This window comes from Curtobacterium sp. SL109, from assembly GCF_026672405.1.
In the GTDB taxonomy this organism is placed as follows: domain Bacteria; phylum Actinomycetota; class Actinomycetes; order Actinomycetales; family Microbacteriaceae; genus Curtobacterium.
The window spans coordinates 169,201-225,276 of the sequence record NZ_JAPPRB010000001.1; the positions used below are offsets into that span (position 1 = coordinate 169,201).

Sequence of the window (56,076 nt, forward strand, 5' to 3'; positions counted from 1 at the left end):
AGAGCTCCCGACCCACCTCGCTCCGGCACTCACCCTGCTCCTGCAGGGCGCGCAGGTCGAAGCTGCGGTCCACAGGGCTGTCCAACCAGCTCGAACTGCCCGCAGAGCAGCGGCGATGCTGATCGCCGTGTACGACCAGACGTACTCCGCCAAGGTGGCGTAAAGGGGACAGCCGGCAAACTGAGATAGGTCAGAATGTGACACTGTTTTCGGTGTTCCGTGACTGACTCGCAGCCGCCCCAGATCCGCGTCGACGAACGGGGCACCGACCTCGTGCAGGCGCGCGACGTCCTCGCAGCTGCGTATGACGGCCTCTCCTGGGCAGCCGACACCACGGACGCCGAGTTCGCGTACCGGTACGCATCCGCCGGTGACGCGTCGATGACGCTGCGAGCCGTCCAGTTCGACGGCCGCCTCGTCGGTGAGATGCCAGCCGGGGACGACTTCGTGGTGCAGTGGATCAGCCGCGGCACCGGAGTCCTGGACCTCGGACGGCACGAGATCCACTTGCAGCCGGGCCGCCTGCAGATGTGGCCCAACGAAGCCTTCGAGTTCGCGTTCGAGAACTACGACCAGCGCCTCGTCCAAGTCAACCGGCACGCCGTCGACGAGATCGCCGCTGAACGCAGCACCACCATCACCCCTGCCCGGTTCGATCACACAGCGCAACCCAACGACGCAGCCATGCGTCGCTGGCGGCACACCGTGAAGCTGATCTCCGCCACCACACTGGACAGGAACGCGTCACCGCTGCTTCAGGCGGAGATGAGCCGCCTCGCGGCCGTGTCGTTCCTCGAGCTGTACCCACAGGCCACCATCGACCTGCCCCCGCAGCTGCTGCTCCCCCGCAACGCCCAGCTGCGTCACGAGTACGTCAACGAACACGCGCACCTCCCAATGACGAGCACCGACCTTGCCACCCTCGCGAATCTGAGCCTCCGCACCCTGCAGGCAGCCTTCGTCCGCGTCCTCGGAATTTCCCCGAACTCCTACATCCGCCAGGTCCGCCTTGAGCGCGTCCACACCGAGCTGCTGAACGCAGACCCGACAACGACCAACGTCGCCGACGTCGCCCGCCGGTGGGGATTCGCCCACGCAGGACGGTTCTCCTCGACCTACGCCACCCACTACGGCGAATACCCAAGCGTCACCCTCCGCCGGCCCTAACCGGCGTACTGCCCGGAGGAGCGGGCGGGAAGCGGTGACGCGGCTACTCGACGCGAGGGGGCGTGAGCCCGCACTCAGCCGCAGCGCCGTCTGACTCCGACGATTTTGCGGGGCTCGGTCTGCGGCCCGAGGGCCGGTGCGTCGCACCGGCCCTCGTCTCCCACGACGTCGACGGAGGCATCTGCGTGGCGGTACACCCTCCGAGGTTTTCATCGACGTACCGCCCTGTGGTCATTCAGTCAGAGGCCGTGTCTCACATCACGGTGAGTCGCGTGAACTGTGCTGTCGAGAGCTGCTGCGCGGCGCCGCCGCCGGCAGGGATCCGCCACAGCCCGGTTGTCGCTCCGTCGGCGATGTTGACGTACACGTCCCCGTCCTCGGCTGCAGCACCCGGGAACGGGAACCGTGTTGTCAGTTGGACGCCGGACACTGGGACGGCTCGGGTCGTCTCGTCGGCATCACGGACGAGCATGTCGTGCGCTGCCCGGTCGATGTTGCATCCGGTCGGGGATCCCTCGGAGATCGCTGCGCACCACTGAGCAGAACGCAGCAGGAAAAAGGACGTGGAGTTCGCTGCGACCAGCTCGAACGCGAAACGGTCATCCACTGGCGTGGTCGTTGTCGCACCAGCGGGGAGTTCGTTCCAGGCTTGGTAGCCAGCCCCACCGCCGGAGGTGTCGGTGAAGTACAGGTCGCCCTGGGGTCCGACAATCAGCTGAGTGATTCGGTTGAACGGGGTCCCGTCCGCTGCCGGCGTGAGCGACCGAGTCGTGACGGACCCGCTCGGGGAGATCCTCGTGGCGGTGCGTGCGGTCGTCGTGCCCTCAAGTGTTGCCACGGTGCCGTCCCGCCCGAATGCGATGGCTCCTCGTGCCGGTGTCCCGGTCCCAGCGGCTGCTGGGCGGGCTGGCCCGCCCGTGACCGGGAGCTTCATCGGGATCGATGTCGTCGAGTCGATCCAGTACAGGTTCCCCGCGACGTCCGCGGAGAGCCCGCCACGGATGTGCAGCCCCGTAGCGATAGTCGTCACTGCCCCACCACCGACGGGGTACATCGTGATCGAGGTCAAGTCCGGCGTCGGGACAAACACGTCGCCGCGGTCATCGACCGCGTACCCGGCCCCATTCTGCGCGACCGTGGCCGCCAAGCCGGTTCCGCTCGACGGGAAGCGCACCACCGCTCCGGACGCGTCGAGCGCGTACAACGACTGCGTCGTCGGGTCGCTCGTAGCACCGGTTGCCGTGTACCGGACGGTCACCGCGGGTCCGGTGCCTCGGGAGCCGGTTGCCTGGACGGTGAAGGAGTAGGTGGTGCGTGCGGTCAAGGCGCCGAAGTGATCGGAAAGGGCGGAGGCCCGGAGCCGATCGACCCCTTGGTCCGGTTGCTGTTTAGCGGGAGTGATCCGCACCCTCCATCCCGTCACCTTCGCACCGGACGCCGGTGCCCGCCACGTGACGTCGGCGTCACCGCCGGTCCCGGTGACACGGACGGCAGTCGGCGCACCCGGCGTCGAAGAACGGTCAAGGGCCTGCGCGGGCAGGGCCCCTCCGACGGTGATCAGCACGGCAGCCACGGCTGCGGTGAGTACGGCTTTGTACACGGTGTCCCCTGCCCTCTCCGTGGCTCCTGCGCCTCGGCTGAGCACATGCTGACACTTCAGAACCGGGCACAGATCGCTCAAGACGCTGGATGCGGGATCGCGCAACCGCACATCTGGTTGAGCGTGACGGTGACGCCGTGCCGCTCACGCCACCCGAATCCACACCGACAATCGACTCCCTGTCCTCAAGCTCGACCCGAGTTCATGGTCCGACGACGGCCGGTGCGACTGGTGGCTCTTCCCGCAGCTGCGCCGGGTTCCTCAGGCGTCCGTTGCTGTGGTGCCTGTCAGGTCGAAGCGTGTGTCGGCGTGGATGGGTTTGCTGTGGCCGAAGCTTGCTGCGGCTGCGTGGAGGCGGGCGACGAATTCGTCGTTCTCCATCTCCAAAGCGCGGTGCTGAGGTGACCGACCTTGCACCGTTTCACGGACCCGCAACCCGTCATCTCGGCGGACGATGGCGGAGCGGTCAGGCGGCGCCGCGAAGGACGTGTTCTGCGTGGTCGGCGATCCGATCGCTGACCTCTGACGCGGCGTCGCTGTTCGACGCAACGAGGCGCTGCTGCATTGCGCGCATCAACCAGAGGACCGTGGCGTCGGCGTTCAGTGCTGCGTGCGCCTGGTCAGTGCAGTGCCTTGCATTCGCCCGCTCAGCGATTGCCTCGGAGCGGTGCCGATGAGCGTCAGCACGTCCGACGTCGAGAACTTCCTGCCAGTCCACCAGTGGTCTCCGATCGGCCTGCATCGCCGAGAGGGCGCGCACCAAGGATGCGCGTCTCACCGGACGTCCTCCACTACAACTGCGATCTCGCTCTTCAGCGACGGGCACCGCGGCGGCAGAGAAGGAGCGCGTGGAGCGCTGCGCTGGTTAGGTGTGCGGGAGGCGGAGTGTCTCGTGTGGGTACTCGCCGTACCGCGCCCGGTACGTCGAAGCGAACCTGCCGAAATGCGAGAACCCCCACCGGCGCGCGATCGTTGCGACGACTTCGTCGCGGGGCGCTGCTGCCTGGAGCTCGCTTCGCACCATCTCAAGGCGTACCTCGCGTACGTATGCCAGCGGAGTCGTTTGCACTTCGCGTCGAAACGCCTCCTGAAGACCACGCACGCTCAGGCCCGCCACGCGAGCGAGGTCGACGACAGTCAGCGGTTCCTTCGCATGGGCGTGCACGTAGCGGACAGCTGCAGCCACACGCCCATCTGCGCTGCTCCCTACCGGTGCCGGGGTCGCTTCACGCAGCGGGTAGAGCTGCAGCAGGGCACGAGCAACGTCCCGGCGAGCCGCAAGCCAGCTGACGGATTGCGGACCGTCGCTTCGGAACGCTTCGACCGCGCGGCGGAGCGACTGGTGCCACCTCCCAACATCGTGGGAGCTTGGCGCGACGCTGGTGTCGAAGATGAGCGCCCCGTCGACGGCGACGTCGTCTTCCGCTGCGACATCCAGAAGAAAGTCATGTCGCACGTGGATCAGACGCTGATCCCAGTCCTCGTACTCGATCCGGAACTGCCGACCAACCGGCAACACCGTCGGCGTCGCTGCCGACTGCGAAGGAATCCGATCTCCGCCGACGGTGACGCGGCCTCGTCCGTGTTCCAGCCAGTGCACGACGATGTCCTCGCCTGTTGACGCGGTACCACTGAGGAAGCCGTGCATCTGGAGCCGACGCAGACTTACCAGGTCATCACCGACGGCGACGTACTTGAACCAGAACTGCTCATCCACCGGCCGGCAGTACCAACCCACACCCGAATACAACGGCGCCAACTCGCGGACCGCCCCCTGAGGGTCGCGTCCCGACAGGGCGATCATCGGTTCAACGGGGCGCTGGCCCAGCAAGTCGTACACGCGTTCAGCATGCCGACCGATGGCGCAGTATGCGACTTCGCGGCGGTCTCGCGACGTATCCCGTATAGACCGTTCCCTGATCGTGAGAGCGGACACATTATGCCCAGTCCGTTCTCATCGCCCAAGCGCCCACACCACGAAGTCCGGCGGGTGCAGCAAGCGCTCGAGTATCGGGAGCAGCGCGCCGGTCAGCGTGTTTGCTGCTGCAGTGGGGTGATGTTGAGGTAGAAGTCCTCGTAGAGCCGCGGCTCGTCACCGAGGACCTCCCCGTGCTTGTGACGCTTGCGCATCTGCCGGAACGTGTCGATCCGGACTGGCTGGACGTTCGGCGCCGTCTCATACGCACTCATCGCGACTCCCACCTCTGCTGCACGTAGCTGCCGCTCGATTCGGAACGAACAGGGGTGACGCTACCCCCGAACGGGGCGCCGAGATGGGCCAGCTCCGCCAGAGGCCGCACCAGGTTGCGGGTTCTGGCTGTGCAGACGGGCGCCCGGACGCATCAGGCTATATCCGCATCGAGCATCGGCGCGTCACTGCGGTGCAGAAGAGGATGGTCGGTCCGTATTCGGGTCACGGACCGGCCCTCGCTCGGCGTGGACGAGGTGGCGCGGCTGAATCAGGGAACCGCGCGACATCACCGCCGTAAACAACACCTGTTATTCGGTGCGCATTCCCTCGACCCCGAGCAGGCGCTCGTAGGCTCCCGCACATGATCGGCGCACCACTACGGGGCTAGTGCCGGGTTCCGGTGCGCACGGCCTGGGCGCGAGCGGTGAGGTCATCGACGAAGTCCTGGTCCGATGGCTCAAGGACATCATCGGCGGCTTCCTCAGCCAAAACCGGGATCCCGGGACCGAGGATCAGCTCGACGCTCGTCTGCGTCCCGGCCAGGCTGACGGCGGGCACGGTGACGACGTCGGTGCGTGCACTCTGACCGAGCGCGGCCGCGTAGTGCAGGACAGCCGTTGCTGCCGCGCTGCTGGCGAGGATGGAAGTAAGTCCGTACACGAGGTGCTTCATGATCAATCCACTTCGGACCTGCGTCCTCAGCTGCGATGCGGCCGACGACTGGTCGCACCTGGTGAGGGTGCTGCTGGTCGTCAAGGTCGGAGCACCCGCGACCAGGTCAAGAGGGAAGCGATCGTGTGCAGAAAGGAGCACGTGATCAGGAAGACCCGTACAAGCCAAACGGTACGTCCCACTCGAGTCGACCTGTCCCGCGCCTGCGTATTCTGTACCGAATGAGCTCAGATACCGCGACTGCGGAGACTTCGCGTCGAGGTGTCGGATACGTCCGGACCAGTGCAGGTCTGGCAGTCGACGTGGCGCGAAGCGAAACCGCGGCGGGGCTCACCTGAGTCAGAGGGTGCAAGCAGGGTCGGTGCTCGTTCGGGTCGGGTACCGGCCCTGCCATTCAGACTTTCGTGCGCACCGGAGCGGGCCAAACGACAGATTGAAAGCTGTCACGGTCAGTGCCAAGCGGGGAACCTATGGTCCCTGGTGCGCAACCTACCAGGGGGACTCGAATGGACGGAAGCTCTGGTTCCCGGCGCACTGCCCTCATCCGCTTCACTTCCACCTGCCCCGATCCTTCGAGCACAGAGGAGCTGGCGCTCGATGCGAATTCGACCACACAGCAGTACCGGCACCCATCCCTGAGCGGATGAAACTGCCCGCCAGGCCGAGCTGCACCTGATCTAGCCGCCACAACGGCCGTACTAGCTGTCGAGGTCTCGTTTGATGCGCTGAACGGTGACGGCGTCGTTCTGTCGGGCGAGCGCCCGGTAGATGGTGGTTCTGCTGACGCCGAGAACGTCGCCGATCTGCGCCACGGTCATGTCCTGCTGCTCATACAGCCGACGCGCTGTCCGCACCTGGTCAACCGACAACCGCGGCGGTCGGCCCCCGGTTCGCCCACGCGCCCGAGCCGCAGCGAGCCCAGCGTTGGTCCGCTCCTTGATCAGGTCGCGTTCGAACTCCGCGAGGGCGGCGAACACGTGGAACACGAGTCGGCCTCCGGGTGAGGTGGTGTCGATCGTCTCCTGCAATGAGCGGAACCCGACACCCCGCTCCCCGAAAGCCTGCAGCTGGTCAATGAGGTGCCGAATCGACCGGCCAAGCCGATCAAGTCGCCACACCACAAGGGTGTCCCCCGGCCTGAGCTGATCAAGAAGCTTCGTGAGCTCCGGCCGGTGCTCGAGCGACCCGGACATCGTGTCGACCCACACGCGATAGCAGCCGGCGGCGCTCAAGGCGTCGAGCTGCAACGACGCATCCTGATCAGTCGTTGACACCCGCGCGTACCCAAGGAGATGACCCACGCTCGGACTGTATCGGAACTCGATCTCTGGTACTGGTATCGGCGCATAGTTTTCGACACTGAGTTCCGGCACAGGACGCGCCGCGTCGTTGTCAGCTCGATGCAGTGCTCAAACCCGTGTCCCAAAATCGGTCGTTTCCGAACAGGGAGAAGTCGATGAAGCGGTCGAGAGTGTCATCGCTGCCAGCTCGGCTGAACCGGCCTCCAAGGGGGACCTCCTCGCTGCGGTCAATCGGGGGTACTACTGCAACCTCGAGGATGCAACCGGACCCGATTCGGTCTCTGCGTCGCAGCACGAACTCGCGGTAGTTCAGCGTCTGCCGATGAGCGTCGTGAAGCGAGAACACGAAGTCTCTGCTGAACAGCCCTGTCAGAGCCAGTGCGCTTCGTTCGGCCGCGGCGGCTGCCGAGATCAGCTCGAATGCCGGGAACAGCTCGTGGATTCGCTCCACTTGCTCCCGGTCCCCCTCCAGCACGGCGTCTACGAGTGCGATGCCGATGCCAGTTCCGATTGCGGTGTCCGTCGTGATGATCCCCCGTTGCGCGGCCTCACTGATCTGGACCGGCACGTGGCACTATGCGGCGGAGGGACACATCGGTGGCCGTCTCAGGCGTTCTGGTAATCCTGGCGCCGCTGGCAGTCATGGCGTGCCTGGCAGTCCTGGCGAGTATGGCTTACGTTGCCCCAAACGTGTTCCAGTGAGGAAGGCCTTCCCAGAGGCGCTGTGCGCCCCCCTGCGGCACGACACCCCTGTTTGCTGGTTCGTACCCACGGAAGCCCTCGTTCGCCCGGTAGCGAGCGAAACGTGCTACCTGGCAGAGATGGCGGTCCTGGCTTACGCGCGACGCCCGGAAACTCGGCTAGCTCGGACCCTGGGAGACGGATGCCGGCCGTCTAGCTCTATGCCAGGTCCGCCAGTCGAACCGGCGGTGCCATATTTCCTGGCCTACGCCTAGCCATCTCATCTGGCGAAACCAGCAGTACTGGCTCGGCCAGCGGTTCTGGCTTACGCGTATGCCAGTCGACCTGGCGTCGCCAGATTACCTGGCCGCGGCATCTAAGCTAGTGTGAGCAGGACGTTGTTCGAAAGGCTCCCGCACGCATGTGGGGGAGCGTCATCCCCGTAAGCCATGTCCGCCAGGTTCGCCAGGCGCGCCAGGTCCGGGGGGAGGAGTCCTCGTGGCAGTGACCGTTGACCGCTCGTACTTGCAGCGAGTCGTCGCAGTGATCAACAACAAGGGCGGCGTGGGGAAGACGACGCTCGTGTCGAACATCGGCGGTCTCCTTGCCCGCAGCGGATGGCGTGTACTCATCGTCGACCTGGACCCGCAGGGGAACGTCGGCGACGACCTCGGCTACGTCGACACCGAGGGCGATGACAGCGGCGCCGGCCTGTCAAAGGCACTGTTGTTCGGCGACGACCCGCACCCGCTGATTGCCGTCCGCGAGAACCTCGACGTGATTCCGGGCGGTCAGCGCATCAACGACATCAGCGATGCGCTCGGGCAGAAGATGGGCAGGGGAGGGGACGAAACCCTCTACGCACGGCTCAGCCTCGCCCTGATGCTGGCGAAGGTGTCGGCGAACTACGACCTCATTCTGCTCGACTGCCCCCCAAACAACGACACCATTCAGTCCATCGCCGCCGCCGCGTCGCGGTACATGCTGATCCCGGGTCGCCCCGAGAAGGCGAGCAAGAAGGGTCTGAAGTTCACCGCCGAGCGACAAGACCGAGTGCTGGACCTCAACCCGGACCTCGACCTTCTCGGAGTCGTCATCTTCGACTCCAGCAAGAGCGCGTCCCGAGTACGAAGCGACTGGACCGAAGCCGTCGTCGCAGACCTCGGGGGAGAGGGCGCGGAAGGCATCGTCTTCGACAACTACATCCGCCACGCGGAGGGTGTCGCCAAGGCAGCACGGGACAAGGGGATGCTCGTCCACGAGCTCGACGAGTTCGTCCAGTCCGCGCCGAAGTGGTACGAGCGGCTCAAGAAGGGTGAGGCACCGGAAGTCGCCGGCCCGAAGTCTTCCGGGTCAGTGGCGGACAGTCTCGTCGCTGTGACGGAGGAGTTCATCAACCGTCTCATCGACAAGGAACAGTCCGAGGCGGCCGCTGCAGGGGAGGCAGAACGTGTCTGACAGCAAGCGCGTGCTCGCGGGGCCACCGCCGACACCTCGTCCAGTCGGCGCACAGGCGCAGCGGGAGACCCCGGCGCCGGCCAGCTCTCTGATCAGGAAGAATCGCGTCTCCGGCCCGCCACCCGCTCCGATTGGCGCTCCGACATCACCCGAGGTCGCTGCGGCGGCACAAGCGGTTACAGACGACGAGCAGCAGCAGCCGTCTGGGGGAGCTGCAAGGGCCACGGACGCCGAAGCGTCAGCGGTGGCGGCCAGCGACAGTGCACCGATCCAGCCTGAACGCGCTGTCGTCCCATCCGTCATTGACGCCTCGCCGCCGGACGTTCAAACTCCCGCAGCAGCGGCGCACGTGGACTCCAACCCCGTGCGTCCGCTGCCGGAACACGACACACTCGAGGCGCAGGGTTTCGCACCTTCCAGCGGGCCCGCCCCGAGCGTCCGATTCGAGGAGACGCGCACTGCTGCAGCGGCGCCGTCCTTCCGAAGCTCACCTGATGCGGCTCCGGCGGCCGAGATGGGGGATGGGACGGCTGCGCCGGCGCAGAAGCCTCGTCGCAACGCGGATCCGAAGGGGCAGAACCCTGACGACCTTTTGAAGGTGACCTTCGACGTTCGCCGGGAGGATCGTGACGCGTTCAACGCAGCGGTGAAGGCCGCGGTGCTCTTCGAGGGGCACAAGAACGCAGGCTCGTTCCTCGCGTACATCTACAACCGTGAGCGTGAACGTCTCGAGCAGGACTACAACCAGGGGCGACCGTTCGAACGACGGGACAAGCCGCTGCCGCGGGGCGGGTCCTTCCAGAAGCAGTCGTAGGCGCGAGTAGCCCCCCGGTCCCGCGCGAGTTGACCATCGAAACTGTCGGCGGATGCCTGTAGAACCGGGGACTGGGGCGCGAGTTGGTCACGGACGTGCGCGACAAGAGTCCCAACACGCCGGTGAGTCTCCCTGACGAGGGCCCTTCGCCACGGGATAGTGACGGCACGCCATTTCTGTCGAGGACCTGGGAGGTTCCGGATGACGAGCGACGCAGCGGCCGCCGGGGCCAGCGGTGATGACTGGTACGTCGAAGGCGACGAACCGAACACGGGGAGCTCGCTTGGCGACCTCGAGCCACGGGTTGAGGCGGCGATCCCGGCGAACTTCCCGAACATCTCGCACCCGTTGGACCTCCCCAAGGACCGCGTCCGACTGCTGAACTACCGGGACGCCCTCGACCGGAACAATGGCCAGCCGGAGGAGATCGCGTTCTCCGCTCGTGTGTGGGCACAGGTGTCGCTTCCATACAAGGACCCGGGGGAGGTGCCGTTCTGGGTCCGCCGGAACGGCGACATCACTCTGCGGGTGCAGCCAGCGGCGATCACTGTCGACGGCGTCGACCAGGTTGCGTACCCGTTCGGCATCCTCCCGCGGCATATCATGACGTGGATGGCGACCGAGGCAGTTAAGACGGGGAACCAGGAACTCATCCTCGGCGACACGATGCAGGAGTTCATGGAGAAGCTCCAGGTCGAAGTCGGCGGGAACAGCCGCAAGCGGCTCGCGAACCAGATGGACCGTGTGTTCGGCTCCCGTCTCAGCGTGGAAGGACTGGTCATCGGCGCTGACGGATCTGGCTACGGGCAGGCGAAGGAGTACTTCCCCATCGCCGAGAGCACGCAGCTGTGGTTCAACGCACGTGGCGAGATCAGCTCCCGGTCTCAGGAGCAACCGGGACTGTGGGACTCGAAGATCGTGCTGTCGAAGCGGTTCTTCGACTCCATCATCGAACGTCCCGTTCCGGTGGATCCCGGAGCCCTGCAGGTACTCGGTTCGAAGCCCTTAACGTTCGACATATACGTGTGGGTGTCGTACCGCCTCTACGACGTCCACTACCCGACACGGATCGGCTGGTCGGACTTGCACCGTCAGTTCGGTTCGCAGACGAAGCGACTCCGCGACTTCCGCAAAGCATTCGAGACGGCGATGCGCGACATCGCCATCATCATGCCCCCGCAGTTCCGGTACGAGCTCGAGCCGGACTATTTCGTGCTGTACCCGGGGCCGACACCTATCGAGCAGACCTCGAAGCGACGTACCGTCCGCACTCCGAGGTCACAGCGAAAGCTGCGCGCTGTCGAGCCGACCGACGAACATGACGCCGGCGCGGGGGAGTAGCCCCCGCCCCGACACAGCAACAGAACGAAGCCCAGCCGCGAACAGAATCCCGCGGCTGGGTTTCGTGATGTCAGGCGCGACCAGAGTCCCGTACTTTCGGCGCGGAGCAAGAGCTGCCCGAGTGCCACAGTCCAGGCAGCGACGAACGCCGGGAGCGGGGGACTCTTGTCGCGCATTGTGGAGCAGCACGTGGTTCCCCCTGGGATTCTTGTCGCGCATCAGGCAGGGACTCTTGTAGCGCCGAACCAGCTGAGACAGTTACTCTCCGCCGCGGTCGCGGCTACACGCCTATCTGGACCTTTCAGCGCGGACTCTTGTCGCGCACGCCCATGCGGGACTCTTGTCGCGCACGCCCATGCGGGACTCTTGTCGCGCATCCGTGCCAGCTGTCGGTGGAGACGGCTGCTGCTAGCCCTGGGCCGCGACAAGAATCCCTTGGGCAACATGCGGTCCTGTGCCGAGGATCTAAACCTGGGGACTCTTGTCGCGCAATCACGCCTGGCCAGCAACCTTCGGGAGTCGCGCTCAGCTGGCGCGACAAGAATCCCTCGTGAAACCTGCCATCCCAAGCGGGGGACTCTTGTCGCGGCCAGTCGCTCGGTTGTCAGCGGTCGGGTATCGAGCCCGCATAGCGCGACAAGAGTCCCTCAACGCGAACAGAAGCCCTCAAGATGACCGCGCGAATAGAGTCCCTCGAAGCTCTCGCTGCTGTGCGCCTGCCTGCGACGTCCAGCGTGCTCGACTCGTTCAGCGATACCCGGTGAGGGGTCATCGTCAGCGAGAACAGCCGCGTAGCGGCTCCCACAACCACCTGGCGGTCGCTCCCACCCTCGTTAGTGCGGGCCCTGCTCATCATCCCTGCTGCTCTGAACTCAGCCGTCTTGCGAGACGGTCCCGTCTCTGTACTTACGTTGATACGGACCGGTTCTACAGGTGATGTCTACAGGTGGGAACTACATGCAGGGTTATCCACAGGCCGGTGGATCGCTGACTGGGGGCGGATGGGAGGTGCTTTTCGACGGGTCCGGGCGCGACAAGAGTCCCCTCGATGCGCGAGCAGAGTCCCGTGAAGCCGCGAACAGAGTCCCGCGCGAGGGGCCTTGCACCCCCAAAAACCGTAGGGACTCTTGTCGCGCCCGAGAAACGGGCCCAGAACCTGTGGATAACTCGGTCAGCTGGCTGTTGCGGGGGACTCTTGTCGCGCCCCCGATCCGGGCTTGGTTGGCTTTACCTGGGACGGGGGCGGAGGGACTCTACTCGCGGATGCGCGGATGCGCGGATGCGCGGATGCGCGGATGCGCGGATCCGCGCATCCGCGGGTTGAAGGGGTGTCTGGGCGACAGACCATTAGCGGGCGTGCGTCGCTTGTGCTTCGTCTTCACTTTCGGGGGTACCGTCTGCGCCTTCGATGCGTGGTGCGGCACCGAGGTCAGGGAGGGGACACGTCGCCTCACGGCGAAGGTCTTATCCGTGTTCCCGAAGCCGGTTTCGACGACGTCGACGGTGGAGTGCTTCCGGGCGTCGCGGAGGAACGCACGGCGCTCATCGCCGTCGGGGCCTCGAAGGTCGGCCTCTGTGAAGACCACGGGGTCCGTGCCGACGACGCCGGCGAGACGCAGGTGGGGTTGCACGTCCGGGTCGATGATGAGTCGCGGGGAGTGGTTGTCGTGTGCATGTCGCCCCTCTATGCGCGGGAAGCGTCGAGCCGATGCTCGAACTCCCACGCGGCGACGTCGTCCCGCCACTGCTCAAGAGCGTCGCGGCAGTAAGCGAGGTCACGCAGCCACTCGAAGGCGCCCCACGCAATCAGGCCCAGCGGCCCTACCGACATCGTGAGAAAGCCGCCGACGCCGTAGCCGACGAAGACGAACAGGGCGGCGTTGAGCGCGAGCCAGACGAGACCGACCGGCGTCACGATGCCGTCGAGTAGACGCAGGCGCCGCGGTCGCCGTTCGCCGCCGCGACCGGGGGAGTGGTTGGCTCACACTGCGGCTTCGAGAGATCAACAGGTGCGTCAGAGTTCAAATCGCTCACGACTACGCCTATGCGATCGGAACGGGGTCGGGGGTAGCCAGGCCGGCAGAAACGCCCTGTGTTGGGCCGGGGAGGGCCGGCACAGGGCGTTTGGGCGAGAGGTGGGGGAGAGCTGAGAAACGTGCTCCCTACGCTCCTACCTTGGGTGGACTCCCACCAGTCGACCTCCTCGAGGACGCTCTCCGACGTCATCGGGAACGTACAGCTGCTGACGGGATACCGCGAGCAGCAGTGGATACCGTCGGAGCCGAAACCGACCCGGTTCGACGAAATGCTCAAAGACGAGTTCGACGACGCCATGGAGGACTTCGACCGGCGCATGGCCGAAGCGCTTGCCCGGTCCGCAGAGGTCCTCGCTGACGCGCAACGCACCTCGGACGAAATGTACGGGCTGATGCACCCGACGGCGGGCTAGGCCTGGTCGAGCCCGTCTGCTGCGACGACCTTCGGCGACCGCTCACCGTCGAAGAGGACGTACCGAAGTCCCGACGGCAGAGTCTGGCGGTTTTCGTCTGGCACGACGACGCCGTAGTGCCCGATGAGATGCTTGGACCTTGCCGCGGTTGTACTGCACGCGGTCGTGGGCATTGGGTGTGAAGTTCGTCTGGGTCATCGGTTCTCCTGAGGTGGGCTCGAGGAGGGAATGAGCGGACAAGCTGTCAATGCTGCCGCTCACACGTCAGTCCTCGACGGTCCCTTGCTCAAGCTCGGCACGCACCGCTGCACGGACATCCCTGTCAGCCTTCCACAGAGCAGCCACGACGGGTGGGCCGACAGTGAGCGCCACTTCGCAGCCCATCGCGAAGCCCCAACCAGCAAGGGCCAGCCTCGCCGCGGACCATTCAGCCTTCCGAAGCACGGCGTCCGCGCCGGCTTCACCGGGGCCGCCGTTCGCCTTCGTGCCACCGGCGATAGACGCCCGCATGGCCTTCATCTTCGGCTCCCCGTAGATCTCAGGAATGGGGCGGCCGGTACCGGCTGTTGCTCGGCTGGCCGCAGCCCACTCCGCGTCCTGTGCACCCCGATAGGCACCCACCGGACTGGTCCGGTGGGCTCTCGGCCTGATACCAGCCAGAAAGCGCGAGAGTGGTCCCCGTGCCGACCGATCGTTCCACGCTGACCGCGGATCCAACCCAACCCAGCGCTGCCGAGCAACCCGTGAGAGCACGAGGCGGACGAGCGTGGGTCTGGGTGATCTTCGCCGGGGCGGTGGCGGTTGGAGTCATCAACGTGGTTGCCATCGCTCTGGCAAGGTAGGCGGTGGAGCAATGGGCACGGTTGCAAATTAGCAACCCTGCTGTACCTTTGCAAGAAGCGTACTGAACCGTCGCCTGCTAGCGTTTTTGAGTGGACCCAATGAGCGAATCCTCCGCACAAGCTCTGCACGGAGCGCTTGCAGCTGAGCTGCGCGCTGCGCAGGGCGTCGCGCACGTGAACGTGCGTGCGTGGGCCGAGCGGTCGGAGATCACGCACGACACCATCTACCGCGTCCTCAACGGCAAACGACCGGTCACCGTAGTGGAATTGGTCAATCTCTGCCGGGCGATCGGGGATGACCCGCTCGAACTGGTGGCCCGTGCAGCAAAGCGCGCTGGGCTTGATCTGGGCGACGGCGCCGACGAGATTGTCCGTTCTGACCGCGCCCGGCTCGCGCTCGAAGCGTCCGGGCTCTGGGACAACCAGGACGCGGCGTACACGAAGGCGCGGTCGGCGCTGAGCAAGACCGGCCACCTGCTGTCACTTCGAGAGTGGCGTGCGTTCGTCGACGGTGCTGGATCGCACTCGTTGGTGATCGCTCTGGCTGACTTCCTCGAGGTGCCGGCGGACTACCTCCTGGGAAAGACGCCGGAAGACGAAGCGCAGCGGATCGACGCACAGCTTGGCCTCGCCCGATCGATGCGATCGCTTGGGGTGACGAAGATCGCCGCGCGCTCGCTCGACGAACTAGAACCCGAGGAGATGGCCACGGTGGAGTCCGCCATCCGTGCGCTGATCGACAAAGAAGAGGGTCCCCGATCCTAGGGAAGTGAGTGCTCACCGAAGGGGGAGCACTGGACGGGAGACATCATGCGAGGACGTCGCCAGGGGCAGGCCGCTCACGAACCTGTCGCGGCGATCGCCGCTGCGCTCGTCTGGAGGACGCCGCTGCCCGACATGGCGGAGTTCGAGGACCTGTGCAGCGCAGTGTCGGCGCTCTACGGGCGCCGGCTGGTCTTCGACGAGATCAAGGACGCCTCGCTCCGCGCAACCACTGGGATCCTGTTCGAGGCGGAGACATTCACCGGGATTCTCGTGCCGGCGGACGACAGCAACTACTACAGCTTCTTGAGTCGGACGCATGAGCTCTGCCATCTGATCGTGCGGAGTGCGCCCGATGACTGGTTCCCGCCGGGTACCGCGCGGCCGCATCAGCCGGCGCCCGACTCGCGTCTGTTCCTTCGCCTCTGTCCCCGGAACAGCTCCGAGTCGAACGACGCTGAGTCAGTGCGAGAAGAGCTGATCGTCGAGGAGATGGCGCGCATGTTCACCCGCAGGCTCTCGGCCTACGCCGACACGACGGAAGAGGAGCACTTCGGGTGATCCAGAGCGCATGTCTTCTGATCCTCATTGTCGCCGTCGCGTTCCGTGCTCGGAGGTCGTACCGGAAGCCCGCATGGTGGGCGACCGTGTTCGGCATGGTGTCGCTGGCGACCTACGGCGTGATCGCGGCCCCTCCCGCAGTCCTCGACGGGCTGCTGGGCGACCGGAACCTCCTCACGCTCGTACGCGATGCTTCCGCCGTTGCGGCGATGTGGTCGTTCCACAACGCCGTTGCGGCCGAGCGAGGTTTCGAACGTCGGCGGCTGCCGTGGGGGTCGGTCGTCGCCGCCATCATCGCCTTCACGATTCCGTTCCTGCTCATCGCTGACCCAGGGCATACCTCCCCGCGGTTCGTGCTCGATCGCCTCGATCAGCCAGCCGTGTGGCTGTTCGCGACCCTCTACACAGCGGTCATGGGGATCATCACCGCGCTCACCATCCGAATGCTGGCGGAGCGCCGCACAATGCCGACAATGTTCTGGGTGACGGGGCTATCCCTGATGCTCGTCAGCGACGTCGTCGAAGTGCTCTACCTCCTCCTCGCACACTTCGGACCAGTCTCAGCGGCGTTCCGAGAGCACTACTACTACGTCGCCGAGGTGCCCTTCTTCTCGGGCATCTTCATCGCCGTCGCCGGGTTCATCTGGATCCTCGGCGCACGCACGTTCTGGTGGGCCGCCGCCCGCTGGACCGTCAGCGTCGACGCCCGCGGCCACGGCCCCGACTACCGAGCGAACCGCGTTGCCCTGGCGACAGCGCGCCGCTGGTCCAACCGGCAGCTCGCGTTCGACTCCGCCGCCAACATCCGCGACCGCGTCAAGGTCGGCCTGCAAGAGCTCTCCACCGCCGAACGAATCACGTTCGCGGTCGTTGAACACACGCTGTCCAACAAGCTCGGAGAGGTCACCCCCTGATGCTCGCGCTCATCATCGTGGCCATCGCAGTGGTCGTGCTCGCCGCCGCCTACTGCGCCGCCATGCTCCTGCTCGCGCGCGCCGTGGTGTTCCCACAGCGCGCCCGGCCCGCCAAGATCTTCCACGTCAGCCCCAGCGGGGACGTAGAGCTCACCAGCAACCCGCTGACGCGTTTCGGCGGGATCATCGGGCTCCTCTACGACGACGAGACAAAGCTGGCCGTGCTCACTTCCGCCGTCGACGAGGAAGACGCGGACGGCACCGTGGTGCGTCACCTCGCGGAGCCTGCAGCGCTAGAGGCGGGCACCGACGGGCGAGCGGCGGGGAACGTGTTCACTCCGACGAACGTCACAACGACGCCGCCAGCAAGCGTCGAGATCCACACGGACCACGCTTCCCAGCCCGCGTGGCTGTACGCCGGCACCGGCGCCGCGTCATCCACGTGGGTCATCCACGTGCACGGGATGCTCGCCGGTCGCGACTCAGCGCTACGGAGCGTCCAAGCAGTAGCCGGGGCCGGATACACGTCGCTGGTAATCTCCTACCGAGGCGACCGCGAGGCTGCCGGCGAGACACGCGAACCCTCAGCACTCGGACAAGCAGAGTGGCAGGACCTCGACGCAGCAATCGCGTACGCCAGGTCGCAGGGTGCAGCACGCATCGTCGTCGTCGGTTGGTCGCTCGGCGCAACGGTGGCCCTCGAGGAGACAACACGTGGTCTGCAGGGCGCCTCGATCGACGCGTTGGTGCTCGTTTCGCCCGTCGTGAGCTGGGCACGCACCATCCACTACGGGATGGCCCGTCAACACGTCCCGCGGTGGCTCGCGTCGTCAGCCATCGCCCTGCTGTCATCACGGCTCGGTGCGCGCGTGCTGGGCCTGCCACTGACGCTGAGCCTGACGGAGGCGCTACCGACGGTGTCTATCCCCACCTTGGTCATCCACTCGACGGGTGACCTGACCACGCCGTTCGCAGCATCTGAGGCATTCGCCGCTAGCTCGGACCGCGTCGTTCTTGAACAGTTCCCGGCAAGCCCGCACGCGATGGAATGGAACGCAGCACCGAAGCTTTTCGCCGCCCACGTCGACGACTGGATCGTTGCGAATCTGCGACAAAGTGATGCCGAGGATGTTAAGTAACCTGGACTAAGGCCAGCTCGTTGCGATGATCTTGCAAATCTGCAACACTCATGGACATGAGTGGAGCAGAGGAGATGCGTTCGAGCCAGGGCTCGCCCGATGCTCCGCGCGCGTGCCTGGTCTGCGGCAGCCAGAAGCTCGGCCCTCGGTTCTGCACCGAGTGCGGCACCCAGCTCGTCCCGCCGGTCATCGTCACGCACGCGGTCGGCCCGATGTGGGCAGTAAACGGCCACGTCCTCACCGTGGCGACGGGGGAGGACCTCCGCCGAACGATCCTTGATACCGCCGCCGGCATCGCTCAAGCGGCCGCACCGGTTCGCGTGGTCATCACGGATGGGGCGCGAGTGACCAGGGTCGTTCTACGGCTCGATGGCAGCTCGGTGGCCGAGGGCGACGACGCTGCGGCCTGGGCAGGCCCGGGCGTACAGCCAGTGACCCCGACACGGTCGCGGCCGCCGCTGGTCGGCGTGCACGCCGGCGCCGGTGCCAGCACATGGGCCCTCCTGCTCGACCTCCCGGAGGTGCAGCTCACTGATGAGCCCACCGGTCCGGTCGTGCTCGTCTGCCGCTCGACACCCGCCGGCATCAACGCGACCAAGGCCGCGATCCACGCGCTCGGCACAGGCGCCGTTGACGCCGTTCTGGTCGTTGCCGATGCACCCGGCAAGCCCGTCCCGGCCGCGGCACGCGAACAACGCGTGCTTGCCGGCGCCGTACCGGTCGTGTCGGTGCCGTGGCTTCCCCGCCTCCGGGCGGTGGCAGAAATCTCCCCTGCATTGGCCGGGCAGCTCGCCCGACCCGCGCAACGGGTCACCAAGGCGCTCCTGGGGGCGCAGTCAAACAAGGAGAAGGCCGAATGATCAGCAACGCCATCTACGCCGTCGTAGCCAAGTCACCCAAGCTCGTCGACGCCAGCAGCCGTGCAGGCATGGTCGTCGCACAGGCGTACTGCCTGCCGGGTAAGGCGCAGGACGCCCTCGACACCGCCACCCTCTGGACCCGCATCGTCGCGATCGCGCTCGGGATCATCGCGCTCATCATCCTCGGCATCGGCATGTTCTTCTCCGGCAAGCGCCACGATGGCGGGGAGACCCTCAAGGGTCTCGGCTGGTGGATCGGCGGTGCAGCCCTGATCGGCGCCGCCGCGGGGGTGGCTTCGATCTTCCTCGGGTCGGTGTCGGCAAACTGCAAGCAGATCCCCGGCGCGTAACCGACACCAACTCCGGGAGGCCGTCATGGCACAACGCAACCGCAACAACAAGGGCATCGGCGACACCGTCAGGCGCGGCTGGAACTCCAAGCCCGCCGCAGTGGGCGCGATCATCGTCCTCGCTCTCGTGGTGATCGTCGTCCTGCTCGCCATTGTCCTCGGCGTGTTCGCTCCAGTGAAGAACGGCGGAGCGGCTGCACCCACGGCAGCGAACAACGCACCGACCGCTGCACCTACTGGAGCGTGCGACGTCCCAACGACGGGTGCGGCCGCTTCCGCGGTGCCTTCCGATCTCCGGTGGCACGCCGGCCGTGGCGGCATCACATGGCCGGTATCGGGCGCGGTCGGTCCGACCAAGAAGGTCGACGGCTTCCCCACATGCTTCGCGCGCACCGAGTCCGGGGCTGCTCTCGCGGCAACCACGGCGTACCTGGGGCAGTACGACACGGGTCACAGCGTGAAGGAGCTCTTGAACTTCTACATCGAGGACGGGCCCGGCAAGGCGGATGCTGTCGACAGCACGGTGAAGGCGCAGACGGCGCCTGAGGACCTGCGGTCGCAGGGCATCAGCGTCGCCGGGTACTCGGTGGAGTCGTTCGCGAAGAACCGCGCGGTGGTGGACGTCGTCTTGACACAGCCGTCGAGCTCGACGGGGTACTTCGCGGTCCCGCTGACGATGACCTGGACCCACGACGACTGGAAGATGACCGTTCTCGATAACGGCGCGCTCTACTCCGGCAACCCACTCACCCCCTCCGAAGGGGACTTCACCGCCTGGGGAGGCTCAGATGGCTAACGGCGTCGGTGACACGGTCTGTCACCTCGTAATCGGGTGCGATGCGGCCAAGAGCGCGGTCGGAGACGCCGTGGGGGCCGCGGCCTCCAGTGGCTTCAAGCAGGCTGCGGACACGATGTTCTCGGCCTACGACGACATCATGAAGCAGTTCCTGACGAGCTGGACCGGCTCCGGGTTCCTGGTGTCGCTCGACAACAAGGCGACTCAGTGGTTCCAGGACACGTCCCTGCCGATCACGATCGCGCTGCTCACCCTCGGCCTCATCGTCGCCGGTGCCCGGGTGATGTACTCGCGGCGCGGGGAGCCATTCCAGGAGGTCATGGGCGCACTCGGTCGCGCAGTCGCGGTCATCACACTTGGAACCGCGGCGATCCAGATTTTCGTGTGGGGCGGTGACGCCTACGCGCAGTGGATCCTCAAGGCATCCGGGATCAGCGCGACCGGCGGGTACACGGCCGCAGGCTTCGCCGCAGCTTCCCCCGGGCTGGCGCTGATCTTCGGCCTACTCGGCGTGATCGCCGTCGGCCTGCAGTGGGTCATCATGTTCGTCCGACAGGCGTTGATGCTGCTACTCAACGCGTTCTGGCAGATCTCGGCCTCCTACGCCCTCCTCAAGCGGGGTGAGCAGGCGTTCGAGAAGATCACCGCCTGGATCATCGCGTTCATCATCTACACGCCGCTTGCGGCGTCGATCTACGCGTTCGCGTGGCGGCTCAAGGACGGGCAGGACGGCGTCGGCGGTGTCCTCTACGGGCTGATGCTCATCGTCCTCGCCGTTGTGGCGCTGCCGGCGATCATGCGACTCCTCATCCCCGCATCCGGGACCCTCGGGGGCGCGATCGGCGGGGCGATGGCGCTGGGTGTCGGCGCTGCAGCGCTGCAGGCCGGTGTCGCGGTCGGCGCGGCGGTCGCCACCGGTGGGGCCTCTGCCGGCGCGGGAGCTGGCGCAGGCACCGCGGCGACGACATCGACGACGAGCACCAGCGTTGCCGAGGGCGGCGAAATGGCCTCCGCGGGTGGACAGGCCGGCGGTTTCGGATCGGACAGCACACCGACCGCCGGTGGCAGTAACGGCGACGCGTCCAGCTCCGGCAGCTCGGGCAGCGATGGCGCCGCAGGCATGGTCGGCGGGGAATCAGCGTCGGGTGCTGGCGGCAGTGACGGGTCGAGCGACGGCGGTAGCGGTAGCGGTAGCGGGACGCCTGCCGCGGGCGGGGCATCGGATTCCGGCTCTGGACCGGCGTCGGGCAGCCGCGCGGGATGGGCTGCGGCCGGAGCTGCGGCGGACAGCTCTGAGGGTGCAGCGAACACAGCGGAAGGAATGATCGGTGAGTGACGCAACAGCAGGAAAGCGGGTCCGGTTCGGCAACTGGTTGCCGACCACGAAGGGCACCCTCGGCGGGCTGACGCTCATCGGTTGGGCGATGCTCCTGACCGGCGTGATGGTCATGGTCGTCTGCCTCGTCGTCGGCTGGTGGCTCGCGGGCATCCTCGCCGTCCTCGCCGGCGTCGTCGGCAACGCCCTGTTCATCGTCCGGTGGGGCGACCCGACAGCCGGTCGCACGGTCGCGGCCCGCGTCTGGGACCGGTCCGTGGACCGCAAGCGCCAGCGCGCGGGAACGAATCACTACCGCACCGGGCTCTTCACCGAGCTGCCGGACGACGCGCTGACGGCGCTACCCGGGATGCTCTCCGACCTCGAGGAGATCACGGGCGTCGACGGTGAGGGTGAGGAGTACGTGCTCCTGCACCACCGGAAGGACTCCCGGAACCCGCTGCTTGCCGCGACGTTCACCTGCCACCCCGACGGCACCGCACTGCTGCCGCAGGACCGCATCAACGCGCAGGTGTCCGAGTTCGGCGGGTGGATCGCGTCCCTGTCACGGGACACCGCGATCGAGGGCGCCGTGATCGTGGTCGACTCCGCCCAGGAATCCGTCGACCCCCTGATCGCAAAGATTGACGGCGAAGTCTCGCCGCATGCCCCCGCGGCCGCGCAGCGTCAGCTCCGCGAGGGCGCACGGGCCCTGCCGCCGGCCTACGCGGACGTCGAGGTGTTCACCTCTGTGGTGTGGAGCGTCCACGAGCTCGCCGAGAACGTCAACGAGGCCGCAGCTGACATTGCGGCGAAACTGCCGAACCACCGGGCGCTCCTCGCGGGCGCCGGCGCCGGGAGTCCCGCGGTGGCCACCAGCCAGGACCTCGCCCGTGCCGTACGCGTCGCGTACCAGCCGGAGCGATCGCGGGAGTTCGGCTCCGACGACCTCGCGGGGCTGCCGTTCCGGATGAAGGTCACCCAGGCGGGCCCCGACGAGTTCCACGACGACCAGCGGCGAATCTGCTACCACGACGGGGTCGCGTCGATGACGGCGATGATGGTCGCCCCGCCGCAGATGCACATCACCGAGGACTTCCTCGAGGTGCTGTTCCGGCCCAACGGGAAGTTCCTCCGCAAGCGCACCGCCGTGTTCTATCGGCCGCTCAGCCCGGGGGCTGCGATCAAGGCGGCGAAGAAGCTCGGTGCGAACGCCCGCCGCAACTCCACCACCGCCACCGGGCAGGACGACGAGATGGCGAAGTACCGGCGGCAGCTCGCGAAGAAGACGGAGCTGGAACTGATGACCGGCGCGTCGATGACGGCGTTCGCGATCGAGGTCACGGTCACGTTCGAGCCGTCCAAGCGCGGGATCCGGAACGCGACCACGGAGCTGAAGAACATCCTCGACGGCACCGGCATCGCGTACCGGTTCGTGGAGACCGACGCCGCCGCCGGCTTCCACTCCACCCTCCCGCTCGGTGTCCTGCCGTGGGCGTACGCGACAGCGATCCAGGGCGTCACGGATCGGACCGACTGATGCGGCTGCAGGACGTCGGCACCGTCGAGACCGTCGTGCCGAAGAGCGACGACCTCGCGGACGCCCGGAAGGGCAAGCTCGCCGACCGGCTCCACGAGCTCGAGGCCGCCACGAGCCAGGGCTTCGTCCTGGTCCACACCGTCGTCCTCGAGGGCGAGCAGTACGCCACCTTCGTCGACACCCTCATCCAAGACAGGAGCGCAGCCTGATGGCGGAAAGTATGACCAAGCGGCTCACCCGCACCCCGTCGGGGTTCTTCGCCCCGAACGGCGGCGGGTGGGAGCAGATGCCGCAGCCGCCGCGGTGGTACGCCACCAGCGTGCAGGTGTGTGGGATCTACCCGTTCGGTGCCGGCACCGGCCGCCCGATCGACGGATCCCCGCTCGGCGAAGACATGATGACCCACACCGCGGTGTGCACCGACCATGACGCCCTCTACCGGGCCAACATCATTTCCTCGCCCTCGGCCTTCCTGTTCGGCCTGAACGGCAACGGGAAGTCCAGCACGGCGCAGACGCTCATCGGCGGGCAGGTCGGCCGCGGGCTCACGCCGGCGATCTTCGACCCGATCAAGGGCGAACACGTGCCGTGGATCCAGGAGCTCGGCGGAACCGTGTTGTCCATCGGCCCGCAGGCCCGCCACCAACTGAACCTCCTCTCGCCCGGACCCCTCGGCTACGCCGCCCGCCGCATCGGGGGGAAGGTGGGCGCCGAGCTGCTGCAGCTCGCACGGGCGAAGTCGATCGACCTGGTGAAACTGTGCGTGAAGATCAGCCGCGGCAGCCGCGAACCACTCAGCGACATCGAGGAAACCGCCGTCGAGGCAATCGTCGACACGATCCTGAACCACGTCGGCCCGAACGAGACCGCGGTCACCGCGGACCTGGTGCGCGCGTTCGCGGAAGTGTCTCCCCTCATGCTCGAGCGGACCGGCCTGTCCACGCCGGAGGCGTTTCACACACGGTTCGCGCGGCTCGGGGAGTCGCTGCGATCGCTGATGACCGGGCAGATGGGGCAAATGCTTTCCGGCACGAACTCGATCGAGTTCGAACCGGGCAACCCGGGCGGGTTCTGCTTCGACACGTCCTCGATCGGGCAGGGGAACACGAAGCTGCTCTCCGCGGCGATGCTGTCGACCTGGTCGCTCGGCATGGACGCAATCGACGCGCACTGGGAGCTCGCGCAGTACGAACTCGCGAAGGAAGCCGAGGCGTACGCCAACGGCGACCGCCACCAAGCGCAGGTCACGTGGGGCGGCTACACGTCGCTGATGGATGAGTTCTGGTACCCGATCCGCGCCTGCGAGGGCATGGTGGACCTCGTCGACGGCCTCTCCCGCACCAACCGCAGCGTCGGCGCCGCGGAGCTCAAGGTGTCGCACTCCCCGAAGGACCTGCTGTCGCTGCCGAACGCGGACGACCGGGAGAAGGCCAAGGGGTTCATCGAACGCTCCGGGCTGCTGATGCTGATGGCGCTCAGCCGCGACGACCTCAACGAACTGAGCAAGGTCCGGTCGCTGACGCCGAAGGAGATCGACCTCGTCGCGAAGTTCAACTCGTCCAAGACGTGGCGGTCCCCGCGCCGGCAGAAGGGCACCAAGGGTGCCCCTCCCGGCGCGGGGAAGGTGCTGCTGAAGATCTCCGAGCGCGTCGGGATCCCCGTGCAGATGCTCCGCACCCAGACCCAGATGGCCCTCCACGACACCGACGAGCGCTACCAGTGACGACGAACCCAGAGACGACAAGCCGAGAGACAGGACGAACGATCATGCCGAACAGCACCGTGCACGTCGACTACGACCTGGTCGCGAACGGCGACCACATCACCATCGGGGACGCCACGTTCACCGGCGACAGCGCCTACCCCGACGCCATCGGGTGGCTCACCGCTCGCGCGGCGAGCACCGGCGCGGCCGTCGTGGTCCGCAGCTACGACGCCGGCACGGGCGCCGACACGCTGTTCAGCATCGACGGGGCCGGCACCGTCGAGGCCGTCACTGGTGCCGTCTCCGACAATGCCGCCGGATCCCCGTGGGAAGCACAGCCCGCAGCGCCGGCAATCCCGCCAGCCCCTCGAGGTGAGTACGTCGACGTAGCGCGTGAACTCGGTGGGGAGCCGGTCAGCCTCGCCCCCGCCGGCGCTCCTGCCCTCGACCCGCTCCGCGTCGCACCGGCAGCGCCGACCTCGCCGGCAGCGTCGGAGGCCGACGCTGGTCCGTCGACGCGTCGGGAAGCTCGGCAGTCGTTCCTCACGCGCGAAGAGGTCGAGGAACCCGCCACGCAGGGCCTCGGCGGGATCCTCGCCCGGATGGGCTTGCGGGTCTCACCGTCGGCCGCGGAGCGCGCAGAACGCGACTGGACGCGCCTGGTGAGCCAGCACTGGCCCGGCCCGCGGACGATCGCGATCGTCAACGGGAAAGGCGGCGTCGGGAAGACCATGACGACCATCAGCCTGTCGAGCGTGTTCGCCCGCCACGGCGGCGCCGGCGTCCTCGCGTGGGACAACAACCAGACCCGCGGGACCCTTGGCTGGTCCACCGAGCAGGGCCCACACGATGCGAGCATCCTCGACCTGCTCCCGCAGGTCTCACGGCTCCTCGGCACCGGCGCGCAGTCCGCGGACCTCGCGCACTACGTGCACCACCAGACCCGAGACCGGTACGACGTCCTCCGCTCCAAGCCCGAGGTCCTCGCCACCGAGCAGCGCTTCGACGCGACGACCGTAGACTCCATCCACAACGTCGCCGCGAAGTTCTACCGGCTCGTGTTCATCGACTCCGGCAACGACGAGACGGACCCGATGTGGCTCCGCGCGATCGAGCGGGCGGACCAGATCGTCGTCCCGACGATCGGGGAAGCGAAAGCGGCCGAGTCCGCAGCGCTCCTGCTTGAAGGGCTCCACGCCCGCGGCGGTCACTTCGCTGACCTCGCGGACAAGGCCGTCGTCGTGGTCAGCAAGCACAAGCACGACCTGCCCGACGCGGAGCTGACGAAGATGGCGTCCGGGTTCTCCGGCCTCGCCCGCGACGTCGTCACGATCCCGTACGACAAGGGGCTCGGTGCCGACGTCATCAACTACGGCGGCCTCCGACCGGAGACGCAGCGCGCCTGGCTCGCCGCCGGCGCTGCCGTCGCGAAGGGGCTCTGACCTGCCCATGACGAAGAAGAACCTCGCGATCGCGATTGCACTGCTGGGCGTCATTGCGATCGCGCTCATTCTTCTCGCGGTCAGGGCACACCTTCCGCACCGCGGCGAGGACGCCAGCTCGACGTCGTCACCCATTCCCTCGGCTTCCGCAGCGCCGACCTCGGGAGACGTCGCTCACGCGGTCGCTGAGCGGTTCTGCGAGCCCGATGCGACGAAGAACACCTGGCAGCGGTCACTCACCCCGTACCTGACCCCCGATGCGTGGCAGCTCTACTCGGCGGTGCGGCCGGCGAACGTCCCGTGCGCCGACGTCCACGACGACGGGAAGCCCGTCGGGGACCAGCAGACGTCAACGGACCGGGCGTACCAGTTCACCGCGTCGACGGGCGGTCCCGTGACGGTGACGCTGCACCGCGACACCAAGCGGGATCCGTGGCTGGCGTCCTACATCAACGCCGGACAGGAGTAGCTCATGGGCGGCAAGGGGAGCATGATCGCGATCGTCGCGCTCGCGCCGATCCTCGGCGTGGTCCTGGTCGTCGTGGTGCTGTTCACGATCATCACCGGCGCCGGCGACGACGACGCCGCGGCCGCGACCTGCGGGGCGACGGGCACCGTGTCCGGTACCGCCGTAGCGGTGCAGGAGGGGAACCTCCCCGCGAAGGTCGGCCCCTACTCCGGTGACCAGGTGAAGAACGCCGCGGCGATCATCTCGATCGGCAAGCAGCGCGGGCTCACCCAGCACGCCCAGCAGATCGCGCTCATGGCCGCGATGACCGAGTCCACGCTCAACAACCTCTCTGGCGGGGACCGCGACTCCGCCGGCCTGTTCCAGATGCGCCCCTCCCAGGGGTGGGGCACACACGCGCAGATCACCGACATCAGCTACGCGACAACTGAGTTCTACGAACGCCTGGTGAAGGTGCCCGGCTGGGACACCATGAACCCGGGGGAGGCGGCTCAGGCCGTCGAGGGATCGGCGTTCCCGGATGCGTACGCGACGAAGTCGGCGTACGCGGTCGAGATGATGAACGCCCTGTCCGGGGTGACGGTGTCGACGGTGTCGCAGACCACCGAGGGCGCTACCTGCACCGCAGGAGCGGCCTCAGGTGCCGCCGCTGGCGGCACGAACAACGCTCTGGTCGGTGGCGAGCAGCCCGCGACGGGGCCGCACGCGGCGCAGATCAACCAGGTCATCGGGTTCGCGAAGCAGCAGCTCGGCGAGAACTACGTCCTCGGCGGCGCCGGCCCAAACGTCTGGGACTGCTCCGGACTGACCAAGGTCGCCTACGCGCAGATCGGTATCAACATCGACGCCGGCCACTCCGCGACCACGCAGTGGCGCAACGGCGTCGCCCGCAGGCAGATGCACCCGCTGTCGGAAGCGCAACCCGGGGATCTCATCTTCTGGGGCGGCAACGACGCCTGGCACGTCGGGATCAGCCTCGGCGGCGACATGATGATCGCCGCTCCCAAGCCCGGCGACGTCGTGAAGATCCAGAAGGTGTGGGGTACCCCCAACGGCCAGGTCTGGCGACCCGTCGACGGCCTCTGAGCGCCGTCGACGCCGGTACACGAACGAAGCAAGGAGCACACCATGACAGCACTCACGCACCGCGTCGACGCGGCCACGGTGACACTCGAGGACCTCGCCGCGCTCGAGGGGACGACGCTCGTGTGGCGAGGGCGGACCGCGTCGGTCGGCGCGTTGTTCTCCCCGCTCGAGGGGGAGATGCCACCGGACCTGCTCGCGGTCACCGCTCCCGAGCACATGGTCGACCTGCTGGAGTACCAGCCCGACCACCGGTACCGACGCGTGGATGCACTCACCGATGATCTCGGCAGCGTTGCCGCGGTCCTCGATCGGCTGGCGGCCCTCGCGCCGGCCGAGCCGGTCGTGCGGTTCGGTGGCGGACTGGAGCTCGACGGGCCCGGGCTGCGGGATGTGCCGGCGGTAGCGCTCTGGACCGGACGGACGTGGTGAGCATGACCGGGATCGGCCGCACCATGACCGGCGTCGCGGACGCTCTGCACGACGTCGTCGACGCGTACAAGAAGGCCCGCCGGCAGCGGGACGAGATGATCGTCGCCGCCGTCCCGGTGCTCGGCCAGCACGGAGTCGCGGAAGCATCCGGGCTGTCCCGGCGCCGCGTCCGCCAGTTGCTTGCTGAGGCGGAAGCGGCTGACCGGAGAGGGGGCCCCCGATGAGACGCCGCATGAAGCAGCACCTCCTCACCGCGGCGGTCCTCGTCGCGGCCGCCGGCCTCGGCGCGATCGCCGCTCCCTACGTTCATCCGAGCACTGCGACTGGTGACAGCCTGCCGGCGTCGACGGCCGCTCCGTCCACCTCGAGCACGGCGTCCTCGGCCACGGCGTCGGATGCGCTGCAGGACCTCCACGCCCTGGCAGTGTCAGATGCCTACGTCCCCGGGTACGACCGGGCCGCGTTCGGGCAGGCGTGGGCCGACGTCGACCACAACGGCTGCGACACCCGCAACGACGCGCTGCGCCGAGACCTCGCGGGCGTTGTTACCCGCGCCGGCACCCGCGGGTGCGTGGTGCTCTCCGGGACGCTGCACGACCCGTACACGGGCCACACCATTGCCTTCCGCCGCGGGGAGACGTCGAGCTTGGCGGTACAGATCGACCACCGGTACCCGCTCGGGCTCGCCTGGCAGCACGGAGCGGCGGCGTGGACGCCCGCGCAACGAGAGCAGTTCGCCAACGACCCGGTGAACCTCGCCGCGGTCGACGGGCCCGCGAACGAGCAGAAGTCCGACGCAGGTCCCGGGGAGTGGATGCCGGCGAACACCGGCGACGCGTGCACCTACGCCACGACGTTCGTGGCCGTGGCCACGAAGTGGCGGCTGTCGCTCGAGGCGGCCGACGAACACGCACTGGAGGGCACCCTCACCGGATGCGCTGAGCAGGGGAGCAACTGATGAAGACGACGACACCGGACCCGTTCCAGACGGCGCTCGAGCAGTTCCAATGGCCGTGGTGGAGTGTGCCGCTGATCGTCGCCGTGGTGGTGCTCGTTCTCGCCGGCGGGGTGCTGTTCCTGGTCAGCACGCGCGGCGGCAATCCGGTCGACCGGATGCAACGGCACCTGCGCGCCGGGAACAACCTGGCGCCGGTGCTGTACCCACGCCGGCGGAAGGATGCCCAGCAGCTGCACCCGAACGCGGTCGACCTGCCGCCCGGACAGAAGATCGGCACGCTCGTCGGGACGGGATCTGCTTGGGTGTGGCAGGGGTGGCGTGACGTCGCGATCTACATCTTCGGGCCCGGACGAGGCAAGACCACCGGCTCCGTCGTCCGGCACGTACTCGAGGCGCCCGGCCCAGCCGTGATGACCTCGAACAAAGTCGACGGCGTCAAGGAGGTCCTCGCCGGCCGAAAGCGCATGGGCGACGCGTGGGTGTACGACCCGACGCAGGTGTACCGACGTGAGCCGTGGCCGGACTTCATCTACGACCCGTTGTGGGACGTCGAGGATCTCACCACGGCGCAGGAGCTCGCGGCGATCTTCGAGGCCAGCACCAAGGACGCGGACAGCAAGAGCGACGCGCAGTTCGACTCGCAGGGCCGCGACCTGTTCGCCTACGCCCTCCTCGCCGCGAAGCTCGACGGGATGGGGCTCGGGCAGGTCTACAGCTGGATCACGAAGCAGGAGCACGCGGAGATCCGCGCGATCATGCAGAGGCACGGCCAGACCGGTCCCGCATCGGCGCTGGTCGGCCTGCAAGGCCAGCCGGACAAGACGCGGGGCAGCGTCTACGCCACCGCGCAGCGGATGGCGTCCGCGATCGCCAACGACACGCTGCTGGCGTGGACGAGTGCGCCCGGGGTGCGGAAGTTCAACGCGGAAGCGTTCGTCCGCGGCAGGGACACCGCCGTGCTGATCTCCCGGAACGGTCCCGGATCGGGCGGCGCGTTCGTCGCGGCGTTGGTGCGGTCGATTTCCCGCGCCGGGGAGCGGGCGGCGGCCGCGGACGGTGGCCGCATCACGACGCCCGTGGTGTTCGAGCTCGACGAGGTCGCGAACATCGTCCGGTGGCCTGAGCTGCCCGACGTGGTCTCGTTCTACGGCTCGATGGGCCTGATCCTCGGCATGTACTTCCAGTCGTGGGGGCAGATTGTCCGGGTGTTCGGCAACGAGGGTGCCGACACCCTGTGGAGCGCATCGTCGATCCGTGTCTACGGCGGCGGGGAATCGACGCAGTCGCCGTTCCTCAAGCGGTTCTCCGAGAGCATCGGCAACTACGACGAGTGGACCACCAACACGTCCTCGGGCCGCAACGGGTCGACCCGATCGCGGGTGTCGAAGTCGAAGCCGATCCTTCCGCCCGACGTACTGGCGCACCTGCCGAAATGGCGGGCCGTGTTCGACGGGAGCGACGTCGGGCCGGTGCTGATCCGCACCCGGCCGTGGTTCCTGGACAACGTGCTCAAGGCCATGATCGAGGGCCGAGAAGTCAAGAACGGGAAGATCGTCAAGGAGAAGAAGACGGCCGCGGAACGGCCGTCGACGACGGACAGAACCGGCCGTGTCGAGCCCGTTTGATCCTGAACACTGGCCCGCCGGCTACGGCCCCGGCAGCAGTGCAGCCGGCGGCGGAGGGGGAGGGGACGAGCCCCCGCCGTGCGACGACGAGGACGCACCGCCGCCCGTCGACGACGAGGGCGCGCCGTCGGCAGATCCCGGCACCGGTGAGGTCCTTCCGTCTGGACCGGGGGACCCCGCGGCCGCACCCCCACGGAAGCCGAAGCAGGATCCCCGCGAAGCGTTCCTGCAGTGGGTGAGCGAGCAAATCGGGCAGGTCGAGGCGTATCAGCAGCCCATCGCGCAGAAGCCGGCGTGGTGCCCGGAGTGGTGGAAGCACCCGGAGGTCGTACAACGGCTCTACGTCGCATGGAAGGCGTACCAGCAAGCGGCCGAGCGTATGTCCGAAGACAAGGGAGCGAAATCCGGGTGGTGGGTGCAGCACTGGGACCACCACGCCCGGATCCTCTTCGACAAGCAGCAGGGACCGTTCCGAGCATGCAACCAGGCAGGCCACCTCGCCGACAACGACTACACGCCGCTCCCGATCGTGGTGGAGCTACCGCCCAACGACGCGCGCATGATCTGATCCCAGATCATGCGCGTCCAGACCCTCGCCCAGATCCGTGGCGCGGGGAAGAGGGGACCCATTGCAACGCAATGGCATTACCCGAGCGACTGCTGCAATGGGGTATACCTCACCGCTACATAGCAGCGCACGTCGAGCGAGACAAAGATTCGAGAGGTTCGACGACTGATCGCAGGGCGAAACTTGCCGCAAACCGACACCGCCTTGGCAACCGTAGGAATTACCGCGGACGCTCCTCGGCATCCCGAGTTCACCCGTCCCCTGGGACCAATCAGCGACCTATGAGCTTGGTGACCGCAGCGAGGATCTGCGAGAACGTCGATACCGGGATGGCTTCGTCGTGGCGGTCATCGACAGCACGTGGTCCGAAGGCACGGTCCACGAATTCCAACCGAGCGGTGTCGGACTCGGACTTGTCGACGTTCGCCAGGAACGGTCCGAACGCCCGAAGCTCCAACTCCGTGCGCTTGCTATCTTGCCCAGACGACACGAACCGTGATCCGAGCCGGATCGCTACGGTGGCGGCGGATGCAGCCAATGCCCCGATGGCGGCGCGGACAGCGAACGTTGCCCACAGCGCCTCCCCGGCGCCCTCTTCCACAGGCCGGGTTAGCAGCAGGATCAGTGGTACCGCCGCTGTGCACAGCAGCACGAACCCCAGACCGTAGAGGCATAGTCCGACAACACGAGTGGTGAGCGCCTCCCGTGAGAAACTCTGTGCGAGGGTGTTCGCTGCCGCCGCTGCAGTAAGAGTCTCGTACTCCTTGTTTGTCTCCCGCAGTCGTTGGAGCGTGCCGTCGGCTTCTTGGAGTTTTTGCTCGATCGCCGCCTTGAATGGGGCGAAGTCCTCATCGAACCGCTCCCCTTGCGCTTGCTGCCACGCCGTATAGTTCTTCGTGTTTGTCGACTCAAGTTCGTTGATCCGTTTGGTGCCGTTGTCGACGACTGTGTCAACGCGCGTCTCGTACCCGTCAACGGTTTCGCCGACACTGCTCGCCGTGTTTTGCAACGATTCCAACGCCGTAGAGGCCACCGTGAACCGCTGCTCCGCCTCCTCGCCGAGCTCCTCCAGCCGTTCGCCGAGCGCAGTTCGTTTCTCGTGTAGGCGGGCGATGTCCACGTCCTGCTGTTCAACGAGGTCGTCGTAGAAGCTACGGAGCTGCGCCTGTTGCGCCGGAGGCAACGGAGGCGTCCACATCGCGTACAGCGGTTGCAGGGTGCCCTCGGCATAGATGACGGCTTGATCGGTGTAAGACGGACTGGCGGCGGTGGACCGGTTCTGCAAGTAGGACAGCGCGGAGGTCCACGGACTGTGCAAGTCGTCTAGAAGTGCCTGGTTGAACCGGCGGGCGTTGTGTGCGCCGAGCGGTTTCACCGCCTGCGAGAAAGCCAGCAACTCTCGAACCCGGCTTAGCTCGCTTCGTTCCGCATCGCTCACCGCGTCATGAAGAGAGCCGATCAGCGTTGATGCCGTCTGCAACGTGTCCCACAGCGGATGCGCCTGGAATTCCGATTTCAACACTGGGTCCTCCGATCAGCGAGCTTCTCTTCAATCTACGGGTCGGCACGCACATACTTGGCACCGCCGCCGGCTCCCTCGTGGCGATTCCGCTGCCCGCTGCTCGCCGCCAGCAGGATCTGTGACGTCAGTTGTAGTCATCGACGACAACGAGCTTCGCGCCGTCGCTGTCCTCCGGAAACTCGTTTGCATCACAAGCGAAATCCCAGGAGTCCGTAGTGTCCACGAGCGACGGAACCCTACGTGGGTCGTCGGCTTCACACGTCAGCTCTGTACCGTCGCTAAACGTGATCGTTGACACCGGACTGAACTTGATCCCGTTACTTTTGAGGATCGTGGACCCGAGGGTCAGTTCCGTGTCAACGGATGTCGTGTTCAACACGGCCGAGTCGACTGTGTAGAAGCCCGTGTCCGTGTTGTCCGTGATGTCGTTGATCGTTGCAGTGTTTGTGACCTCGAGCGGGTCAGCTTGTTCCTAGGCGCACCCGGCGAGAGTGACAGTGATGCCTGTCGCGACAGCCAGCGCAGCAGCACCTCGGCGTACCGGTATCCGAGAAATCATCATGTAATAAGACTGGCAGATGGCAGACCGACATGCTTTGTTAGAGCAGGTCGAGTTGCCGATAGAACTACCAACTGGTGTGGAACGCGACCGCTGGTTGTGATGTCAGATTATGCGTGGCCCATCAACGGACGGCCGAGAGTTGACATAGGAGACCGCTATCGGCGCGGACAGTGACGGCCGGTCACCCCGTGGGATGACCGGCCGTTGTTGCGCGTGGGGGAGTGGTGTCAGTGTGCGGCGTCGTACGCATCGCGGACTGCCTGGCTGATGCGGCCGCGCGAGGAGACGTCATGTCCGTTTGCGTTTGCCCACTCGCGGATCTTCCCGAGTTCTTCCGAGTTACCACGCCGTGGCGCACTCCCGATGCTGGCACGGCCGGAGCGGCTGCTGACCTTCCGGGCGGCGGCGATGTAGTCGGAGAACGCGTCGCGGAGCGCGTCGGCGTTGTTGTCTGTGAGGTCGATTTCGTAGTTGGTGCCGTCGAAGCCGAAGGTGACGGTGCGGCCGGCGCCGTCTTCGATGGTGTCGCCGGTGAGGTCATCGACGATGTGCGTGGTGACTTTCTGCGCCATGTTTGTGCTCCAATCGGGGACGGGCTCCTAGCCTGACAGAGATGGTCGGCCTTTCTTGCATCGAGACGGGAGAGTGCTACATCTCGGTGTCGCGAACGAACGCTGCGAAGCCGGGGATGGTGAACTCGAGCATTCCGCGGTCGGCGGGTTGGATGAGGCCCTTGTCGATCAGGCGCGCGCGCGGTGTCGAGAGCTGGTTGCTGCCGGTGTTGAGTGCCCCTGCGATCGATGAACGGGACGCGGGACCGTCGCCGAGATTCGCGATAGCGGCAAGCATGCGTCGTTCGGCTGGTGAGCAGGCAGACCACCGCGCGCGGAAGAGGGCTTCGAGGTCCGCTTGCATTGCGACGTGGCCGTGCTCGACGGCGTCGATGTCGATGATGCCGCCCGGGTCCGGCCGGCCGGCGGCCGTCCATGCGGCATCCGCGATGAGTTGCACGGAGTACGGGTACCCCTGTGCGATTTCCAGAGCTCGGTCGACGGCGGGCGGTGACCAGTGCACGCCGAGTGCTCGTGCGGGGCCGATGAGCGCGATCTCCTCTGCTTCCCGATGCAGTGGCCCGAGGGGCCGGTACGCGAGACGTTCGCTGAAGGTGACGATCCCCGCGATCGTCTCGGGCGCGTTTGGGAGCCCGGCGGCGAATACTGCTGCACGAACGTCGGAGCCTTCGCCTTGCAGGTGTTGCCAGGCGTAGACCAGCGTGCGAAGCCCTGCTGGGTCGGCGGATTGGATCTCGTCGATGAGGATGACCAGGGGGGATTCGTTGGCGGCTGCCGCGATTACGGCCTCAAGCGCGCGCGCCCCCGACAGCTCGAGTTCTTGGCGGTTGTTCGCTGGGTGGAAGGTACCGGTCGCGGTCGCGACACCTGGCACCCCAACAGAGAGCTGCAACGTCTCGATCCTGCTCCGAAGCGCCGCTCGTGCTTTGCCGCTGAACCCGTCGGTCGCGCGCCGGAGCTCGGCGGCGATCTGCGCCACCAGTCCCTGTTCTTCGCCTGCGGTCACCCACACCGTCACTGCGCCACGTGCTGCAGCATGACGCTGGTATTCCCGGAGGAGGGAGGTCTTCCCAAAGCCGCGGGCCGCGTGGTCGACCCGGATGCGGCCCACCAGGCGGCCGAGGTCAATCAGTGTGGACAGACGTTCGTCGACCTCAGCGATCTGCTGAGCACGCCCAGGCACAGTTCGGGCAATCTCCCCTGGGGTGTAGGGGCTTGGCTGCATCAGACCACCGATCGTTTGTTATGAAGCTGGGATTTCATAACAGAGTATCAACTGCCGTCGTGCTCACCTTGCGCACTGTCCCACAGCGTGTACTGCCCCCCGCGACGTCGCGGTTTACACGTGCTGCTCATGCGGCTCGCGCCGGTAGGAGTGTCTGCAGCGCGAGTATCCCATCGCGCGCTCGAGTTTTCGCGGAGCCGACGGTCACGCCGAGCCGTTCGGCAAGTTCGGGTCCAGTTAGTTCGTGGAGGTACCGCAGCACGACAGCGTCGCGTTGCTTCGTGCTGAGCCCGGCGAGGGCAGTCACGAGCAGTGGGCGCATGAGCATCGTGTCCACGGCATCCATGCCGGCATCGCCGTACTCCTGATCGCGGCTTCCGATGCGGAGGTCTCGGGCTCGTGAGGACTCACTCGATCGGATGCGGTCGATCGCTCGCCGGTGCGCGATGGTCCGCAACCAGGACTGCAGCGAGGCCTTGGCGGGGTCGAATCGTTCGGGGCGCTCCCAGAGCTCGATGAAAGCGTCATGTGTGACGTCTTCGGCAAGGTCGGCGTCGCGGATGATGCTCCGCGTGAAGCGCCGAAGTCCGGGTGCAAGCGCACGGTAGAGGCCGTCGAACGCTGTTGCGTCTCGTGCGACCAGCGCGGCCGCGATGCCAGTATCAGTGAACGCGGCCGTGGTCCGTGCAGTCACGCGGCTCACCTACCCTTCCGATCGATCGGTCGGTCGGTCGATCACGGTAGTTGTATCCGCAGTGCGGCGGAGACCCCCAAAACGGGAACAGCACCTCGCTGCTGCGAGATGCTGTTTCCGTTCCCCGGCTCAGAAGGCACCCAAGGGGCCTGCGATCAAGTGCTTACTTGATCTGCGCGGTGATGGTGGCGGTGCCGACGAGGAGGCCTGCCTTGACGGCGTCGGTCTTGAAGGTGCTGTTGAGCAGCTTCGCGGCGTCGGGGGAGATGTGGACGGTGGTGCCGGTCAGGATCGCGTTGTCACCCTCGAGCTGGAGGGCCTTGAGCGAGCCGCCGTGGAGGGAGAACAGGTACGCGTTCGGGGCAGCGACCTCACCGTTGACGAGGACGTCGCCGTAGAGCTTGGACGAGCCGGGGTTCACGACGAAGTTCTCCAGCGTGACGGTGGTGTCGCCGGCCTTGAGGGTGAGGCCGGAGTCGTCGTGGTTGAGCAGGCCCTGGACGTAGGGGCGGTAGTTGCCGTCCGGGCTCCAGTAGGTGACCGAGCCGGCGGTGATCGGGAACGACACGGCGCCGTCGGCGAGCTTCGCGGAACCCGAGACGCCGGGGGTGAGCTTGAGGGAGGTGAGGGCGTCGGTGAAGCCCTTGTCGAGGGCGACGGAGGTGTCGCCGCCGAGGACCTCGGGCACCGATGCGACCGGGCGCGGGGATCTTCGAGGAGGACGACGCGACCGTGTGGATGGTCGGGGTGGCCTGCGCGGCGGAGACGCCGAACCCGGCACCGGTGAGGATGATCGCGCCAGCGGCGGCGAGGGAGACCGTGGTCTTGGTGATCTTGCGCATGGTTTCGTTCCTCTTCTGTGTCGCGCTCGGCGCGGCTGCTGTGCGCGCCGAACACACCCTCGTTGAGGGTGGAGAACCAGCGATATCCGGCTGGTGAGCGCCCGGGTGTTTCCCGGCCTGTGCAACGTATTCGGCGGCCTCCGACGAATGGTTTGGAATCCCGTACTCCGTTGCACGATCGTGACATCTTACGTAGGAAATGTGCCCTGTTAGGGGGCCAGAGAGCGGTCGTTGCCTCGTAGATCGCTCGCGGGAGTTCGAGTCGGCTACAGGAGGGGCTGGTGCGTTGTCGTCACAGATCGCCTCAGATTGGGGTTCTAGTGACCCGCCAGACGCGCTTCCCGTCTCGGAGAAGAGCGAGGGTCAGCACGTGAGATGTGGTCGTCGGTGGTATCGCCGCGCGAGCTGAATGTGCCGTCCGCGTAACAGGGCCACCGTGACCGATGTGTCCGTCTGCCTTGGTACACCGGCATAGGAGAGGCGCCCCTCCGACCAAGGGTCGGAGGGGCGCCTCGTGGTGCGGTGCGACTCAGGCGATGCGTGAGCGGCGACGTGCCATGACGACGGTCAGGGCCGTGCCGGCCAGCATGAGCAGACCGGCGATGACCGCCGCGGGAGTGATGTCGGCGCCGGTGAAGGCGAGCTCCCCGGTCGGCGTGACGGTGCCCGTCCCCGTGGCGACCGGCGTGGTGCCGGAGCCGGTGCCGGTGCCGACCGGCGTGGTGCCGGCGGCGGGGGTCGCGGTGACGGTGAACTCCACCGGCTCGGACGGCGCGGAGACGACCGGGTCGCCGTTCGTGTCGAGGACCGGCTGACCGTCGGCTCCGAGCAGGAAGCTCGTCGCGACTGCGGTGTAGTCACCGGGAGCGGCGGCCAGCGTGACGGACCAGGTGCCGTCCGTCCCGACGACGATCGGGTCGGTCGGGTCGGCGGGCTGGGCGGCTGCGCGTGCGGTCGGGGTGACCTGGTCGGTGGGCACAGCGACGAGCAGGATGTTGCTGCCCGGGGTACCGGTCCCCTCGAAGGTGACCTGCGAGCCGACGACCTCGGCACCGTTCTCCGGCGAGGTGATGACCGGGGTGTCGAGCGCGATCGGCGTCGTCGGCGGGGTGGTCGCTGCGGGGAGCGAGAAGCGGACGGTGACGTCACCGGTGCCGACGCCGCCCGTGACCTGGGTCAGGCGGACGGATTGGGGCGTGGCGGCGTCCTCGGCGAAGGTGACGTCGACGCTCCAGGCGCCGTCGTCGCCGACGGTCGCCTGCACGAGCGGGAAGTCTCCGTCGAGCGACACCCGCGAGCCGGCGGTGCCGGTGCCCGAGAACGTCACGGTGCGGGTGGCGGCGGTGTCGCCGTCCTTCGGGGTGGTCACGACGAGCGTCTGCGTCGCGGGGAGGTTGACGTTCACCGTCTGGCTCCCGCGGCCTGCTCCGCCCTGGATCTGGTTGACCGTGATCGACTGCGCGCGGTCGACGTCAGCGGGGAACGTGACCTGACCGGTCCACGAGCCGTCGGCGCCGACGAGGATCCCGGTGGTCGGGGTGCCGGCGGAGGGCACCAGGGCGATGTTCGCCGTGGGGATGCCGGTACCGGTCACGGTGACGGTGCGCGAGGTGACGTACTGGCCCGCGGTGGGGCTCGTGACGGTGAGCTGCGCCGCCGCGGCGGGCAGGGCGAAGGAGACCGACTTCGCGTCGCTGAACCCGCTGCCGCCGACGACCCCGTCGATGAACGCGGTCTGCGACACTGCGGCGTCCGCCGCATACACGTGGTCGACCGACCATGCGCCGCTGGCCGGGACGGTCTCGACGGTCTCCAGGACGGCGCCGGCCTGGTTGTCCTGGTGGATCACGATCTTTGAGCCGGCGACGGCCGTCCCGGAGAACTCCACGTCGCGCGTGGCGGTGGTCTGGCCGGACGTCGGCGACGTCACCACGAGGTTGCCGGGTGCGGCGCTGGCGGATGTTGCGGTGAGGAGCGCTCCTCCGAGCGCGAGCGAGAGCACAGCTGGCACGACCAGCAGCTTCCGCCATGACGACTTCGTCACGGGTGTCCGTTCGTCCTGGCGACGATGACGAGTTGGGTCAGCGCCGCAGATGAGATGCCGTCAGGGAAACGACGACACCTCGATCCTAAGCATCTCCTCAGAGTTGCGTAAAGACCAACCGCGACGCCGACCCCCTCGACGCGCCGATCGATGATCTGCCGTATTTGGCAGCACGAACCCACAGGACCGCTGGCAAAAGTGACGCCGGTTCTACGCGGAAGAACCACTGCCGTCGCAACGTCAACGTCAACGTCAGAGACTGCAGCAAGTACCTCCCGGACGACGCGATTCGCCGGCTAGTGGAGAGCGCCGACGGTGAAGATCGTCTCGTCGCCGGCCGTACAGCCTCGCACGCCCTCCGCGGGGATGAACAGGCTCGTCTTCGATCCCGGTGGGTACACGCGGAACCCGTCGCCAGTGACGGGCCGACACGTGCCTGGGTCGAACGCGTCGGCTTGCACGTAGTGGAGCCGGGCGACTGCGGTGGTCCCCGGCTTGAGTGCGACGGTCGCGTGGGCGGTGCTGCGGTCGAACTCGGCCGGCTGCCCGATCTGGGTCCCGTTGTCCTCACCGACGAGGGACACTCCGGGCCAACCCTGGAGCGTGCAATCGGTGGTGCCGGTGTTGGTCAGGTGGAGCTCTTCCTCGACGTTCGACGCGCCAGCGGTCCGACCGGCGAAATTACCCTTGAGATGCTCGGTCGTGCAGCGGAGCGCGTCCTCATCGGGTGCGCGGCCGGCCGTGCCAGTACCCGTGTCAGCGCCGGCGGTATCTATCGGCGAGACGGTCGGCGGAACAGCAGGAGCCGTCGCTGAGCGTGTCGCGGTCACGGTGACGGTTCGTGCGGTGGTCGGAGTCGGCGTATTGGTGAAGCTACAGCCGGCAAGCACCACACCGAGCAGGACAACAGCAGAGGCCGTCGTCCAACGTGACTGTGTGTTCATCCGACCACTCAAGCGCAACGCCACCGATCCACGTCCAGATTCCTACCGCTTTGGAACTGGTACCGCAGCAACCCGTGTCATCGACTCGGCAACCGTCGACACGTGGGCGACCACAGACGCCGACCGTCTTCAGGGACGCGAGGATGAACTTCGGGACCTGGGGTGCGATGATCACCGCGTGCTCGTGTGGTTGACGGACTGGCAGGTCGTGGAACCACACCTGCTTGTGGCGCCGGGGGATGCCGTCGCCTGGGAGCTGTGTCCGGCTGACATGGAGTGGACAACGCGTCTGTTCGGGGATCGTCCCCGTCGCCGGTGCCGCTCGCCTTTAACCCGTGCACGACACTTCGAGCTCATGGGCTCGGCCCAGTAGGACACCGACCGATCCAGCCGGAGGCGTCGGCCTCCAGCACTCCGGATGGCGCTCGTACTCGAGCATCTTCGCCGAAGGTCAAGCCGAGTACCTCTACGGCTACGTCGTCACGATCTCCACCGAGTTAGATGACAGTGCCACGTGACAGTTCCCAGCCGTCGCTCGTCATGTCTGGCGGTGTCGGCCGCGCACGATAGAACTGTCGTAGCGAGGGCACCCGTTCTCAGTTCGGGTCTGGAACGGGTGTCCCCGTGCTACGACGTCGTCGGGTCGACGTTGATTCTGACGAGCCCCGTCCACTGCGTGGACGGACGCGGCTAGGGTCCGCGCTGTAGCACTGCGCACGATACCTCTCGGTAGCAAAGGAGCACCTCGAGCTGGTCATTTGGCGCTCAGCCTGGACCTGGTGCTCCAGGCGGTGCATGTCCTACCCTCGCGGTGAGGCCGGTTCGAGCAAGCTCCTGACCTCGTCAGGGCGGTCCGATGCGGGCGTGCCCGGAGCGGACGGGGTCAACGATCAGACCCCGTCCGCTTCCCCGCACGTCGCCGAGTGGCGAATCCTCGGTTGGGCCTCAGGGGGCGGAGCAGACCGATGTTGGGATGGGAACACGTTGGCTTCGGAAATCATCTCGAACAGGTCGGGCATGTGCCCTTCCGCGGATGCGGGGGACGCCTCCCCTCGGCGGAATCGACGTCGGAGCCCTGCCATCGTCTCGATCCGTGCTGGCGGAACCGATGGCTCGCGCTCGTACTGCGATGCGTTCATGCCGACCTCCTACCGCCAGCTTTGATTGTGGACGCCCTCGGTCAACTCGTCCGCTGAATAGCGCACAACGGCGGTCAGAGCGAACGTCGCTGCGTAGCGTTCTGGCACCCTGTCGACGACGGCATGGTCGGCGCGGAACGACAGGCGCGACAATTTTCCGCGCACCGTCGCGCCCCTCCGAGCGGTGCCTCTCCCACCGATCAGGACGGGGCGCGCTCCGCCCGGAGACCAACTTGGCATTTTCGGGTCGCGTTCCGTTGTCCAGTACGTGCAACAGGTGTCGCCTTCCAGTGCGGGATCCCTACCGTGGTGTGGACCCGCAACCTTGAGAGGTCGAAGGCCATGAAGAACCTGATGTACGGCGGTACGCCCATTCTCGTCACGGACGACGTCGCCGACGCCGTTCTCCACTACGCAGCGATCCTCGCCCAGATCAAAGCGAGCGACGTCATCGCCGTTCCGACCGTCGACAGGACTGGATACGCCTCGGAGACGTCAGTGCTGCTAGGGGCAGGCATCCCACTCGCAGCCGAAGCGGCTCCCGACGACGAACTCGAGGACAACAACCCATCCTCTGTGGAGGAACTGACTGTGCGTATCCGCGAGGTTCAGGCGAACGTCGCCCTCTCCTGACCGGCTAGCGTGCCCCCGCGAGGTCGAACCACGCGAATCTCGCCGGGTCTGCCCCTACGATTTCACCGTGAGATGCGACAGCCGGTTCGATTGTTGGACCTGCATGCTCTCCGCCGATCATGAAGGGCCGCATCGGTGGTTTGGCGATGGCGCAGAAGCTCCGTGGAACGCGCGCTGCGCGGGCAAGACCCTCCGCGCGTTCACGCGGCGCTCGACTTAAATACTCGTGTCGGTGCTCTGCAACTGAGCAACGAGCAGGTCTACGTGGTAGGGGACCACAGCTCGCGCCTGGCGCGGACTCGATCGGTAGGGGTTGCGGAACCGAAGAGATTGATGTTGCGGTAGCAGGAGGACCTGGGTGGTGCTGCATCGATGTGACAGTCTGTGTCGCGTTCCAACCAATGGATGGTGGCTGACCCGAGGTCACCGTAGAAGGGTGGTGCGTGGTGCCGGAGGCTGCTGCGCGTTCTGCGCTCGAGGATGCAGAGGATGCGCTGTTGGCGTCGCGTGCTGCAGAGGGAGATGTGCGGGCATTTGCGGTGTTGATGCGTCGGTACAGCCGCGTGGTACGTGCATACGCCCGCCGTGTCCTGAGCTCTTCTGCCGATGTTGACGACGTCACCCAAGACGTGTTCGTCACCGCATGGCAGCAGTTGCCGCGGTTGTCTGATCCGGCTGTGGTGCGCGGCTGGTTGCTGCGAATCACAACTCGGAAGGCAATCGACCGGGTGCGGGCGCTCCGAAGCCATGTCGACATCGATGACCACGACCAGGAAGCACCCGAATGGGAGCGGCCTGACCGGCTCCATGAGGCAGCGAGTCGGGAGCAGGCGATGTCGGTAGCGTTGCAGGCGCTTCCCAAGGACCAGCGGCGGTGCTGGATTCTGAAAGAGTTCGCGGATTACAGTTACCAGGACATCGCCGCTGAACTGGATGTACCGGTGTCGACGGTCCGGGGTTTGCTGTCTCGGGCCCGGAAGAACATGATTCGAGCGATGGAGGGCTGGCGATGACAACCCCCAACAACCCGACTACCCCCGAGCGGCCGGTTTTTGTATCGGGTGCTCCGTTGGTTCCTGCTGGGGCGGACGCGCCGGTGCTGGACGTAGCGACTGCGGTCGAGGTATTGGCGTTGGAGCCGGACGACCTCGACGGCTACAGCATCGACGACCTCTCGGACTACCTCGAGGCGGGGCAACGTCCGCGGAACCCGAAGATCGACGAATCGGCAGCCTGCCAGATGGCGATGTCCGCGTTGGTCCGGCTCCGCATAACCGCGGCGGGTTTGCTCGAAGCGGACGCTGCGGAAGAGCCGGAACCCGATGACACGTGGATGCGGTCGGTGCTGGACAACATCAGTTTGGAGTCTCACGCTGGCCGGTTGATCCCGTTCGACCACGACGATGGCGCCGCTCATCTGCAAATCACTGAGGGAGTGGTCCGCGCACTGGTCCGTGATGCGGGTGACCGTGTTCCCGGGGTGCTCGTCGGACGCGTACGACTTGACGGCGACGTGGAGATCCTCGAGACGGCGGTCACGGTGCAGATGGACGTGACCGTGTTCTGGGGGACCCACATCCCGGACCGGGTGAGCGCCCTGCGCGTCGCTGTCGCTTCCGCCCTCGCAACAAACACTGACCTGCTCATTGCCGCGATCGACGTCACCGTCAGCGACGTGCTCCCGCCTCGACCGGGGGAGCGATCGACGTGAGCGTGAGCGACTCGACGAACACGGATGACGTGATGAACCCGAATGCGCGAACCCACGCCGTGGACATGGGGGAGGATGCGTTCTCCATGTCGATCGTGACCATGATCCGTGCCACGCCAGGCGTTGTGCAGCTGTATCCGCCAGCCGGACACATTCCGCTGCTCTCCGGTGCCGTCGCGGCGCTTCGGGACGCCGCTGGCGGAACTCCGGACCTTGTAGCCGTTGATGCCACCGACGGTCGTATCACCGCCGTACGCGCGTCGATCGGGATCGACACGACTGTGACCCCCACCCTGGTGCTGCAGCAACTCTGCACCTCGATCCGTCACCTCCTCGCCGACCACCTCAGCGGCACCACTGACCCACTGGATGGCACAGCCGACCAGCCGCTGATCACGCTCACGATCGCCCGGGTCAGCGGCTGAGAAAGCTTCGGAGGGAAGTTTTTCGTGCCGGTGTGACGAACAGGTCTCCTCGTCCGTCTCTTGAGTGAACGGCTCTCAACAGAGGGTCGACTACGACTTCAGGAGACACCATGTCGAACCTCACCCCCACGCCGGCAACCGCAGCTCCGAAGAGTGCCATCCCGGCGCACTCGGTGGAAACCGGGAAGACGGAAATCAACGACGCCGTCGTGTCCAAGGTCGCCGGCATCGCCGCCCGCGAGGTCCGGGGCGTGCACGCCCTCGGCGGCAGCGCCGGCCGTGCGATCGGAGCGCTCCGCGACCGAGTCGGCCAGACGAACCACGCCCAGGGCATCTCCGTCGAGGTCGGCGACACCCAGGTCGCCGTCGACGTGACCCTCACCGCCGAGTACCCGGTGTCGCTGCAGGACGTCGCGGAAGATGTTCGCTCTGCCGTGTCGAAGGCCATCGAGGACATCGTGGGCATGGAGGTCGCCGAGATCAACGTGACCATCGCCGACGTCTACATCCCGTCCGACGACGACGACGACTCCGACGACAGCCGCGTCAAGTGACCCCGACCACCATCGGCATGGCCGTCGCCGCGACGCTCGTGCTGACCTGGATCGCGTTCGGGTTCGGCGCGTTCGTCCTGGTGCTGGTCGTCATGGTCATCGGCGCCCTCATCGGCCGGATCATCGAAGGCAAGCTCGACGCCAAGGGACTGCTCGACATGGTCCGCGGCAAGGGCTCATCCTCGTGACCCTCACCGCACCGGCGCAACCGGTCGACTCCAGTACCGGGGCGGTTCCGGCCGCCCCGGGCCGGACCCGCATCGCCCCTCGCGCCCTCAACCGGGTCGTATCCGCCGTCACCGCGGACGCCCTGAACGTACCCGCGGGCAAGATCAGCACCGATCTCACCGACGATGCTGGTCATCTGTCGCTGCTGGTCAGTACTCCAATCGGGGTTCCGTCCCTGATCCGGATCATGGATGAGCCGACGGCGCTCACCCAGTCGGGCGGTTCTGTCCTTGACCGGGCTCGCTTGGCGCAGGAACAGATCCGCACCCGAGTGCAGCAGCTCACCGGATCCACGGTGACCAGGGTGATTGTGAAGGTCACCGGTGTGCACATCAGAGAGAACAGGCGCGTTCGATGAGCACCACTAGCATCTATCGACGCATCGCCCGCCGTGAGACGCACTCGCCCCGCTCGGCCCTCGCGATCACCCTCGCGGTGATCCTGATCCTCGTGGCGGTGTGGCTCGGAACGGAGATCGTGTTGTCGATGATCGGACAGCCCGCGCTGCTGGTTGCACCGACCGACGCGGAACAGTCCATCGTGTCTGCGGCGACATTGCCGTACGGCATTCTCCTCGCCGCTGGGATCGTTCTGGCCATCGTGGGGTTGGTCTTGGTGATCGCGTCCTTGACCGCTGGTCGCCGCGCCCGCCACGTCATCGAGACCGATCGCGCGGTGACGGTCGTGGACAACAACGTCATCGCAGCAGCGCTCGCCCGGCATGCCGCGTACGCCGGCGGCACCGACCCCGACAACACGCACGTCTCGGTGTTCCACAACCGAGCGGTCGTGGACGTCACGCCGTCTTCGGGAACGACATCGGACACCGCTCCCATCAAGGACGCTGTCGATCAGCAACTCGACGCCTACGGGATGCGGCCCAAGCTCCGATCGAAGATCACTGTCAAGAAGACCGGGAAGGTCGGCGCATGAACACCACCAACCGTGGGCTGAACCGCGCCATCATCTTCATCATCGGGCTGCTGCTGCTCATCATCGGCGCAGCGACGATCGTCCTCGCCGTCGTCCCATCGGTGACATCGGCGTGGAAGAGCAACGCGCCGACCGTGTCAAAGAACGTCGACGGGGCCTTCGCTGCGGCACCGCTGTTGACGACCGGCGCCAGTTGGCTGGCCGTCGCAGCGCTCGCCCTGCTGCTGCTCCTGGTCATCCTGCTCCTGGTGTTCATCATCCGTCAGGGCAACGGCCACACCAGTGAGCTGTTCTCCGACCAGACAACCGAACATGGTTCCACGATCGTGAAGTCCACGGTCGCGAAGGACGCCCTCGAGCAGGCCCTCGCGGACCGGGACGACATCGTCGCAGCGAACGTCAGTACGTACGACGTCAACGGTACGAACGTGCTGAAAGTGTCTGCGACGGCCCGCCGCGGCGTGTCCCCGAAGGACGTCGCAAACACCATCGAAAGCGCATTGACGGCACTGGATCTGCTGCTGGGATTCCAAGTTCCCGCCCTTATACAGATCTCCGGCGGCCTCCGCGCGCGCGCCGCGAAGACCACCCGCCTGCAGTAGCAGGGCAATCACACTCCCGGCGGAGTAGCTTCCGCCGTGACACACGGTGACCACGCAGCTACCGATGGACACTGGAAATACGGCCTGTTGTCACCGAGCCGCTCGCACCATGTCAGCACGCTATAGATCCTCCGTGATCCACCGGATCCGGCCCGCCCAGTCCCCGCGGCCGGTCCTTCTCCTTCGCAGCCCGTAGCGCCGGCTGTGTTGCGCAGCACCCATGCGTTCGACGTACGCCCCTGCGCGCATCTCGCTTCCCGACGACCAACGCTGGCCGTCCCTTACCCCGACAGGACATCCCCATGATCACTACGAACGACCTCGACACGCTGCTTTCCCACGGCGGCAACGTCATCGGCCAGGACGGCACCAAGATCGGCAAGATCGGCCAGATCTACCTCAACGACGCCACCGGCGATCCCGAGTGGGTCACCGCTCGCACCGGCCTGTTCGGCGGCGGCGAGTCCTTCGTCCCCCTCGAGCACGCCACAGCCAACGGCGACGACGTCACGGTTCCGTACACCAAGGACCAGGTCAAGGACGCTCCGCACAGCAACGACACCGACGGGTCGCTCGAGATCGACCAGGAAGCCGACCTGTACCGCCACTACGGCATGACCGACCCGTACGCGGACCAGGACACTGCGCAGCAGAACCAGTCGCAGCAGGTTTACGACCAGGACACCGACCGCGCTCAGGAGCTTCCCGGTTCCGTCGAAGGCGCCGATGTTGAGACCGCCGGTTACGACGCTGAGACGACCCGCTCTAACCTCGACAGCACTGGTCGGGACGAGTCCGGTGACGTCGGCCACGACACCTCTGGCGCCAACACCGACGACGCGATGACCCGCTCCGAAGAGCGACTGCACGTCGGGACACGGCAGCAGGAATCGGGCCGGGCCCGCCTCAGGAAGTACATCGTGACCGAGCAGCAGACGCAGAACGTCGCCGTCAGCCACGACGAGGTCCATGTCACCCGCGAGCCCATCACCGAGGCGAACGTCGGCGACGCGATGTCCGGCGGCGAGCTCACCGAGGAAGAGCACGAGGTCACGCTGATGGCGGATCAAGTCGTCACCGACAAGGAGACCGTCCCGGTTGAGCGGATCCGTCTCGACACCGAGACGGTCACCGAGCAGCAGGAAGTCACCGAAGAGGTCCGCAAGGAGCAGATCGAGTTCGACGGCGTCGACGGCACCACCGATACCACGGCGGGTCGTCACAGCGACGTTGATGCTGACGGCACCCGTTGAGCGCCGACTTCGACCCCAACGCCGCACACCGTTCCTCGTCGCAGACCGGAGAGACGGGTGCGAGCGTCGCACGCTCGAGCCGTGAGCAGCAAAAGGACGAGTTCGGCGGCATGCACTTCGGCGTCGCGTTCTTCGGCTGGCTGACCGCAACCGGCTTGACCGTGCTCCTCCTCGCGATCTTGTCCGGCATTGGAGCCGCCATCCTCAGCAGTAACGGGGATGCACAGAACGCTGCCGACGACGCCGCGAACAACCCGGCGACGTCTGGCCTCGTCGGAACGATCATCCTGCTCGTGATCCTGCTGATCAGCTACTACGCCGGCGGCTACGTCGCCGGCCGGATGGCACGATTCTCCGGCATCAAGCAGGGCGTCGCCGTTTGGCTGTGGGCGATCATCGTCACCGTGATCCTCGCGATCATCGGCGCGATCGCCGGCGCACAGTTCGACGCGCTCTCCAAGCTCGGAACACTCCCAACGGACGCAGTCGACGGCGGCAACATCGCCGCGAGCATCGTCGGGATCCTCGCGGTCGCGGTCGTGACCCTCGCCGGCGCGATCCTCGGCGGTCTCGCCGGGATGCGGTACCACCGCAAGGTGGACCGCTTCCACGATGGCGCGAACCTCGCCCGCAACTGAACCAACCCGAACCCGTGTCGGTGCCACCCCGGACGAACAGTCCTTCGTGGCACCGACACGATCGGCCCCAGTGAAAGGCGCCACCCGCCGATGAACACCCCCGACACCCCATTCGAGACCACCGCCGCCAGTTCCAGCCCGGTCGAGGTCATCCGGTCGGAGGAGCAAGTACGGGTGGGAATCAGTTCCACCCCCCGCAGCATCCTCCGGATCCGGAAAGTGATCGTCACCGAGCAGCAGACCGTCACCGTCACCCTTCGCCGGGAAGAACTTCGGATCACCGAAGAGCCCGCAACCGACGACGCAACCGCTTCCGGACTGCTCGCCGATCCGGGCGACGAGCTCGTGCTCGTCCTCCACGCGGAAGAAGTGGATGTGATCACCCGCGTCGTCCCCGTCGAGCGGGTCCGTGTCCGGAAGACCCGCATGGAAAGCACGACCGCGATCACCGAATCAGTTGGCCGCGAGCAGGTGCAGGTCATCACCGCCGACGAGTCCGAAATCGGCTAAGCGCAGCTGCATGTCACCGACGGCGCTCCGTCCCCCGAACCGCCGCCGTGGACCCTGTGGGACCCGAACCCGTAGGGACCACGTCGGTGTACAACTCGATCACGCATCAGAGGACCGAAACCACGAGTCGTCAATGTCCTCGAAGAAGCAGGGCTGCGGCTGAATCGCTCGCCTCGCTTTGCGCGGCGCCGGTGTCTTGCTCGACGGCGAGTGCTGCGGTTTCTGTTCCAGGCAAGCTACGACGGCTTTTTTCAGCAGCAAGTCTTGGTTGCTCGCGATCATCTGTGCCGTCGTCGTTGTCCTCACTGGGATATCTTCACTGGCCGGTGCCGAAGCCGGGCAAAGAGCGTAGACACGAACGAGAGGGCGGGATGACCGATGGTCATCCCGCCTCTTCGGCGCGTTCCGGCTCACATTTCGGAATCCGGTGACACCTGCTCTTCTAGCCGCCGAAGTCGCTCCCACAGAACACGATGCTCCTCCGAGAGCTCGCTCGGATCCGCGAGCAGCCCTGTGGCGGTTGAGTCATGCGCGGCCTGTGGGCGGAGAAAGTCTGCGTACCGCGCGTGGGGGTCAGGGAGCGGCGTTGGCGCGGGGGGAGGCTCGAGAAGTTTTCGTTGCACTAGCGCGGTCAACTCGGCTGGCGACATCAGGCCGTGCCGGTGCCATTGCGCAGGATCCTGCCGAGCCGCCGCAAGCCGTTCGGCTTGGGACGAAATGCCTGCCGCCGTGCGGGTGATCTGCGGTGTCATCATCGGATTACCAGCACCATACCGGCGGAAGCGGACACGGTGCTGCCGGCACCGGCGAAGAACGCTGGGACGGTCAGCGGTTGTGGTCGCTCAGCAGCAGCCAGCTCCGGAAACACGCATTGGCTGGACGCGCGGGGGACAACAACAGTCACGAATTCTCCTTCTCTGAAACTGACGGCCCGATCGACGTGACTCATCTGTCACCAGAGAGACGGTCGGTGGGTCGCAAAAACGTCACACTGCAGCACCGAACTCGTTCACCTGGATCGGGCTGCGTCGGTCACTGAGGTGGGGCTGAACAATGATGCGGGCGTCGTCGGGTCAGTACCCCTGTCGCTGCCACGCCAGCGAAGGCCGCCAGCACTGCAGCCACGTCAACTTCTTCTCGGCCGCTCACAACACCCGTTGTGACCCCCGATCCGATCGCCGAGAGATCGAGCACTCCGCCAGCGATGACTGCGACACCCAAGCTCCGAACTACGTGAAGCACGCCTCGTCGGAGGGCCTTGGACCGAAGAAGACGATTCACTTGCAGTGACCCACCAAGAGCAGAAGCCGACGCCGACACGTAAACATGAGCACAACTCTCCCGATGAACCAGAGGAGCCATTCAGCTCCTCCTCAATAGACGTCCCTTCGGCTCTGATCGTCACGCCGAGATGCAATCTCTTGTCCGAGAGAACCGGCGGCCCGAGAACCAGCTCGGGTCTCCACCGCAACTGGTCGCATTAACGTCTCATGGTCACGATCCGCCTTCGAGTGCTTGACTTCAACCACTGCATCCTCGGCGCGTCGTCAGGCGACGGGTGGCCATCCTTCTCGCTGCTGGAGGCGGTTCCCGTCCGTGTCCTCGGTCTGGTCGTGTAGCAGGACCTGCTGTGTCGGGAACGGAAGATCGAAGCCACCGTCCGTCAGCGCGATCTTGATTGCCTCGAGGACCTGGTCCTGCGTCTCGACCGCTTCGCGTCGAGCGGGAGGGTCGATCCAGAACCGCACCTCGAGTAGCACTGCGAAGTCACCGAGCGACGTCACGAGGACGGCCGGTTCGGGCTCTCGCACGAGATCCGGAAGGTGTTGCAGCGTGGTGCGGATCGTGTCGCGAGCTGCTGCGATGTCGTCGCCGTAGCCGATTCCCACCTCGACGCTCAGCCGCCGTTTCGTGTAGGCGGTGTTGACGGTGACCCGGTTGGTGTAGAGCTCACTGTTCGGGATGACGACGCGCCGGTTGTCATAGGTCCGCAGGAGCGTCGCGCGAACCTGGATGTCCTCGACCTCGCCTTCGTGCGCTTCGGACACGATCTGGTCTCCGATCCGGAACGGTCGTGTCAGAAGGATGAGCACTCCGGCCAGGAGGTTCTGGAAGATGTCCTAAAAGGCGAACCCGATCGCGACACCGCCGACGACGAGTGCGCTGAAAAGCGATGCCGGGGTGATGGTGGGGAACACCACGGTGAACGCGACCAGGATCCCGAGTGCGAGGACGACCCAGGTGATCAACCGTGCCAGGACGACCTGCACCCCCTTCGGCTGCCCAGCCCGAGCAGTGATCGCTCGGACGATCCGACCGAGAACCCACGAGAGACCCCAAAACACCAGGAAAGTGAGGATCCCGAACGCCAGGTTCGGCAGGCCCAGCAGGAGCGAGCCGAAGATCTTCTGAATCCTGCCGAGGATGTCACCGAAATCGGTTGTCATGAGGTGCGCACCGTACCACCGACGTGCCCTGACAGGGGACGATAACGTGACGGGGAACAGGCGGGTTGGGTGAACCAATGGATCCTGATTCGGCCGTCCTCGTGACAGGTCAGTTCCCGGCGTGGTTGACCGTCCTGGCGTGGGTCTGGATCGGATCGGGAGTTACGTCTGCGCTTTGGGTCGCGAGAGATGTCGCCCGTCGACCGCAGCACATGACGGTGATGAACGTGGTGTGGCCCGTCACGATGCTGTTTGGAAGTGTCGCGTGGCTGGCGTTCTACCGAGGCGCCGGTCGGGCACCCCTTCAGGGCGTACGTGGTAGCGACGTTGATCACTCGATGAGGACCGCTGTCGCGATCGGGACGAGTCACTGTGGCGCTGGTTGCGCGATCGGCGATCTCGTCGCCGAGTTCGCGCTCGTTGCGTTTCCCGTCCTGGGAGTCCTCGTCGGGCGCGAGACGTTTTACCAGGACGAGATCTTCGCTGGATGGATCCTCGACTTCGTACTCGCGTTCGGCCTCGGGATCGTGTTCCAGTACTTGTCCATCGCGCCGATGCGCGGACTCAGCGTCCGGGCTGGCCTGGTCGCGGCGCTCAAGGCGGACACCCTCTCGATCTTGTCCTGGCAGGTGGGGATGTACGGGATGATGGCGCCGGCGCAGTTCCTGATCTTGCCGGCGTTGTTCGGTGGCCGGGCTGCTGTGCTCTCCCCGGAGTTCTGGTTCGTGATGCAGATCGCGATGCTCGTCGGGTTCGCGACTGCCTATCCCGTGAACTGGGCACTTGTCCGTTCCGGCCTGAAAGAGAAGATGTGACCGTATGCGCACAGCAACCCTGCGAATCCGTGAGTCGTTCTGGTTCCTGCCTGCTGTGTACGGCATCTGCGCGGTCATCGCTGCCCAGGTGCTCGTCTCTCTCGACCAGCACCTTATCGACCGCGGCGCAACACGGATCGTGTTCCTCGATGCGCTCAGTGCCAGCGGTGGTCGGTCGATCCTGACGACCATTGGCACGTCGATGCTCACGGTCGCGGGTACATCGTTCTCGATCACGATCTCGGTGTTGGCAACGACATCGTCGACGTACGGGCCTCGGCTGGTACGGAACTTCATGGCGGACCGCGCGAATCAATTCGTTCTTGCCGCGTTCACGTCGACGTTCCTCTACGCGATCGTGGTGCTCCGCTCGGTGCACACCGCAATCGATGACGGGACTGCGTTCGTCCCCGTGATCGCGATCCACGTTGCCGTGCTCCTCGGGATCCTCGACGTCGCCGTCCTCGTGTTCTTTATCCACCACATTGCCTCGAGTGTGCAGATCACCGCCTTGCAAAAGCAGGTGCAGACTGATCTTGAGACCGCCGTCGCCAACGTGTTCCGACGCCAGGGCTCCGACGACGGTGACGGCGTGACCATACGCCCACAGCCGGACCGCGGGCAGGAGGGCACGACGCTCACCGCAGCGAAGGACGGATACGTCCAGTCGGTGCAGTGGGAACGTCTTGTCACCTGGGCAGCGGAACAGGATCGATGCATCGCGATGGTTGCGATGCCCGGTAACCACATCATTGAGGGGAACATTCTCCTGCAGGTGAATGGCGGGTCCCACTTCGCGGCCCTTGCGGCTGAAGAGGTTCACGCTCTTCGAGCACTGGTGACACTCGGGGATGCCAGGACCCCGTTCCAGGACGTCGAATTCGTGCTGCAACAACTGGTCGAGATCGCTGTTCGCGGCCTCGCCAGCGGAACCAACGACCCCTACACCGCCGTCAGCGCACTCGATCTCTCTGCCACGGCACTCGTACCGATGTGGAGAGACCAGGTCGCGATCACCGCCTATCTCGACGACGACGGTGACGAACGCGTGATACCGCGTTGGCCGTCGGCTGAATTCCTCGCCGAAACGGTCTTTACCGGTGTCCTCACCTACGGCACCGACCATCCCATCGTCCTCACCGCAGCGCTGCACCTGGTGCAACGTCTCGACAATGCTGCGGCACCGTCCCGACGCGGTCTCCTGGACACCATCACCCAGCAGCTCCGCACCGCGCTTCCGTGACGGATCAAGGCTCTGGAACCTGATGCTCCCGCTGTGTGAGGATGACCGGTCTCGGTACGTCTCTTGAGGAGGACCGGTTCGGTCTCGTCATCCCCACAGGAAGCAGTACCGTGCTCGCCATCCTCCGCCTCATTCCCGTCGCAATCGGCATCGTGAAGTACTCCCGCAAGGACCCTCACGTGAAGAAGGCGGTGGCGCGGATCAGGCGAAAGCTCGACAAGCGTCGCGCACGACGATCGAACTGATCGGCCTGCTCGTGAGTCTTTTCAATCACAAGCCACACGCCGCGACCCGGCAACCATGGCCAGAACAACGATCACTGTGGTCAGGATCCCTGGGACGCTTGGCGACCAGGTGTTCGCAGGTCATCCTCGTCGTGGTAGTCATCGCGGGCGTCGCATTCGGTCTCAGTCAGCTCAGCCTCGTCGTCATCCCGGTCCTGCTCGCTCTGATCATCGCCAGCGCGATCCTGCCGCTGATCGACCTGATGCGCCGCATCCACATCCCATCCATCCTCGCAACGTAGATCGCTTTGATCCTCATCATCGGGGTGCTCGGGACCGTCGTGTGGCTGATCGTTCTCGCTGTGGAGCACCAGATCGGTTCCCTCATCAGCTCAGCCGTGGACGGGATCGGCAAGCTCGAAACCGTCGCCGGAAACCTGCCGTTCTCCATCGACCAGGACCAACTCCGCTCGATTCGCAGCGACGCCATCGACTTCGTCACCAGCCGACAGTTCGGCGTCGGCGCGCTAGCCGGCCTCTCTGCAGCGGGGAACTTCGCGACCGCGTTCGCCGTGTTCGTCGTCGTGCTGTTCTTCTTCCTCAAAGACGGCCCCCGTATCTGGGACTTCCTGTGCCGGCCCTTCCACGGCGACGAACTCGCGCGCGCCCGCCGGATCGGACACGAAACCGTCACGACTCTCGGGGGCTACATTTGCGGGACCGCGACAGTCGCCGTCGTCGACGCCGTCGCGATCGGGATCGGTCTCGCCGTCGTCCAAGTTCCCCTCGCGCTGCCACTGGCCGTGATCGTGTTCGTGTTCGCATTCGTTCCCCTAGTCGGCGCGACCATCGCCGGAGCACTGGCCGCACTCGTCGCCCTGGTGTCCAACGGTCCGACAGCAGCAATCTGGGTCATCGTGATCGTTTTCGCCGTCAACCAGCTCGAGGGGAACTTCCTGCAACCCGTCGTCATGGGCCGCACCTTGAAGCTACATCCGCTCGTGATCCTCATCGCCCTCACCATCGGTACCGTCACCGCCGGGTTCATCGGTGCGATCCTCGCCGTGCCGCTGACTGCTGTTGCCTGGAGCATCGTCACAATCTGGCGCGGTCCAGATCGGCCTGCCGAGTTCGCACGACAGAAACGCCCCGAGCGGATGGCGGACTAAAGACCGTCGAAGAACCTGCCTGGTAGCCGGTCAACTATCGAGACGGGGGCTGTCCGGGACCAGCTCGATGCCCGGACGCTCAGCCCTGGGAGGTGTCGCGGTGGCCGTCGGCAGGGGTTCGGTGTTCGCTTCTGGGGCGGGCATCACTGCGGGGCGAATGAGTTCGGGTTGGCGGCGGGTGCGGAACACCCATGCTTTGAAGAGCAGGAATCGGACGAGTGTTGCTACCAGATTCGCGCCGGTGAGGACGGCGATCTCCGCTTCGTGCGTCGCCCCAGGGGCCGTCGCGTGGAGCATGACCAGAGAACCGGAAGTGATGGCCCAAGCGATGCCGAAGACGACCAGGCCTTGTATCTGGTGTTGTCCCGCGCCCGCTCGGCCTCGAACGCCGAATGTGAATCGGCGGTTCAGCGCGGTGTTGCCGACCGCGGTCAGCAGGAGCGCGAGGAAGTCGGCGGTCTGCGAACCGAGCGCGGGGCGGAGGACGGCGTAGAGCACCGCGAACGCGATGGTGGAGAGGACGCCAATCGCTCCGAACCGAAGCATCTGCCCGAGAATCCCGACGGGGGGAGTGGTGAACGGTTGCCGGCCGATCGCCGCGTAGACAGACGTGATCGGGATGCGACCGGTCGCCAGGCCGCGGGAGACCCGCCACATGCCCTTGAGGTCCTCGGTTGCGGTGGAGGTGATGTCGACGGAGGAGTTGACGTCGTCGACCCAGTCGACGGGAACCTCGTGCACGCGCAGGCCGGCGTGTTCGGCGAGGACGAGCATCTCGGTGTCGAAGAACCAAGCGTCGTCCTCACAGAGCGGCAGGATGTGCTTTGCCGCCTGTCGGGTGATCGCCTTGAACCCGCACTGCGCGTCGGAGAACGACACCCCCATTGTGGTGCGGAGGAGCAGGTTGTAGGAGCGGGAGATGAACTCACGCTTCCCGCCTCGGACAACGCGGGAGGAACCAGCGAGGCGGTTGCCGATCGCGACGTCGGAATGGCCTGACAGCAGCGGCGCGACGAGGGGCTCGAGGGCGGCGAGGTCGGTCGATAGGTCCTCATCGACGTAGACGAGGACCCGCGCCGGCGACGCACCCCATACCGCTTTGAGTGCACGCCCACGGCCCTTCTCCGGTAGGTGCACGGCGTGGACTTCGGGGAGCATCGCGGCGAGGTCATCAGCGATGCGGGCGGTGTCATCCGTCGAGGCGTTGTCCGCGATCGTGATCCGCCAGCTGTGCGAGAACGTCGCATGACAGAACGCATGGAGTCGTCGGACATGCGCCGCGAGGGTGTCCTGCTCGTTGTAGCAGGGGACGACGATGTCGATGTCGAGTGTGGGGTTCGTCTCCGTCATGCTGCTCATGCTCGGCAGCGGGGTTACGGGGATTGCAGCAGCCGGCTGTGCTCGATCTAAGAACGCATCGGGCCGTCACCGACCTGCGGGGAGGGTGACGGTGAACGCGGTGCGGGCGGGGTCCGAAACGACGCGGATGGTGCCGCCGTGCGCCTCGATGACGGCTTGCACAATCGCAAGACCAAGCCCACTGGTGCCGTACTCCCGGGACCGGGAAGCTTCGCCGCGGGTGAACCGGTCGAACAGTGTCGGCAGTGCCTCGGCGGGGATCGCCGGGCCGTCGTTCGCGACGACGAACCGCACGTCGTCGCGCACGCGTTGTAGTGAGACGACTATCGCGGTGTCGGCCGGGGTGTGGGTGCGGGCGTTGGTGAGGAGGTTCGTCACGACACGCCGGAGCTCCGCATCATCTCCGGTGACGGTGATGGGTTCCGGATCAACCTGGAGCGTCCACCGATGATCAGATGCGGTCGCTCGGGCGTCCATCGTCATCTCGACAACGATCGCGGTGAGGTCGACGGGACCGTGCACAGCAGGTGCCGTGTCAGCGATCGCTGCCGCGTCGAGACGCGCGAGCAGAAGGAGCTCCTCGACGAGGTTCCCCATCCGAATCGCTTCGGTGCCGATGCGTGTGACGTTGCGCTGCACGTCGTCCGGGTTCTGGGTTCGAGTGGTGAGCTCCGCGTAGGCGCGGACTGTGGCGATCGGCGTGCGGAGCTCGTGCGAGGCGTCCGCAACGAAGGTCCGCATCCCGGCTTCGGC

Annotated in this window: 64 protein-coding genes (2 of these 64 cut by a window edge); 42 read left to right on the forward strand and 22 right to left on the reverse strand. The window is 66.3% G+C overall.

Translation table 11 applies throughout. The features are described from left to right. Positions 1–73, reverse strand: partial view of a hypothetical protein gene (locus OVA28_RS00875; RefSeq protein ID WP_268095402.1) — the 5' end (the start) only. It extends 440 nt beyond the left edge of the window; the window shows 73 of its 513 coding nt (coding positions 1–73); its start codon is at positions 71–73; the stop codon falls past the left edge of the window. 200 nt (positions 74–273) lie between these two features. Between OVA28_RS00875 and OVA28_RS00880 the strand changes: the two genes are divergently transcribed. Further along, a complete protein-coding gene (locus OVA28_RS00880; RefSeq protein ID WP_268095470.1) occupies positions 274–1,167 on the forward strand; it encodes an AraC family transcriptional regulator in 894 nt (297 codons plus the stop codon). Between the two features lie 253 nt (positions 1,168–1,420). Here the strand turns inward: OVA28_RS00880 and OVA28_RS00885 are convergent, their stop codons facing one another. The 7 genes from OVA28_RS00885 to OVA28_RS00915 all read right to left on the reverse strand — a co-directional run bounded on the left by OVA28_RS00885 (position 1,421) and on the right by OVA28_RS00915 (position 7,499). Then, positions 1,421–2,731, reverse strand: coding sequence for a fibronectin type III domain-containing protein (locus OVA28_RS00885; RefSeq protein ID WP_194662923.1), 1,311 nt, complete (start codon positions 2,729–2,731; stop codon positions 1,421–1,423). A gap of 502 nt (positions 2,732–3,233) precedes the next feature. Continuing rightward, positions 3,234–3,485: a hypothetical protein gene (locus OVA28_RS00890; protein WP_194662921.1), complete on the reverse strand. Its 252-nt coding sequence runs from the start codon at positions 3,483–3,485 to the stop codon at positions 3,234–3,236. A 147-nt stretch (positions 3,486–3,632) separates the two neighbouring features. Beyond that, complete coding sequence (locus OVA28_RS00895) at positions 3,633–4,607, reverse strand: helix-turn-helix transcriptional regulator (RefSeq protein ID WP_268095403.1); 975 nt, start codon at positions 4,605–4,607, stop codon at positions 3,633–3,635. Positions 4,608–4,795: 188 nt separating this feature from the next. Next, positions 4,796–4,957, reverse strand: a complete 162-nt coding sequence (locus OVA28_RS00900; RefSeq protein ID WP_194662917.1) for a hypothetical protein — start codon at positions 4,955–4,957, stop codon at positions 4,796–4,798. Between the two features lie 385 nt (positions 4,958–5,342). Then, a complete protein-coding gene (locus tag OVA28_RS00905) occupies positions 5,343–5,630 on the reverse strand; it encodes a hypothetical protein (RefSeq protein WP_194662914.1) in 288 nt (95 codons plus the stop codon). 698 nt (positions 5,631–6,328) lie between these two features. Then, positions 6,329–6,931 carry a recombinase family protein gene (locus tag OVA28_RS00910; protein ID WP_194662912.1) on the reverse strand — a complete coding sequence of 201 codons (603 nt, stop codon included), beginning with the start codon at positions 6,929–6,931 and terminating at the stop codon, positions 6,329–6,331. Positions 6,932–7,022: 91 nt separating this feature from the next. Then, positions 7,023–7,499: a hypothetical protein gene (locus OVA28_RS00915; RefSeq protein WP_194662911.1), complete on the reverse strand. Its 477-nt coding sequence runs from the start codon at positions 7,497–7,499 to the stop codon at positions 7,023–7,025. 611 nt (positions 7,500–8,110) lie between these two features. On the opposite strand from OVA28_RS00915, the gene OVA28_RS00920 reads away from it, so the two are divergent. The 3 genes from OVA28_RS00920 (at position 8,111) to OVA28_RS00930 (ending at position 11,225) form a co-directional block, all read left to right on the forward strand. After that, positions 8,111–9,070, forward strand: a complete 960-nt coding sequence (locus OVA28_RS00920; RefSeq protein WP_194662910.1) for a ParA family protein — start codon at positions 8,111–8,113, stop codon at positions 9,068–9,070. Between the two features lie 349 nt (positions 9,071–9,419). Beyond that, entirely contained in the window at positions 9,420–9,884 is a 465-nt protein-coding gene (locus OVA28_RS00925) for a hypothetical protein (protein WP_194662909.1), read from the forward strand. A 201-nt stretch (positions 9,885–10,085) separates the two neighbouring features. After that, positions 10,086–11,225: a replication protein RepA gene (locus OVA28_RS00930; protein ID WP_194662907.1), complete on the forward strand. Its 1,140-nt coding sequence runs from the start codon at positions 10,086–10,088 to the stop codon at positions 11,223–11,225. 1,253 nt (positions 11,226–12,478) lie between these two features. Here OVA28_RS00930 and OVA28_RS00935 read toward each other — a convergent pair. Beyond that, complete coding sequence (locus tag OVA28_RS00935; protein WP_268095406.1) at positions 12,479–12,856, reverse strand: hypothetical protein; 378 nt, start codon at positions 12,854–12,856, stop codon at positions 12,479–12,481. Between the two features lie 53 nt (positions 12,857–12,909). Next, positions 12,910–13,140 carry a hypothetical protein gene (locus OVA28_RS00940; RefSeq protein WP_194662902.1) on the reverse strand — a complete coding sequence of 77 codons (231 nt, stop codon included), beginning with the start codon at positions 13,138–13,140 and terminating at the stop codon, positions 12,910–12,912. Positions 13,141–13,404: 264 nt separating this feature from the next. On the opposite strand from OVA28_RS00940, the gene OVA28_RS00945 reads away from it, so the two are divergent. Then, positions 13,405–13,674, forward strand: coding sequence for a hypothetical protein (locus tag OVA28_RS00945; protein WP_194662901.1), 270 nt, complete (start codon positions 13,405–13,407; stop codon positions 13,672–13,674). 264 nt (positions 13,675–13,938) lie between these two features. Here the strand turns inward: OVA28_RS00945 and OVA28_RS00950 are convergent, their stop codons facing one another. Further along, the gene (locus OVA28_RS00950) at positions 13,939–14,193 is read right to left on the reverse strand and encodes a hypothetical protein (protein ID WP_268095407.1); all 255 of its coding nucleotides are present in this window, start codon (positions 14,191–14,193) and stop codon (positions 13,939–13,941) included. Between the two features lie 422 nt (positions 14,194–14,615). Between OVA28_RS00950 and OVA28_RS00955 the strand changes: the two genes are divergently transcribed. The 19 genes from OVA28_RS00955 (at position 14,616) to OVA28_RS01045 (ending at position 31,035) form a co-directional block, all read left to right on the forward strand. Further along, the gene (locus OVA28_RS00955) at positions 14,616–15,281 is read left to right on the forward strand and encodes a helix-turn-helix domain-containing protein (RefSeq protein WP_194662898.1); all 666 of its coding nucleotides are present in this window, start codon (positions 14,616–14,618) and stop codon (positions 15,279–15,281) included. A gap of 45 nt (positions 15,282–15,326) precedes the next feature. Further along, on the forward strand, positions 15,327–15,839 hold the full coding sequence (locus tag OVA28_RS00960; RefSeq protein ID WP_194662897.1) for a hypothetical protein: 513 nt from the start codon (positions 15,327–15,329) through the stop codon (positions 15,837–15,839). Further along, the gene (locus tag OVA28_RS00965) at positions 15,836–16,753 is read left to right on the forward strand and encodes a hypothetical protein (protein ID WP_268095408.1); all 918 of its coding nucleotides are present in this window, start codon (positions 15,836–15,838) and stop codon (positions 16,751–16,753) included. Before OVA28_RS00960 ends, OVA28_RS00965 begins: the two co-directional genes overlap by 4 nt. Then, a complete protein-coding gene (locus OVA28_RS00970) occupies positions 16,753–17,892 on the forward strand; it encodes an alpha/beta hydrolase family protein (protein ID WP_194662895.1) in 1,140 nt (379 codons plus the stop codon). The genes OVA28_RS00965 and OVA28_RS00970 overlap by 1 nt, the downstream gene beginning before the upstream one ends. A gap of 74 nt (positions 17,893–17,966) precedes the next feature. Continuing rightward, a complete protein-coding gene (locus tag OVA28_RS00975; RefSeq protein ID WP_268095410.1) occupies positions 17,967–18,752 on the forward strand; it encodes a hypothetical protein in 786 nt (261 codons plus the stop codon). Beyond that, entirely contained in the window at positions 18,749–19,102 is a 354-nt protein-coding gene (locus OVA28_RS00980) for a TrbC/VirB2 family protein (protein ID WP_194662893.1), read from the forward strand. Before OVA28_RS00975 ends, OVA28_RS00980 begins: the two co-directional genes overlap by 4 nt. Before the next feature lie 25 nt (positions 19,103–19,127). Further along, on the forward strand, positions 19,128–19,898 hold the full coding sequence (locus OVA28_RS00985) for a hypothetical protein (protein WP_268095413.1): 771 nt from the start codon (positions 19,128–19,130) through the stop codon (positions 19,896–19,898). After that, complete coding sequence (locus OVA28_RS00990; RefSeq protein ID WP_194662890.1) at positions 19,891–21,234, forward strand: hypothetical protein; 1,344 nt, start codon at positions 19,891–19,893, stop codon at positions 21,232–21,234. The genes OVA28_RS00985 and OVA28_RS00990 overlap by 8 nt, the downstream gene beginning before the upstream one ends. Beyond that, positions 21,227–22,753 carry an SCO6880 family protein gene (locus tag OVA28_RS00995; RefSeq protein ID WP_268095414.1) on the forward strand — a complete coding sequence of 509 codons (1,527 nt, stop codon included), beginning with the start codon at positions 21,227–21,229 and terminating at the stop codon, positions 22,751–22,753. Before OVA28_RS00990 ends, OVA28_RS00995 begins: the two co-directional genes overlap by 8 nt. Then, entirely contained in the window at positions 22,753–22,962 is a 210-nt protein-coding gene (locus OVA28_RS01000) for a hypothetical protein (RefSeq protein WP_268095415.1), read from the forward strand. Before OVA28_RS00995 ends, OVA28_RS01000 begins: the two co-directional genes overlap by 1 nt. Before the next feature lie 11 nt (positions 22,963–22,973). Then, positions 22,974–24,476, forward strand: a complete 1,503-nt coding sequence (locus tag OVA28_RS01005) for an ATP-binding protein (protein ID WP_268095417.1) — start codon at positions 22,974–22,976, stop codon at positions 24,474–24,476. A gap of 44 nt (positions 24,477–24,520) precedes the next feature. Next, positions 24,521–25,900 (forward strand): ParA family protein, encoded by a 1,380-nt coding sequence (locus OVA28_RS01010; protein ID WP_268095419.1) that lies wholly within the window; start codon positions 24,521–24,523, stop codon positions 25,898–25,900. 7 nt (positions 25,901–25,907) lie between these two features. Beyond that, positions 25,908–26,369, forward strand: coding sequence for a hypothetical protein (locus OVA28_RS01015; protein WP_194662883.1), 462 nt, complete (start codon positions 25,908–25,910; stop codon positions 26,367–26,369). Between the two features lie 3 nt (positions 26,370–26,372). Next, positions 26,373–27,455, forward strand: a complete 1,083-nt coding sequence (locus OVA28_RS01020) for a C40 family peptidase (RefSeq protein WP_268095421.1) — start codon at positions 26,373–26,375, stop codon at positions 27,453–27,455. Between the two features lie 42 nt (positions 27,456–27,497). After that, on the forward strand, positions 27,498–27,884 hold the full coding sequence (locus OVA28_RS01025; RefSeq protein ID WP_268095422.1) for a hypothetical protein: 387 nt from the start codon (positions 27,498–27,500) through the stop codon (positions 27,882–27,884). Between the two features lie 2 nt (positions 27,885–27,886). Continuing rightward, on the forward strand, positions 27,887–28,108 hold the full coding sequence (locus tag OVA28_RS01030; protein WP_268095423.1) for a hypothetical protein: 222 nt from the start codon (positions 27,887–27,889) through the stop codon (positions 28,106–28,108). Between the two features lie 8 nt (positions 28,109–28,116). Further along, positions 28,117–28,842, forward strand: a complete 726-nt coding sequence (locus OVA28_RS01035) for an HNH endonuclease family protein (RefSeq protein ID WP_268095424.1) — start codon at positions 28,117–28,119, stop codon at positions 28,840–28,842. After that, positions 28,842–30,467, forward strand: a complete 1,626-nt coding sequence (locus OVA28_RS01040) for a type IV secretory system conjugative DNA transfer family protein (protein WP_268095425.1) — start codon at positions 28,842–28,844, stop codon at positions 30,465–30,467. The genes OVA28_RS01035 and OVA28_RS01040 overlap by 1 nt, the downstream gene beginning before the upstream one ends. A gap of 235 nt (positions 30,468–30,702) precedes the next feature. Then, on the forward strand, positions 30,703–31,035 hold the full coding sequence (locus tag OVA28_RS01045) for a DUF4913 domain-containing protein (protein ID WP_268095426.1): 333 nt from the start codon (positions 30,703–30,705) through the stop codon (positions 31,033–31,035). Positions 31,036–31,306: 271 nt separating this feature from the next. On the opposite strand, the gene OVA28_RS01050 is transcribed toward OVA28_RS01045, so the two are convergent. From OVA28_RS01050 to OVA28_RS01070, 5 genes are all read right to left on the reverse strand, one after another. Beyond that, complete coding sequence (locus OVA28_RS01050) at positions 31,307–32,554, reverse strand: hypothetical protein (RefSeq protein ID WP_194662875.1); 1,248 nt, start codon at positions 32,552–32,554, stop codon at positions 31,307–31,309. A 792-nt stretch (positions 32,555–33,346) separates the two neighbouring features. Then, positions 33,347–33,691 (reverse strand): histone-like nucleoid-structuring protein Lsr2, encoded by a 345-nt coding sequence (locus tag OVA28_RS01055; RefSeq protein WP_194662871.1) that lies wholly within the window; start codon positions 33,689–33,691, stop codon positions 33,347–33,349. A gap of 76 nt (positions 33,692–33,767) precedes the next feature. Beyond that, a complete protein-coding gene (locus OVA28_RS01060; RefSeq protein WP_194662869.1) occupies positions 33,768–34,916 on the reverse strand; it encodes an ATP-binding protein in 1,149 nt (382 codons plus the stop codon). Positions 34,917–35,043: 127 nt separating this feature from the next. Continuing rightward, a complete protein-coding gene (locus tag OVA28_RS01065; RefSeq protein ID WP_194662867.1) occupies positions 35,044–35,610 on the reverse strand; it encodes an RNA polymerase sigma factor in 567 nt (188 codons plus the stop codon). A 163-nt stretch (positions 35,611–35,773) separates the two neighbouring features. Next, positions 35,774–36,298, reverse strand: coding sequence for a hypothetical protein (locus tag OVA28_RS01070; RefSeq protein WP_268095428.1), 525 nt, complete (start codon positions 36,296–36,298; stop codon positions 35,774–35,776). Positions 36,299–36,300: 2 nt separating this feature from the next. Here OVA28_RS01070 and OVA28_RS01075 point away from each other — a divergent pair, with 2 nt between their 5' ends. Beyond that, positions 36,301–36,549 (forward strand): hypothetical protein, encoded by a 249-nt coding sequence (locus OVA28_RS01075; RefSeq protein ID WP_268095429.1) that lies wholly within the window; start codon positions 36,301–36,303, stop codon positions 36,547–36,549. 432 nt (positions 36,550–36,981) lie between these two features. Here OVA28_RS01075 and OVA28_RS01080 read toward each other — a convergent pair whose 3' ends face one another. Both OVA28_RS01080 and OVA28_RS01085 read right to left on the reverse strand, forming a co-directional pair. Beyond that, positions 36,982–38,496 (reverse strand): hypothetical protein, encoded by a 1,515-nt coding sequence (locus OVA28_RS01080; protein WP_268095431.1) that lies wholly within the window; start codon positions 38,494–38,496, stop codon positions 36,982–36,984. 296 nt (positions 38,497–38,792) lie between these two features. Continuing rightward, a complete protein-coding gene (locus OVA28_RS01085) occupies positions 38,793–39,440 on the reverse strand; it encodes a DUF4232 domain-containing protein (RefSeq protein WP_268095432.1) in 648 nt (215 codons plus the stop codon). Positions 39,441–40,921: 1,481 nt separating this feature from the next. Here OVA28_RS01085 and OVA28_RS01090 point away from each other — a divergent pair. The 12 genes from OVA28_RS01090 (at position 40,922) to OVA28_RS01145 (ending at position 48,066) form a co-directional block, all read left to right on the forward strand. Further along, positions 40,922–41,212, forward strand: a complete 291-nt coding sequence (locus OVA28_RS01090) for a hypothetical protein (protein ID WP_268095433.1) — start codon at positions 40,922–40,924, stop codon at positions 41,210–41,212. Positions 41,213–41,655: 443 nt separating this feature from the next. Next, entirely contained in the window at positions 41,656–42,225 is a 570-nt protein-coding gene (locus tag OVA28_RS01095; protein WP_268095434.1) for an RNA polymerase sigma factor, read from the forward strand. Further along, the gene (locus OVA28_RS01100; protein ID WP_194662858.1) at positions 42,222–42,923 is read left to right on the forward strand and encodes an Asp23/Gls24 family envelope stress response protein; all 702 of its coding nucleotides are present in this window, start codon (positions 42,222–42,224) and stop codon (positions 42,921–42,923) included. Before OVA28_RS01095 ends, OVA28_RS01100 begins: the two co-directional genes overlap by 4 nt. Before the next feature lie 2 nt (positions 42,924–42,925). Beyond that, positions 42,926–43,348 (forward strand): hypothetical protein, encoded by a 423-nt coding sequence (locus OVA28_RS01105; protein ID WP_194662856.1) that lies wholly within the window; start codon positions 42,926–42,928, stop codon positions 43,346–43,348. A gap of 110 nt (positions 43,349–43,458) precedes the next feature. Further along, positions 43,459–43,902, forward strand: coding sequence for an Asp23/Gls24 family envelope stress response protein (locus tag OVA28_RS01110; protein ID WP_268095436.1), 444 nt, complete (start codon positions 43,459–43,461; stop codon positions 43,900–43,902). Then, positions 43,899–44,090 carry a hypothetical protein gene (locus OVA28_RS01115; RefSeq protein WP_267421202.1) on the forward strand — a complete coding sequence of 64 codons (192 nt, stop codon included), beginning with the start codon at positions 43,899–43,901 and terminating at the stop codon, positions 44,088–44,090. The genes OVA28_RS01110 and OVA28_RS01115 overlap by 4 nt, the downstream gene beginning before the upstream one ends. After that, a complete protein-coding gene (locus OVA28_RS01120) occupies positions 44,087–44,488 on the forward strand; it encodes a hypothetical protein (protein ID WP_268095437.1) in 402 nt (133 codons plus the stop codon). The genes OVA28_RS01115 and OVA28_RS01120 overlap by 4 nt, the downstream gene beginning before the upstream one ends. Continuing rightward, positions 44,485–45,063, forward strand: coding sequence for a DUF6286 domain-containing protein (locus tag OVA28_RS01125; protein ID WP_267421206.1), 579 nt, complete (start codon positions 44,485–44,487; stop codon positions 45,061–45,063). Before OVA28_RS01120 ends, OVA28_RS01125 begins: the two co-directional genes overlap by 4 nt. Next, positions 45,060–45,665 (forward strand): hypothetical protein, encoded by a 606-nt coding sequence (locus tag OVA28_RS01130; protein ID WP_268095438.1) that lies wholly within the window; start codon positions 45,060–45,062, stop codon positions 45,663–45,665. Before OVA28_RS01125 ends, OVA28_RS01130 begins: the two co-directional genes overlap by 4 nt. Before the next feature lie 302 nt (positions 45,666–45,967). Next, positions 45,968–46,918, forward strand: a complete 951-nt coding sequence (locus OVA28_RS01135; protein ID WP_268095439.1) for a PRC and DUF2382 domain-containing protein — start codon at positions 45,968–45,970, stop codon at positions 46,916–46,918. Further along, the gene (locus tag OVA28_RS01140) at positions 46,915–47,556 is read left to right on the forward strand and encodes a hypothetical protein (protein ID WP_268095441.1); all 642 of its coding nucleotides are present in this window, start codon (positions 46,915–46,917) and stop codon (positions 47,554–47,556) included. The genes OVA28_RS01135 and OVA28_RS01140 overlap by 4 nt, the downstream gene beginning before the upstream one ends. 90 nt (positions 47,557–47,646) lie before the next feature. After that, positions 47,647–48,066: a DUF2382 domain-containing protein gene (locus tag OVA28_RS01145; protein ID WP_268095442.1), complete on the forward strand. Its 420-nt coding sequence runs from the start codon at positions 47,647–47,649 to the stop codon at positions 48,064–48,066. 1,547 nt (positions 48,067–49,613) lie between these two features. On the opposite strand, the gene OVA28_RS01150 is transcribed toward OVA28_RS01145, so the two are convergent. Further along, a complete protein-coding gene (locus OVA28_RS01150; RefSeq protein WP_268095472.1) occupies positions 49,614–50,183 on the reverse strand; it encodes a mechanosensitive ion channel family protein in 570 nt (189 codons plus the stop codon). Between the two features lie 3 nt (positions 50,184–50,186). Then, positions 50,187–50,513: a hypothetical protein gene (locus OVA28_RS01155; protein ID WP_268095443.1), complete on the reverse strand. Its 327-nt coding sequence runs from the start codon at positions 50,511–50,513 to the stop codon at positions 50,187–50,189. A 212-nt stretch (positions 50,514–50,725) separates the two neighbouring features. On the opposite strand from OVA28_RS01155, the gene OVA28_RS01160 reads away from it, so the two are divergent. The 5 genes from OVA28_RS01160 (at position 50,726) to OVA28_RS01180 (ending at position 53,964) form a co-directional block, all read left to right on the forward strand. Next, positions 50,726–51,328, forward strand: coding sequence for a DUF4396 domain-containing protein (locus tag OVA28_RS01160; RefSeq protein WP_268095444.1), 603 nt, complete (start codon positions 50,726–50,728; stop codon positions 51,326–51,328). Between the two features lie 4 nt (positions 51,329–51,332). Next, complete coding sequence (locus OVA28_RS01165; protein ID WP_268095445.1) at positions 51,333–52,571, forward strand: DUF2254 domain-containing protein; 1,239 nt, start codon at positions 51,333–51,335, stop codon at positions 52,569–52,571. 110 nt (positions 52,572–52,681) lie between these two features. Next, complete coding sequence (locus OVA28_RS01170; RefSeq protein ID WP_268095447.1) at positions 52,682–52,816, forward strand: hypothetical protein; 135 nt, start codon at positions 52,682–52,684, stop codon at positions 52,814–52,816. 98 nt (positions 52,817–52,914) lie between these two features. Next, complete coding sequence (locus OVA28_RS01175) at positions 52,915–53,097, forward strand: hypothetical protein (RefSeq protein WP_268095449.1); 183 nt, start codon at positions 52,915–52,917, stop codon at positions 53,095–53,097. Between the two features lie 6 nt (positions 53,098–53,103). Continuing rightward, positions 53,104–53,964, forward strand: coding sequence for an AI-2E family transporter (locus OVA28_RS01180; RefSeq protein ID WP_268095450.1), 861 nt, complete (start codon positions 53,104–53,106; stop codon positions 53,962–53,964). Positions 53,965–53,994: 30 nt separating this feature from the next. On the opposite strand, the gene OVA28_RS01185 is transcribed toward OVA28_RS01180, so the two are convergent. Together OVA28_RS01185 and OVA28_RS01190 are read right to left on the reverse strand one after the other, a co-directional pair. Continuing rightward, positions 53,995–55,323 (reverse strand): bifunctional glycosyltransferase family 2/GtrA family protein, encoded by a 1,329-nt coding sequence (locus OVA28_RS01185; protein WP_268095451.1) that lies wholly within the window; start codon positions 55,321–55,323, stop codon positions 53,995–53,997. 66 nt (positions 55,324–55,389) lie between these two features. Next, positions 55,390–56,076 carry the 3' portion of a sensor histidine kinase gene (locus OVA28_RS01190; protein ID WP_326493728.1) on the reverse strand. It continues 210 nt past the right edge of the window, so 687 of the gene's 897 nt are visible here — the last part of the coding sequence; its start codon lies beyond the right edge, outside the window — the gene reads right to left on this strand; it ends in the stop codon at positions 55,390–55,392.

Bases quoted from the DNA above. Each gene is read 5' to 3' on its own strand.
- OVA28_RS01060 (WP_194662869.1), bottom strand. From the start codon at position 34,916: ATGCAGCCAAGCCCCTACACCCCAGGGGAGATTGCCCGAACTGTGCCT.
- OVA28_RS01125 (WP_267421206.1), top strand. From the start codon at position 44,485: ATGAGCACCACTAGCATCTATCGACGCATCGCCCGCCGTGAGACGCAC.
- OVA28_RS00950 (WP_268095407.1), bottom strand. From the start codon at position 14,193: ATGAAGGCCATGCGGGCGTCTATCGCCGGTGGCACGAAGGCGAACGGC.
- OVA28_RS01135 (WP_268095439.1), top strand. From the start codon at position 45,968: ATGATCACTACGAACGACCTCGACACGCTGCTTTCCCACGGCGGCAAC.
- OVA28_RS01020 (WP_268095421.1), top strand. From the start codon at position 26,373: ATGGGCGGCAAGGGGAGCATGATCGCGATCGTCGCGCTCGCGCCGATC.
- OVA28_RS01145 (WP_268095442.1), top strand. From the start codon at position 47,647: ATGAACACCCCCGACACCCCATTCGAGACCACCGCCGCCAGTTCCAGC.
- OVA28_RS00930 (WP_194662907.1), top strand. From the start codon at position 10,086: ATGACGAGCGACGCAGCGGCCGCCGGGGCCAGCGGTGATGACTGGTAC.
- OVA28_RS01025 (WP_268095422.1), top strand. From the start codon at position 27,498: ATGACAGCACTCACGCACCGCGTCGACGCGGCCACGGTGACACTCGAG.
- OVA28_RS00980 (WP_194662893.1), top strand. From the start codon at position 18,749: ATGATCAGCAACGCCATCTACGCCGTCGTAGCCAAGTCACCCAAGCTC.
- OVA28_RS01155 (WP_268095443.1), bottom strand. From the start codon at position 50,513: ATGACAACCGATTTCGGTGACATCCTCGGCAGGATTCAGAAGATCTTC.
- OVA28_RS01165 (WP_268095445.1), top strand. From the start codon at position 51,333: ATGCGCACAGCAACCCTGCGAATCCGTGAGTCGTTCTGGTTCCTGCCT.
- OVA28_RS00960 (WP_194662897.1), top strand. From the start codon at position 15,327: ATGCGAGGACGTCGCCAGGGGCAGGCCGCTCACGAACCTGTCGCGGCG.
- OVA28_RS01185 (WP_268095451.1), bottom strand. From the start codon at position 55,323: ATGAGCAGCATGACGGAGACGAACCCCACACTCGACATCGACATCGTC.
- OVA28_RS01005 (WP_268095417.1), top strand. From the start codon at position 22,974: ATGACCAAGCGGCTCACCCGCACCCCGTCGGGGTTCTTCGCCCCGAAC.
- OVA28_RS01130 (WP_268095438.1), top strand. From the start codon at position 45,060: ATGAACACCACCAACCGTGGGCTGAACCGCGCCATCATCTTCATCATC.
- OVA28_RS00975 (WP_268095410.1), top strand. From the start codon at position 17,967: ATGCGTTCGAGCCAGGGCTCGCCCGATGCTCCGCGCGCGTGCCTGGTC.
- OVA28_RS01100 (WP_194662858.1), top strand. From the start codon at position 42,222: ATGACAACCCCCAACAACCCGACTACCCCCGAGCGGCCGGTTTTTGTA.
- OVA28_RS01110 (WP_268095436.1), top strand. From the start codon at position 43,459: ATGTCGAACCTCACCCCCACGCCGGCAACCGCAGCTCCGAAGAGTGCC.
- OVA28_RS00970 (WP_194662895.1), top strand. From the start codon at position 16,753: ATGCTCGCGCTCATCATCGTGGCCATCGCAGTGGTCGTGCTCGCCGCC.
- OVA28_RS01030 (WP_268095423.1), top strand. From the start codon at position 27,887: ATGACCGGGATCGGCCGCACCATGACCGGCGTCGCGGACGCTCTGCAC.
- OVA28_RS01160 (WP_268095444.1), top strand. From the start codon at position 50,726: ATGACGGTGATGAACGTGGTGTGGCCCGTCACGATGCTGTTTGGAAGT.
- OVA28_RS01010 (WP_268095419.1), top strand. From the start codon at position 24,521: ATGCCGAACAGCACCGTGCACGTCGACTACGACCTGGTCGCGAACGGC.
- OVA28_RS01075 (WP_268095429.1), top strand. From the start codon at position 36,301: ATGCGACCGGGCGCGGGGATCTTCGAGGAGGACGACGCGACCGTGTGG.
- OVA28_RS01090 (WP_268095433.1), top strand. From the start codon at position 40,922: ATGAAGAACCTGATGTACGGCGGTACGCCCATTCTCGTCACGGACGAC.
- OVA28_RS00905 (WP_194662914.1), bottom strand. From the start codon at position 5,630: ATGAAGCACCTCGTGTACGGACTTACTTCCATCCTCGCCAGCAGCGCG.
- OVA28_RS01000 (WP_268095415.1), top strand. From the start codon at position 22,753: ATGCGGCTGCAGGACGTCGGCACCGTCGAGACCGTCGTGCCGAAGAGC.
- OVA28_RS01040 (WP_268095425.1), top strand. From the start codon at position 28,842: ATGAAGACGACGACACCGGACCCGTTCCAGACGGCGCTCGAGCAGTTC.
- OVA28_RS01035 (WP_268095424.1), top strand. From the start codon at position 28,117: ATGAAGCAGCACCTCCTCACCGCGGCGGTCCTCGTCGCGGCCGCCGGC.
- OVA28_RS01085 (WP_268095432.1), bottom strand. From the start codon at position 39,440: ATGAACACACAGTCACGTTGGACGACGGCCTCTGCTGTTGTCCTGCTC.
- OVA28_RS01055 (WP_194662871.1), bottom strand. From the start codon at position 33,691: ATGGCGCAGAAAGTCACCACGCACATCGTCGATGACCTCACCGGCGAC.
- OVA28_RS00985 (WP_268095413.1), top strand. From the start codon at position 19,128: ATGGCACAACGCAACCGCAACAACAAGGGCATCGGCGACACCGTCAGG.
- OVA28_RS01015 (WP_194662883.1), top strand. From the start codon at position 25,908: ATGACGAAGAAGAACCTCGCGATCGCGATTGCACTGCTGGGCGTCATT.
- OVA28_RS00900 (WP_194662917.1), bottom strand. From the start codon at position 4,957: ATGAGTGCGTATGAGACGGCGCCGAACGTCCAGCCAGTCCGGATCGAC.
- OVA28_RS00990 (WP_194662890.1), top strand. From the start codon at position 19,891: ATGGCTAACGGCGTCGGTGACACGGTCTGTCACCTCGTAATCGGGTGC.
- OVA28_RS00955 (WP_194662898.1), top strand. From the start codon at position 14,616: ATGAGCGAATCCTCCGCACAAGCTCTGCACGGAGCGCTTGCAGCTGAG.